The organism is Chryseobacterium sp. HR92 (assembly GCF_045689405.1).
GTDB lineage: Bacteria > Bacteroidota > Bacteroidia > Flavobacteriales > Weeksellaceae > Chryseobacterium > Chryseobacterium viscerum_A.
In genome coordinates this window covers 2,333,273-2,390,943 of sequence record NZ_CP139139.1, presented here as the reverse complement: position 1 = coordinate 2,390,943, position 57,671 = coordinate 2,333,273, and the positions used below count along the sequence as shown (strand labels likewise).

Genomic DNA, 57,671 nt, shown 5'->3' with positions numbered 1-57,671 from the left:
AAAACTAATTAAAGCAACTATGTTGCGTTAATGAATTTAATTGTCTAGCTTTGCCGGATCATTAAAGTATATGCACATGAAAAGGACCTTTTATTTTTTGTTGGGAAGCTCGCTAATTTATTCACCCTCCATTCTGAAAGCCCAGAAAATTAACCATGAAAAAAAAAATGTAAAGGATATAGAACCTGTTCAGGTACAGGGAAAAACAAATTATAACTCTGTCAATATTTCAAGAAAAAAACTAGATTTTATTCAAACCAATACATTAGGAGAAACATTAAGCAAAATCCCTGGCATACAGAACTCCGGATATGGTCCTAATGCTGGAGCTCCCGTTATTCGAAGTCTAAGTGGAAACCGCGTAAAAATATTGGAAAATGGTACTGCAGTTAATGATCTTTCCGGAATAAGCCCGGATTTTAATACTGATATAGAGATGAATGCTGTTCAGAATATTACTATTTACAAAAACTCTGCATCGGTTTTATATGGAGGAAAAGCTATTGGAGGAGCGATAGATATTGAAACAGATTATATTGCCAGACAATTACCGGATAAAAAGATAAATCTCAGAGGACTTTTGGAAGGTGGAAGCAATAGTGGGCAGAAACAAGCCTTTTCTGCTAAAGGTATCATTGCTAAAAACTGGGTGTGGACTATAGGAGCATCCAATCAGAAGCAGGAAATAGTTAGAATTCCCGGAAAATCAAAAGACAGCAGATGTTATGATCCCAATCTGGTAGGCTTCAACAGTATTTTGCAGTCATTGTGCCAGATAAATGTAAATTCAAGACGGGTACTCAACAAGAGCCTTTTCCCCTACATCAGCCAGTTCGCTAAAGATCATATGATAGACTATGAGCTGTCTGAAGATGATCTTTATACATTCAGTCCCACCTATTATAATCCTGCAGACGGTAAAACTTATCCTAATCCAAAGAACGACCTGTATATTCCCGGCCAGGATCCTTCTACAGATCATTACAAAAGTGAAGTAAACGGAATCAAAGATTATGTAGAGACAAAAGATGGAGTTATTCCCAATAGTCATTCGGAAAGTAATTCATTTTATGTAGGAACCAGTTATATAGGGAAATCATTGTATGCAGGAGGAGCTTATCAGAATTCTTATTCATATTTTGGTGTTCCGGGCTATGCAATCCCTAAAATCCCAAAACATACTCATGGAAAGCCACAGCAAAAAATAGAGTATCTTCCTATCAATATAAGGAGTTTATCTCATAAAGCGATGTTTGAATCAGGTTACAAATTTTCCAATTTTCCAATTTCCAGTATCAAGCTAAATTATATGGGTGTATTCTCAAAAAACGCAGAACTTCTGGACCGTTACCGAGCCAACATGTTTGCTGTGAACCAACACAATGGACGTCTGGAGATCACACAGCAAAAATTAAAATTTCTTATGGGAACTACAGGTCTTGAAATACAATACAGGGATATGGAAGGAAGTGGTGGCCAGAGATATTTACCCAACAATATAAGTCGCGAAATTGGAGTCTTTACGATGCAGCATCTTGATTTTAATAGTATTCAGCTGGATCTTGGATATAGAAACGATCACGTACAACGAAGGGCAGAAGCAGATAATAAGTATGTCAGAAGCCGGGGGCTTTCCGGGGGGAAACTCAGTGACAGAGATTTTACACTTCATCAATTCCACAGTTCTGCTCAATGGAATATCTTTAAAAAAGGGTATCTAAAAGTACAATACAACCATTCCGAAAGAGCACCAGAAGTGAATGAACTGTATTCAGGAAACAATCATTTTGCTATTCTTACCGAAGAAAATGGTGATGACAAACTGGATAAAGAGACTGCCAATACGGTAGAAATAGGAGGAGGCTTAAACCTGAAGAACCTCCGCGTATCGGCCAACTGGTATCATACTTCTTATAAAAATTATATTTACCTTGCCCACACCGGAATTTCCAGAGAAGTTTTTCTTGTAAAAGAATGGCGTTCCGATGATACGGAAATCAACGGCATTGAAGCAGAAGCCGCTTATAAAGCAGATTTTGGAAAAATAGGAAAGTGGGAGATAGGCGGATATTATGATTTGGTAAAAAACATAAGTGTTGCCGACAGCTCCATAAGGAAATGGAGTGATGGTGATTATATGCCTAATATGCCTACAAGCCGTTTTGGATTCAATCTGGAAGGGACTTTGCAGAACTTCAGCCTGAATCTCAGTTTAGATCATTATTTACAACAAAAATATTTAGGAAAGAATATTAATCCTGAACTTCCAATGCCGGCTTTTTCACTTCTTAATGCCCGCATTTCTTATAAGGACAGCAGTCTGGGCATTGGTGATCTGGAATATTATATTATTGGAAATAATCTCCTGAACAGCGAGGCAAGACTCCAGAACTCTCAGTTAAAATTTCTAAGCCCACTTCCTGGAATTAATATTTCAGCAGGCGTGAAAATCAGTATATAAATCAATAGTATCTCTTCGGCTGTCATTTAAAGACAGCCGAAGATTTTTTAAATCATTATTTGTTATAGCTTCCTAATATTAATTAAGTTCCAAAGTCTTTGCATTTTGGAGCTTTTTTTGAGTTGTTAAAATATCAAACTTTAAAGAGTATATTGCAGACCTTGATAAATAAAGTAATAATGCAGCCAGTTATAGAATATAATGAATCCGATTTTGATGCTAACATTCAAGATTATTACACGTATATGTACTATAAAGGAGAGCCCTTTACAGGAACATTAGTAGATGAAAATACAGTAACTCAATTTAAGAATGGCAATGCTCATGGGAAATCTGTAGAATATTATGATAATGGTCAATTAGCCGAAGAAAGCTATTTTGATAATGGAAATTATGTAAGTTATAAAAGTTGGTATCTAAACGGGAAAATGAAATCAGAATGGGCAGGTGGAAAAAACGATAGTTTTGAATATGATAGTGATGGAAATATTATTCTTATTAATAATGATTTCTTTTACAGGAATGGAAATTTCAGAAAGCGTAATATTTCTTATAAAACAGAGTTTTATAATTGCGAAGGAGAAATAACTGTAATTATCCAGCAAACTTTAATAGAATATGAAAAACCTGTATTTCATGTTAACAAAGACAAACTCTCTGAATGCTATGTTGACCTTTATTTCGAGCTATGCCCTTATTTTTCAAGTTATAAAGATCACTTAGGAAATAATATTATTGGGTGGTTTTGGTATTTATTGTCCCAAAACGAACACGATAAAAAGTTTGTCATAACTTCAATAAACAGATTATTAAATGATGAAAGAAATCATAGCAAGTATGATTTGGAAAGTATATTACAACGGATGGACAAAGTTGATTTAGCGATTGAATGGAAAAAATATTACTCTGAAATCATTGAATTAAAATGACTAATTAAACTTTAATTTAAATTCCGAAATTCGTTAGGTGTAACACCTGTTCTCTGCTTGAATAGCCGAATAAAATGCTGTGGATATTTAAAACCTAATTCATAAGCAATCTGACTAATGGATTTATCAATATTGAATACTCTTTGCTTGGCTACATCAATAATTTTATTTTGTATGTATTCCTGTGCAGTTTTCCCCGTTTCTTTCTTGATCAGATCTCCAAAATAGTTGGATGAAAAATGTAATTCGTCTGCACAATATGCCACAGATGGAAGCCCTACAGTATTAGGTTTCTCAGATGAAAAATAATTGTTTAGCAATTCTTCAAATTTTTCTAAAATACCTTTATTGACATTTTCCCGGGTAATAAACTGACGATCATAAAAACGGTCACAATGATTGAGAAAAAGTTCAATATTCGATGTTATAACTTTTTTACTGTGTTTATCTACTGGTCGACTCAATTCAAATTGAATATCAGCAAACATTTCCAAAACCATTTGTTGTTCTTTTTTAGAAAGATGTAACGCTTCATTGGTTTGATATCCGAAAAAGCCATATTCAGAGATACCCTTACCTAAAGAAGTCCCTTTAATTAAATCCGGATGAAATACTAATCCATGCCCCAAAGGCTGGTAGATATCTATTTTATTTTCCACATCAACAACTTGGCCTGGAGAAACAAAAACTAATGTTCCTTCCTGATAGTCATAAGTTGCCCGGCCATACTTCAGATCACCACATTTCACATCTTTTAAAAAAATGCAGTACAGGTTAAAATACATTTTAGATCCTGTTCTTTTATGCGCTTTTGAAAAATCTATTACACTTACCAAAGGGTGAAGTGTTTCATGATTATTAAAATGATTATAATCATTCACTGTTTCAAAATAGACTGATTGACTCATAGCAGTATCATATTATAATGCAAATGCAAATCTAAAGATAAAAATGACCTCTTTTTTACATTTTGCCCCAGAACAGTAATATTGGTTACAAGTTCCGTAATCTGTCTACCAATAGGTTTGCCAATAGATTGGAAATTTGCAGTAACAAATTGATTATCCAATTTTTAGTTTTTGCGAAGTATAATTAAATAAGATAAAAAATGAAAAAAGTAATATTGAACAACGGTGTTGAAATGCCGGTTTTAGGATTTGGAGTATTTCAGGTTGCTGATTTAGCAGAATGTGAAAAAGCAGTTGTTGAAGCCATTGAAACAGGCTATCGATTGATTGATACAGCAGCGTCCTATGGAAACGAAGAAGCGGTAGGAAATGCAATCAAAAGAAGTGGTGTTTCTAGAGAAGAACTTTTTATTACGACAAAACTCTGGGTACAGGATGCAGGATATGAAAAAACCTTGAAAGCCTTTGAGAAGTCACTGAAAAAACTTCAATTGGAATATCTTGATTTATATCTGATTCATCAGCCTTACGGAGATATTTTCGGTTCCTGGAAAGCAATGCAGGAATTATATCATTCAGGTAAAATAAGAGCCATAGGAGTTTCTAATTTTCATCCAGACAGAATTGCAGATATGATTTCAAATAGTGGATTTACGCCAGCGGTCAATCAAATAGAGACCCATCCATTCCATCAACAGGTTGAAACACAAAAATTCTTAATTGAAAATAATGTACAGATTGAATCCTGGGGACCTTTTGCAGAAGGAAAGAATGATATTTTTAATAATAAAGTTTTAAAAACAATTGCTGAAAAATACAACAAATCTGTAGCTCAGGTTATTTTGAACTGGCTGACGAGTAGAAATGTAATTGTCATTCCAAAATCTGTAAGAAAAGAAAGAATGGCTGAGAATTTCAATATTTTCAATTTTGAACTTTCTTCTGAAGATATGGATGCTATCGCAACTTTAGACACTGCCTCAAGCTTATTTTTTGATCACAGAGACCCCAATATGGTTAAATGGCTAAGTGAAAGAAAATTGGACTTGTAATCAAACTTCATCAATAAAAATAGTATCAAAAGAAAATTGCACTCGTTTTCTTTCCTTTTGATATTCAACTTAAAAAAGGAGTAATGCTGAATAAAACGACAACATATTTAAGCTTAATCATCTTAATTTTAGTATCAAATTTAATTGCTAAGGCACAGAATAAGGTGGTACAAAAACCCATTACTATTGTATCACAAGGTAATTTTTCAGCCGGAGGCTCAGTTATCAAAAGTGAAGGTGTTTTCGATCCGTTAAAACCATGGAATGTGCCCCAAGGCGGACAAACAAGACACGGAGACCACGCCGATGTTTTTTATCAAATTCCGGTAAAACCTAAAAAACTTTCGATGGTTTTCCTTCACGGTTACGGACAATCTAGACGAAGCTGGCAGACCACAGCGGATGGAAGAGAAGGTTTTGCAAATATTTTTTTAAGAAAAGGTTATAGTATATATCTCGTTGATCAACCAGGTCGGGGAGAGGCTGGGCAGACTACAAAACCCGGACAAATTAGCGGTACGCCAGATGACCAGACTTGGTTCACTCAATTTAGAATTGGATTATATCCCCAATTCAATGAGGGTGTTCAGTTTCCAAAAGACAGCATTTCTATGGATCAATTTTTCCGTATGATGACACCCAATACAGGAAATGTAGACGAGACAACAATTGTAAATGCAATGTCTTCAGTTATGGATAAATCTGGAAATGGGATTCTTTTCACACATTCGGCAGGAGGTTCTCCCGGTTGGAAAACAGTCATTAAAAATGAACATATAAAAGCCGTTATTGCCAACGAACCTGGAGGATTCACCTTTCCGGAAGGTGAAGAACCTGAAGGAAACCGAGGAGGAAAGGGAGTGCCAGTGAATGAATTTATGAAGCTTACCAAAATCCCAATTGTAGTTTACTACGGAGATTATATTCCAACTGAAGAAACCAACGCAGCATCCCTAAATTTTTGGAGAAATGTTTTGACAATGGCAAGGCAATGGGCAAAAGTTGTCAATAGCCACGGTGGTGATGTTACTATTGTTCATCTTCCTGAATTGGGCATTAAGGGAAATACCCATTTTCTAATGTCAGATCTGAACAATGTAGAAATAGCAGAATTATTATCAAAATGGCTGAAAGAGAAAGGTTTGGATAAGTAATTAACCTTTAAATGTAAAATAATGAAACAATTGAAGTATTTCATTCTAATCATACAAATAATGAGTATTTCACTTTTTACAACCGGTATGAAAGCGCAGCGATTAACAACACAAAGGAGTCATTTAAGTGAAAAAGACAAAAATATCATTACCATTTCCTCATTTACAGCACAAGGTAGATTACCAGAATTAAAAGGCAGCTTAAACTCCGGTCTTGAGTCAGGTCTGACCATTAATGAAATAAAAGAAATTTTAATACATACTTATGCCTATTGTGGTTTTCCAAGAAGTATAAGAGGCTTACAGAGTTTTATGGAAGTTCTTGAGGAAAGGAAGGCAAAAGGTATTAATGATAATATTGGAAAAGCAGCTTCAATTATAGGAAATAATAATAGCAAGTACGCACGAGGAAAGAAAATTCTGGAAGAGCTTACCCGAGCACAGCAGCCAGATAAACTTTCGGGTTATTCAGCCTTTGCTCCAGCAATAGATACATTTTTAAAGGAACATTTATTCGCAGATATCTTTGAAAGAGATGTTTTGACGTATGTTCAAAGGGAACTTGCTACGATTTCTGTAATCACCGCTATTGGTGATGCAGACCCGATGTTACAATCTCATTTAGGTATTTCTTTAAACTTAGGATGGTCACCGGAGCAGTTGAATGAATTTGTTACCGTAATCAGTTCTACCATTAGTATAGAAAAATCAAATGCAGCTAAAATGATCTTGAACCAGGTTTTAAAAAATAGAACTAAATAAGTTAAAAAAATGAAAAAGATTACGATATCAATAGCAGCATTAATCGCGGTTACGACAAGCTTAAGTATTAATGCTCAAACGAAAAAAATTAATCAAACAAAAATGGAAAAAACTGGAGTGATCCAACATAGTAATCCTTTCGGATTGGCTTATGATGATGCAATTACAGAAAATGTAGCAGGAAAAGTAAATATTCACCCTGTAAAATATAAATTGAATGGAATTGATATTGCTGCTAATGTTTACACTCCGGCAAATTATAACCCTTCAAAAAAATATGCAGCAATCACTGTTGCACATCCAAATGGTGGCGTTAAAGAACAGACAGCAGGACTTTATGCACAGCGATTGGCAGAAGCCGGTTACATTACTATTGCCGCAGATGGCTCTTATCAGGGGGCTAGTGGTGGGGAACCCCGCCATACAGATAAGCCAGTCTTCAGAACAGAAGATATCCACGGAATGGCAGATTTTATTTCTCAATACCCCGGAGTTGATATCAACCGTATTGGTGCATTCGGGATTTGCGGCGGTGGTGGTTACACTTTAAAAGCCACTCAATCTGACAAAAGATTTAAGGTGGTTGCTACTTTAAGTATGTTCAATTCAGGGGAGGTTAGACGTAACGGATTTCTGAATTCGGGATTGAATACAATACAGGAACGATTAAAACAAGCTTCTGATGCGAGAGCTCAAGAAGCAGCAGGCGGTAAAATAATATATTCAGGTGTGGCAAGTATTACGGATGAAGAAATCCAGAAAATTAGTACCGACCTGTATCGTGAAGGATATATATATTACTACAGAACCAATGCTCACCCAAATTCAACTTTCTTGTATCCTACTAGTAATTTATTGGATTTAATGACTTGGGATGCTGCAGAGAATATGGATTTAATCAATCAACCTTTATTGATGATTGCAGGCAGTAAAGCAGATACCAAGTACATGACAGATGAAGCATTTCCAAAAGCGGTAAATGCAAAAGAGAAAGAATTGTTTATTATTGACGGTGCAACGCATATCCAAACGTATTGGAGACCAGAATATGTAGAAAAAGTAGTGAATAAACTAACTGAATTCTTTGAAAAAAATTTATAACCAATGAAAATTCTAATATTAAGATGAAACATGTAGTTATATTACTTCTATCAGTGTTACTTTTATCAAGTTGTTGTACTAAGTCCATATTAGAAGGGGGAAAGACCTATATTTTCCCAAAAGGCGAGAAAGTAACCAACAACAATTTTACAGGTAACGTCTGGCTGAAAATGCTTGGTCAGGATGAACAATTACTTACTATAAGCATAGGTAATGTAACTTTTGAACCAGGAGCAAGAACCAAATGGCATCTGCATCCTGGAGGGCAGATTATACTTGTAACTGACGGTATTGGGTATTATCAGGAAAAAGGTCAAATGAAAAAAATATTGCATAAAGGTGATGTTATAAAATGTCCGCCAAATGTTGTGCATTGGCATGGTGCAAGTCCAGACAGTCATCTTGTTCATTTGGCAATTTCAGATAATGACAAAGGTGCAGTAATGTGGCTGGAACCTGTAACTGATGAAGAATTTTATAAATAATTGATTTTCTGTTACCATGAAAAGATGATTGAAATTAAATACATATTTTATTTAACTAATACACAATGTAATTTGTTCATATTAGTATAATTAATAGAAAAAACAGAAATAGTAAAACAAAAAATTCGTCAATCCTCCGGAAACCTAGGATAATTTTTTTTTGTGATCTCTTAACAATCCAATCATCAAAATAAATTTTATATTAGTAGCATAATAACCATCTAAAATTTAGCAATTAAATACAGAAAAAATGAGGAATACTATTTATACTTTGTTATTATTATTTTTATTCACAGGCATTAATGCTCAAGAATATTTAAAATTAATAAGTGAAGCTGATAAATTATATAGAACAAAAGATTATAAAATGTCTACTGATTTATATAATAAAGCTTTTAAAATTGAAAGCGAAAATCCAAGCCACTTATATAATGGCGCATGCTCATCTTCTTTAGCAGGAAATACAAAACAAGCATTTAAATGGTTGAACTTATCAATAGAAAAAGGGTGGACAAATCTAAAGCACTTAAATTCCGATACTGATTTAGAAAATTTACATTCAAAAAAAGAGTGGGGGAAAACAATTGAAAAGTTAGAAAAAAAATTAGCGTTACTAGAAGCAAATTATGACAAACCATTGCAGGCTGAATTATTGACAATTCTTGAAGAAGACCAAAAATATAGAATGCAAATGAATGAAACTCAAAAAAAATTCGGTCAGGATTCTAAAGAAATGAATGAACTTTGGAAAATAACCAATCAGAAAGACTCCATTAACTTATTAAAAGTAAAAAAAATATTGGATGAAAAAGGCTGGGTAGGTAAAGACAAAGTAGGCGCACAAGCCAACAGTGCATTATTTCTTGTTATTCAGCATTCAGATTTGCAAACGCAAAAAAAATATTTACCAATGATGAAAGAAGCTGTAACAAAAGGAAATGCAAGTGCTGGTTCTTTAGCTTTGCTAATTGATAGAATAGAAATTCGGGAAGGTAGAAAACAAATATACGGAAGCCAGATAGGAATCAATCAAAGTAATAATACTTACTATATTTTACCATTAACTGATCCTGACAATGTAGATAAAAGAAGAACAGAAGTTGGCTTAGGTCCGATCTCTGAGTATGTTAAAAATTGGGATTTAATTTGGGATGTTGAAAAATATAAAAGTGAATTACCCGAATTAGAAAAATTAAATAAATAGAGAAGACATCTGCTAACAGCAGTTACAAAAGTGGCGGATTAAAAAATCTTTAAATTAAGCCTTAATCCGCCACTTTTTTTCTGGATTTAAGGAAACGACTGTGAGCTATAATGATAATCATAGATAATCTGGAAGCTGCTTAGCACAACCTGGGATAAATAGTGAAATCTAATATAATCTGTGAATCTTTGAAACCAAAATAATATACAATTTAACTAATACACAGTGTCATTTGTTCATAATGATTTCGTTATCCGTATGCCGATGATTGTCAACCCTATTTAGTTGCTCGGTTTTATCATTGGTGTAAGAAATGTAAAAGTCTTTTATAGGTGTGTTTTTAAAGCTTTCTTTTTCATTATATATTTTATGCCTTACTTGCTTTCATCAATATTTTTTTAACACTATCGGTCTTATTTCATTTACGAAAGTTAATAGCATTTTCCCAGGTTCTTCTACTGGAATAAGATGTGCGGAATTTTCAAACCAAATATTTTTTTTCATCGGAGCTTTTAGTTGATTCATCCATTTAATAACAGGCAATGTGGGGGTAGTATAGTCGTGTCTTCCTAACAACATGATAACAGGGATGGAAAGACTTTTAACTTTTGAAAAATCAAAATTTAGAAATTCATCCATAACTTTTTCCAATGTGAACAAACTTCCAAGTCCTATGGCTTCTGCATCATCAATTGTATATTCGGGATAAAGTAAAGGGGCATTGAAATAATAAAAATTATTATTTCTATAAGCGCTTAATCCACCATAGTATTGTGGCCATTTTCTGGCAATGATAATACGTTCTCTGGTAACAGGTTGATTTCCCGGGTAGGGATAAATGGATTGTAATTCTTTAAGAGCTTCTGTATTATTCTTTTCATTAGCCATTTTCAAACCATATTCATAGCTAAGTTTTTCGTTTTCTTGCATAGTGATTATTTGCCCAATACCAATATAGGCATAATACCATTGAGGTGCTTTTACCGCTGCTTTTAAGCCAATTATTGTACCCCAGCTATGTCCTGTTAAAAATACTTTTTTTTGCTTGTATTTTTGCGTTATCAACCGGGTAATTTCAAGGGCATCATCTACAAAAGTATCAATGTGCATCGTTTTACCTAAGGCTAATGTATCATTGGCTCGATAAGTTTTTCCGGCTCCACGTTGGTCGTAATTTACAACGGTAAAATATTCTTCCAAAGCCCTTTGGTAAGTCCAACTCACAGCACTTAACGGAGAGGCAGGGCCTCCGTGTATAAAAATGATAATAGGATTGTTTTTATCTTTCCCTCTTACATTTATCCATTGTTTTATACCTCCAATATTTGCAAAAAAACTTTCCTGAATTCCATTTGGATTAACAATAGAATCTAACTCTTTTATGATTTCTTTAGACTTAAAATATTCATCATTTTGATTATTTTGTCCAAATACAACAACAGAAAAGAGTACTATTGCTAAGATTAAAATTTTATTTTTCACTGGACTTATGTATTCACTAAATTTTTTCATAGGAAAATTTAAATATTTTTCAGATAACAATTTTATTATTTTGTTCTGTTTTTGATTTCATCAGAAGCATTATTGAAATCACGGATTTTTTCAATTTTTTTGTTTCCGAAATTATACGAGATAGAAACAGTTAACTGACGCGGATAGTTGTAAATATTGACATAATTGTAATTCCCGTTTTGTTGCTGATCATCAATTATAACTCTGTTGGTATTTAAAACATCATAAACGGTTGCTGAAAAGGTCCAGTCATTCCATATTTTTTTGAGTCCTATTTCCAAACTGCCAAGTGGTCTTAACTGTCCCAATTCTATCTGGTAATTCCCAACGTACCAATAATTAATGCTGGCAAACCATGTTTTAGCCTGATCAAGTCTTATACTATTATTAGTCGAAATTGTTATTCCATTTGATTTTCGGGTATTGATATATGCCGGAAACTTTTCACCTGTTAACGGATCTGTATCAATACTCCCATCATTAATATTATGCTGTAAGCCGATACTTACATTGGTATTCCAATACTGTTTAAAAAATGATTTCTGGAAACCGATTGTAAAATTTAATTCCTGACGGTTGCCAAAATTGGTTCTTATATACCTCAATATATTTACATGGCTGCCGTTACCGTAAATTATCCCCTGCAGAGGTACCTGCAGAATAACATCTTTATAATATTTATGACCGGCAATGAAAAAATATGAATTTTTGAACATATAATTAAGTTCCTGCGAATAAACTGCGGATGCTTTCATAAATGGATTATTCTGAACATAATTAGTTTCCGTTAAATAGGTTCTCACAGGGTTCACCTCCCAAAATGAGGGTCTTTTCATACGGCCTGAAAAAGAATATGAAAGATTATGGTCTTTGCTGATTGAGTAATTCAGATTTACGTAAGGTAAAATATTGTGATAGTTTCTCGTAAGATTCTTTAAATTGTCATCCTGAGCATTATAAGAGTTTCCTTTATTTTGTGTTAATTCATAGCGGATTCCGGCTTTTGCAGAAATTTTATCACTTATTTTTTTTTCTGCAGTCAAATATCCTCCGTAAATATTCTCCAGATAAAAAAAATGATTTGGATTTCTAACTACTACATTGGCAGCCAATTGATATAGGCTTGTTTCTGTATCATTATCTGTTTTCGTATAGCTGTAATTTCCTCCAAAAGACAGGGTGAAATCATTTTTAAATTTCTTAAAATAATCCACCGTTACAGAAAAGCTGTTAATAATCTGTGGCGTTTCCTGAATAATCTGGCTGATATCTTCTCCTGTATTTCCATTAGAATCCGCTGCTGATGTTGTATTGAGGCTATTCTGTTTTTTTCTGAAGTTTAGATAGGCTGCATTTATATTTAGTTTACTGCCAAGTGAATCTGTTTTTAATTCATAATTTAAATTGACAGAATTATTATAAGATTGGGTGTTTTCATGATTTATGCTTCGATTGTAGCCAGTTTTCCAGACGGTATCGTTTAATACATTTACAGTGTTAAATAAATTGGTAACCGATATGAAATTTTTGTTGTACCAGGTGTTATAGCTCAATGCAAGGTTGCTTTTGTCATTTAAAGCATAATCTATATTCAGATATCCTCCATAGTCCTTGTTTGGAACAGATACGGTTCCTTCCGAATGGTTTGAAGCTATATTGCTGCCATTTTCCAATATATAATACTGCCGCTTGGTGTTTTCACTGCTATTAAAACTTGAATTAATTCCGAGCTTATTTTTTCTGTAATTGATAGAAAATCCCATTCCAGGATTGTTGTAATATCCCTGATTATTGCTCATTCTTAAGCTTCCGTTCAAGCCATTTTCTCTTATCTTTTTTAGAATAATATTGATGACCCCGTCTGAAGATTCAACTTGAAATTCACTGCCGGGCATAGTAATAATCTCTATTTTCTGTATACTTTCAGATGGCATGCTTTTTAAAAAGGCTGCCAGGGCATCAGCATCCATTTGAGTTTTTTTACCATTGATATATATTACAGCATTTGATTTTCCAGCAATCCGTAAAGTCTTATCATCCATTGATGAAATCAGGGGAGTTTCTTTTAAAATACTGAAGGCTGTAGCCCCTTTTGCTGCCGGAGAAGCTCCTATATCATATATAAAACGGTCATTTTTTCTCTGAAATTTATTTTTTTTCAGTACAATTTCATTTATTTTCTTTGTTGCTGCCGTATCTTTTTTTTCTTGTGCAGTTACCATTGTTCCGCTCAGTACAATGATTAAATGGAGCAGGCGTTTCATATATTTTATGTTTTTTGTATTACAATGTAGCTTGTTATGCAATATACATGCATACAATTCATGTATTAATTATGAATCTATTTAAATAAGACATTCGAGATATGATAAGTGTTACATCATGAGCTAGATAGCACTGTATTTGTCCCTATAATGAAAGCTATAAACAAAAACCAGCTCAATTAGAGCTATATAAAATGTGTTTATACAGTCAGCCCGGATAGATTGTCTGGTTTATCCGGGCAGGCTGAAGTTTAAATAAAAATTAATCCTTAAGCAGGACAGATGGGATATCCTCCGTTTGGACACTTTAATGTACAGTCCCTTAGAACATAGCCACCGTTGGAAAGCCTGCAGACTCCCTGTACATTACCTCCGGCAATACTTTTCAATTGTTCTCTGGAAAGGCTTTTTTGATTTCTTGAATTTTTCATTGTAATATTTTTTGGTTAGTAAATATGTTAATTATTGTGGGCATACCATTGCCGGACATGCACTAAGGCTGGGGCATCTGGGGATTCCGGCAGGAGGGCAGCATTCATATGAACATTCTGTGATAATGATATTCATTCCGTTGCCCATTACATTTTTTAAATACTCTCTTGAAAGTACTTTTCTGTTTTCTGATTTTTTCATTTTAAAAATTTTAGTTTAGTTATAATTTATATGATTTTGTTATAATTACTTGCTATTACCGTTGGGGTAAAGATCATATTATAATTGATTAATAATGCTTTACTTTCTAAAGAATTAAGGCTCAAAAACCTTTGAATCAAATTTTTTGCTACCAGGTTTATTGAAGTTCAGTCAGTGTACTTTATAACATCAGCTTTTTCATAAGCAGAAGCAGTTTTTTCTTCGGTAAAATAAATGCCAGAAAAAACAACACCATCTGTACCTACTGATTTTGCCTTTTCAATGATTTTTTCTTTTGCCTTATTGTCTTTGTTTCTTGCAATTGTAATAATCCTTCCAACTGTTTTATATGGATATTCTACATCTTTTTCCTTATTATAACATCAATTTTGTCTGAAGCTTTATACGTTTCTCCGGTATAAGAAATGGTGTTGCAGGATATCATTCCTGAAAGCAAAAAGAACGTGAGAATGTGATTGATTTTCATATCTTTATTTTTAAAATTATTTTCGTTCAATTTTATCAGAACAATAAGTTGAAAGTATCTTTTGCATTAAGCAATGCAACCACTTTTGGAGACCATGTATTGAGAAGTATGCATACCGTTACTTTTTGCTTTGGAAAATAATAGGATTTACCGCCAAAGCCAAATACGTGTCCGTCATGACCCAGAGCTACTCCCTGGTTGGTATCCAGTTTCATTAATCCCAACCCATACTGTTTATTGTATTTTAAGTCTGGTTCCAGACGGTCAGGATCGTTATCCACAAAAGTCTGAAGCTGCTGCATTGAAGCGGGAGAAAGTATTTTATTCGTTAACAGGCTCTCCACAAATTGGGCTACATCAGAAGATGTTGAGATCATTCCACCATCAATTGCTCCTTCACCGCCGATTCCGTTATTGTCTATATGAGTTACTTCACTCAATGGCTCATTAGTGGTTTCAGCATAATAGGATCGGGTGAGCTGATCCGGAAGCAGAGTACTTGCTGTTGTATTTTTCAGCCCCAATGGGTTGATTATTTTCTCGTTGATTATCTGATAGGAGGGTTTTCCCGTTACTTTTTTTATAATCAGGGAAAGCAGAAGATAATTGGAATTGCTATAGTATCCCTTTCCAATTGGATCATCGGCAGGTTTATCATAGATCAGCTGAAGGGTCTGCTCTGCGGAATAATTGACAATACTTCCGTCAAAAACACCGGGAGCGATATCCTGTAAATAATTCCGGATTCCCGCTCTGTGATTAAGGCACTGTTCAATCGTTACCTCATTGGCATTGGCAATACGGTCTGTAATAGTGTGAGGAAGATATTTATTGATTTTATCCTTGATATTCAGGAGACCTTCTTCCTGCAATTTCAGAATAGTTGTGGAGGCAAACATTTTCGTCATGCTTCCGATGCGGAGCCTGCTATCGGCAGATATCCTGATACCTTTTTCCCTGTCGGCAAGTCCACCTGAACCGCTCCATGTTCCTTCGGGAGAAATTACTGTGACGTTGACGCCCACAGCGCCGGATGCTATAAACTGATCAACGATGCGCTGATATTTTTTTGCATTCGGGTGCTCGGCGGGCACATCAATAGATTGTTCATCCCTGCAGGAATTCATTGCAGCAAAAACAACAGTAAAAACTGTTAGAAACCATAGTTTTTTCATAGAAAAATTTTAATGAATTAGTATTAAATTAAACTGAAACAGATAAATTTCTCTCCTTATGGTATTCTTTTATATTTTCTTAAGATATCAATCACAGGCTGATGGGGAAGGGCATAGGATTTATTTCCATTGACTCCTTCCATTGTTTCGGCGGCGATCATGGCATTAATGATAGACTCTTCGACGGCCTGTACAGTTGCATCAAATAGAGGGTCAATCAAATCATTGGGGAGCATCTTCACTGTAGAAGAATCTTTTCTCTGAAAAGCTGTGGGATTGGCTGTTGAAAAAGCAATGAAAATATCTCCTGAACTGTTCATTCCATAGCCGCCTACATTCCCGATTCCCAGGGGCACTCTTGATGCAATGCGTTTTAATTGATGGGGCAATAATGGTGCATCCGTTGCAATGACCACAATGATGGAACCGTCACCTTCCTGCCGGTAAGACTGTGAAGGCAGTTTTAATTCGCTGCCCACCGTATTTTCCAGTTCTTTTCCTACCGGTACACCTGCAATCTTCAGGGATTCTTTTCTCCCAAAATTAGCCTGAACCAGAGCGCCAACGGTATAAATAGAATCTCCGGTTTTCACAATCCTTGATGCCGTACCGGTTCCGCCTTTAAAACCAAGGCACATCATCCCGGTTCCACCACCAACATTTCCTTCCTGAATTCTACCTGATTTCGCACTATTTAACGCTTCGTAAACATTGCTTTCTTTTACCTGAAAACCATAGATATCATTTAAAAAGCCATCATACGTTTCAGCCACTACAGGATAAGTGTACCACCAATCTTCTTTATACCAATGTTCTTTTACAAACCATTTGAGAACAGCATCTCTCACTACTCCCACACTATTGGTATTGGTAATCATTATAGGAGTTTCTAAAAAACCGGATTCTGTTACCCAAGTTGTTCCTGTCATTTCGCCATTGCCGTTCAGTGAGTACCAGTTGGCAAAAACAGGATTATTATTCCGGCCCCTTGGCAAAATAGCTGTAACTCCTGTTCGGACAGGTCCTTTACCGATTGTATTTTTACCTTTCCCGGAAATGATTGTACTATAACCTACCTCAACTCCCTTTACGTCCGTTATAGAATTAAATGTGCCAACGGTTCCGCTAAATGGAATTCCTATATCCCTGGCCCTTAATTTCTGTCCAAATGTTAAACTTTGCATATATATCAATAAAAAAGATAGTACTATATTTTTCATAATTATCAATTATAGAAGGCGGTCAGGTAAAATACAATCTCTTTTGAACGCTTCTTTATTAAAATTAAATTGTTAATTTTTAGTTTATTCATATGATGATGATTCTAGCTGAGAAATTTTAAAAGCTCTTGTATAAATACCTCCGGATTTTCCTCAACTACCCAATGCGCTGTTTTAGGAATGCGTACTGATGTAACATTTTCTGCTACTTCTTCCATCATTGCTTTCATAAAAGATCCACTTGTGCTTATTTCCCCTCCAACTGCCAGAACAGGAATCGTTAGTTTCCCATTTTTGGCTATGCTCTTTTCATTGTCCAGTATGTCTTGGTCAAATGCCCGGTAAACTTCCAGTCCGGCTTTCATAGCACCGGCTGAAGAATATGCCTGACTAAAGGTGTCCATATCAGTTTCATTAATAGCTGCTGTATTATAAATACGATAGTTGAAAAAGTATTGTAAATATTGTCGCTCACGACCAGCAATTAGCATTTCAGGCAGGTTGTGTACGTTATGGAATGCAAAATGCCAGACCCTGTGATCTGTCCTTATTTTATCAAATATTTTGGTACCGGGTAAAGGAGCGTCTATTACCACCAGCTGAGATACGGATGTCCGGTATTCTTGTGCATAAGCATACGCAATCATTAAGCCTATATCATGTCCTATAAGGACTACAGGGGTTTGTATCTTAAGGTGTTCCTTTAACAGATGATGAATATCACTGGCCATAGTGCGTTTATCATATCCATCCGCAGGTTTCCAGGAATCTCCGGCTCCGCGATAATCCAAGGCAATAACACGAAATCCTTGATTAACCAATACAGGAATTACAAATCGCCATTCCCACCATGTCTGCGGAAAACCATGTATCAGAACAATTATATTTTCCCCATTTCCTGCTTCTGCATAATGTATTCGTAATGTATTGCTAATAACGGCCATTCCGTGATTCAAGCTAACATCACCAGGTAATTTTTTATCTTTCATATTCTTATAGGTATGTTTCTGCATTAAATTTTTATCTTTACAAAGATCTGATGGGGACATTTAAATCAGACTATCATTTCGATAGAAATAGCTGCTTCAAACTTTCGAATCAATGTTTTTTAATTATTTTATTTCGATATGCAATTAGATAAACTGCACTACGCAATTTTAAACGAACTACAATTAAACGCAAGAGCGAGTAATGCTGAAATAGGCAGAAAAATAGGACTCACAGCTCCGGCTGTTACAGAACGTATAAAAAAGCTGGAAGAAGCAGGGATAATAAAAGGCTATGCTGTTGTTGTGGAATATACAGAATTGCAATACATACAAAATGTTTTAATTGCAATAAAATTACACCCCAATATTATGATTATGTCTTTTTTAAAAGAAACTGAAGAAATAGAAGGGATTGTAAAAATGGTACATACTACAGGAGAATTTTGTTTCTTTTTACATATGTTTCTGAAATCTACACAAGAGATTACTTTAGTCCTGGATCGCTTGAGTAAATTTGGCAGGACAACAACTTATTCTATTCTGTCAGTGCCCATTGATCACAAACCAATTACTTTTAAATAGTGTTGTTGCATACTCAAATGGAGGTATTAAGGAACAGACAGCAGGTCTTTATGCACAACGTTTAGTGGAAGCTGGTTATATTACAATTACTGCAGATGCATCTTATCAAGGGGCAAGCGGGGGAGAACCCCGTCACACCGATAAACCTGTCTATAAAACAGAAGACATTCACGGAATGGCAGATTTTATTTCCCAGTATCCCGGAGTTCAATTGTAAAGATGTCAAACTTTTAAATTGTAATACAGTATTATTTTTCTTAAAATAAATGTATTAAAAAAATCATCCAAATTAATAGACCATTTTATATTTTTTAATACAGCCACGTTTTATTATTTGGTTATGAATTTTAATCTCATTTTTAAAAATAAATATCTGAGCAGATTTACCAAATTCATTGAAAAATATTTTAAAATCTCCATTTAATAAGATAATATCAAAATTATAATCCAATATTTTAAAACCATTGTATAATTCTCAAATAGTTATTAATTAAGAATATTGAGTATTATATCTAAGTCTTAACTTAATTAAAAGTTCTAATTAATTAAATATTAAGCTTTTAATTAAAATAAAGAAATATACCACCATATTTAATTTAACATAATATAAATTATAGGATTTTTATTATTTAACTGAAATAGAGTATTAACCACCCCAGAATCCCTTATTATTTAATTTTCTTTCCAAATATTCTTTAACGGATTCTAAGAACTCTTCCTTGGTCATAAACCTATACAGAAAATCTTCCAGCTTTCCTTCATTTTCAATCTCCTGAAAATAAACTTCATGATCTGTACTATACACCGTCGGATTATTTTGATCAGGATCTGTTGTGCATACAAAAAAATGATCAGGATATCCATAAGAATAAAATATACAGATAAAATCCATCTCGTTGCCTTGTACGATTTCTTTTACTTCATATTCTTCTACAAGCCCATCCAGTTCTCCATAATCCTCAGAGTTTTCTTTAAAGGGCGTGAAAACCCAATCTTTGAAAAAATATTGACCGTACGGCAATTCATGATCGGAAAAATAATGTTCCAGCAAGTTCCTATAAAAACTTTTCTGATTCTCTATATACAAATCTTTATACTGCTCATAATATTGATCGATTCCATAAACATCCCAGTCTTTGTCATAAAGATGATGACTGAAGCTGACACTTTGCCAATTTTCAGCAAAATTTTTATCAGGACGTACAGCGTCTATTTTCCCTCCTAACTTTTTGATTTTCTTTACAATACTCTCATTCATGGGTGCTATAATTTATTTTTCAAATATATTATGTTAAATTAAAGTTGTTAATAAATCTCTCTTTGATCTAAAAATACAAAATCTTGCCACATGACAGTTTTTATTCCGTAAAAACAGAATACCTTTACCTTAACCAAAAAATAAAATAATATGAAACCTAAAATGATCTGGGCTAATCTGGCCGTAACCGACCTTGAACGCACTCAGAAATTCTATACTGAGCTGGGATTCAAACCCAATAATCCTCACAGTTCCAATGAACTGGTAAGTTTTTTTATGGCAGGAAATGAATTGATTATTCACTTTTTCTTAAAAAATGTCATAGAAAACAACCTGAAAAGTATGAAATTTGGTGATCCACAAAGTTCTAACGAAATTATATTTACCCTTTCTGCAGAAAGTAAAAATCAAGTTGATGATTGGGCTGTAGAAGTTAGAAATGCCGGAGGAACCATTGTTTCGGAGCCTGAAAGTTTTGGAGAAAACTACTATGGTTTTGTATTTGCAGACCCTGATGGACACAAGTTTAATGTATTCTTTATGTAGATTTTCAAAATATTTTTGCCTATATTTGACATTCAACAGATCAATATGAACCGCTCGAACTGTCTGCCTCCTCCGGCACCTTAATATTTTCAATTTAATTTGAAGTGTACTCATGTTGTTAACTTATTAACGGCCGGGTTTTTCATGCTTCACATTCTAACAAAAATATTAATCCAATTTTACAGTTCGTTCTCTAATGAAAAAATCATATTTATTATTACATCTGGCCGTAATTCTGGCCGGATTTACAGGGGTATTCGGAAAACTGATCACTCTTAACGAAGGTTTGCTGGTCTGGTACAGGCTCCTCTTCTCCTCTATTATTTTGTTCTTTATTGTAAAGTTCTTGAAAATTCCAACTGATATTCCTTTCCGGGGAAAAATTCAGATTTCAAAAGCCGGTTTACTGCTTACCTTACATTGGCTTCTTTTTTATGCGAGTATAAAATATGCCAATATATCCATTGGTGTAGTATGTTACTGTCTGACAAGTTTTTTTACAGCGGTATTCAAACCTGTTATTGATAAGGAGAAGTTCAAGCTTTCAGAATTACTTCTCAGTATGCTGACAATCATTGGGATCAGCTTAATATTTCATTTTGATACTTCTTATCAGCTTGGGATTATTTTAGGAGTTTTTTCATCGGCATTCGGCGCTCTGTATACTATTTATAACAAACGTCTGGTGAGTCATTTTGACACCAAAGTGATCAATTATTACCAGATGATTGCCGGTACTTTATGCTGGGGAGCATTTTTGCCCGTATATCTCCTCTATTTTCAGTCGGATAGCATAGTTCCTGACTTGAAAAATACCGCTTATTTGGGCGTTTTATCGCTTTTATGTACAGTCGGCTTATATGTTATGTTTGCCGAGGTTTTGAAGAAAATTCCGGCATTTACTGTGAACCTAACCTACAATCTGGAGCCCGTATACGCAATCATTATGGCCTTTTTATTTTTCGGAGAAAGCAAAGAAGTGAATCTTTCGTTTTATATAGGATTGATGTTTATTATTGCTTCTGTAGTTTTACAGACGGTGATTTCTATTAAGAAAAAACATTAAAACTTCGATATATAAATAAAAACATTCTAAAAACAGTTTATTTACGGTTATTTTTTTACTTAAAATTATAAATTTGTACTTAAATAAAATAACCGTGAGTAAACCTATTGTATTTGGTGAGATAGAAGGCATTGAAGAAGGACATCATTTTAATAATAGAAGAGAAATGATGACAACAAGCTTTCACAGGAATTGGGCAGCAGGAATTGATGGAAACTCAAAAGAAGGTACTGCTGCTATCGTTCTTTCTGGAGGATATGAAGATGATTTAGATTATGGAGAAGAAATTATTTATACAGGCGCAGGTGGTAATGATAATACTACTGGAAAACAAATAAAAGATCAAGCTTGGGAAAAAGGAAATGCTGGGCTTATAAAAAGTATGGACCAAGGATTACCTGTAAGGGTCATTCGTGGTTCATCCCATCAGTCAGAATTTTCACCTAAAGAAGGATATTTATATGCTGGGTTATATAGTGTTGTAGATGCTTGGGAAGAAATTGGTAAAAGTGGTTTCAAAATTTGTAGATTTCGTCTAGAATATTCTGGAAATAATCAATCTAAAAAAACAGTACAACAAATTGAATTAGACTATTCTGAAAGAATCAAAAGAACTTTAGAAAGTACAGTTCTAAGAATTGTACGAGATACAAAAGTAGCATGGCAGATAAAAAAATTATATGATTTTAAATGTCAAGTTTGCCAAATTTCTATTCCTACCAAATTAGGTCATTATGCGGAAGGTGCCCATATCAAGCCATTAGGTAAACCCCATAATGGCGATGATAATCCCAATAATCTTATTTGCCTTTGTCCCAATCATCATATTATGTTTGACAAAGGAGTATTTTCAATCAAAGATAATTTGCAATTAATTGGGTGTTTATCAGGCAACTTAATAATTCATGACCACCATACATTGAATCCTGCAAATTTACAATATCACCGTCAAACACACGGTTTTGAATAAAAAAACTGGCCTCTCAAAAAATCTTGAGAGGCCTTTTTATTTAATTTTATATATGTAAAATCCAGAATATTATCCATTCAATCCCCAACTATTATACAGCTTCACCTGCCATATTCCCAACACTTCTTTTAACATCACAAAAGTAAATGCTGCATTATAGCTGTTAGGAAATAGTGTTATTTCAGTATCTATAAAATCTGATGCTTGTGGAACAGGGTTTAATCCAAATGTATGAAACAGAGCAACAGATCTTTTCATATGAAACCCAGAAGTAACCAAATATATATCAGATGGAGCTAGCTGCTTTACGATCTTACTGGAATACTTTGCATTTTCATATGTGTTCATGCTTTTATCTTCCTTAATCATATCAGTATCTGAGACCCCCATTTTTTTAAAGTTTTCACGGAATAATTCTGCTTCACTTGTATGTCCTCTTCCCTTTCCAGAAATTACTATTTTGCAGGGTAAATTATTTTTCTTGAATTCATAATACAATTGATAAGCTGTAACAATTCTGGAATAAGACATCGTATGTAGTTTTTCTGTATTGTTAATATCTACAACTCCACCGCCCAGTACAACAATAACAGGTTTCTGAGAAACTGAATTCTTCAACTCAGAAGTATTAATATAGCTTTTCTGCAGATATCCGGAAGTCAGTTTTCCCAGAAAACCATTTCCTATAAAGATGACGATTAAAACTGCCACAATACCAATTCCTATTCTCAGGTTTTTACGTTTGTTTTTTCTTTTCAGCAGAGCAATGATAACTACTGCAAGAAATACTAAAAAATAAGGTTCTGTAAAAAGTTGTAAAACACGAAATAAAAAGTCTAATAAAAATTTCATCTTCAAATAATTGATTAATGCTTAGAAAACATCGAAACCGCAAAGATAAGCTATTTCTCGAGTATAGCTTTCCACAGTTATAGACCATTAAAAATTATCAGAATAATTTGGTCTCATTTTTCTTTCTGTTTATACAATTATTTTATACATTTGCAAACAACACACTTTTTAGTGTGTTAACGAAAAGCAAAATACCTACCCAAGTGAAAAAGCAGAAAAGTATCGCCGTTTTAATGACTGTACTCCATATATTTCTGGACAGACATTTTTGTAAAGAAAAAAATAAAAATTCTTCCTTAACTATAAAGAGGCCATTTTAAATTTAGATAGAAAAACCCTTTAAGACTAAGAATCAGATCCTTATTGGATCTGCTCGGTGTTCTATAAAAATATCACTGGCAAGGAAGGAAATACAAATTTTTCCTTTGACAGATGATAACTTTCTCCCACAATACCATTCTCATAACTGCATAGGTTTCGGCCGCCTTTGGCAGCCGAAACCATCCATCCTCCTTCATCAGGCAAGTTCACTTACTCATTCTTAGCTTCCTAAAATAAAACCAATCACACTTTAAAACTTTGCGTTTAATTCAAAATATAAGATTTATTATTGATTAATTACCAGATATATTATTAAAAAATCATAAACATATTGACTGTCAAAATTAATATTATCTCAATACAATATGGTTTTTAATCAAATACATTTGTCTTGTAATTTTAATATAATCAGTGAAATGTCAACAGTTCTCAAAACATTTGTAGCTTATCTTAAAAGACCTGCTCTTTATCCTGAACTGGGCAGAAAAATTATTAAAAATACGGTAAGCAGAAGAAGCCCGTTCAAAGGAAAAGCAAAAACAAATGCCTGGGCTGCATCTATAGCAGTTTCTCAAAAAGTAGCAGTTTCTTGGCTTTTCTCTATGGATATTGATCATTTCAGAAATACCTATGCTGATATTCTGGAAAAAGCAAGTGCAAAAGAAGCGCAATGCCCTATTACAATGGGTGGTCCCGGCGCACTGGAGCTTATTTATTATGCATGTGAATTTACCAAAGCTCAAAATGTCCTGGAAACCGGAGTAGCTTATGGATGGTCTTCTCTGGCCATATTGCTTTCACTTCAAAAAAGAAATGGCACACTCTATAGCTCAGATATGCCCTATCTTGCTCAGGATGGTGATCAGTATGTAGGTTATATTGTCCCTGAAAACCTTAAAAAACATTGGAAATTATTCCGTTTTGCAGATAGAGAATCTTTACCCAAAATTTTTAAACAGGTTTCCTCTTTTGATGTTTTCCACTATGATTCTGATAAAAGTTACCATGGAAGAATGTGGGCTTACCAACAAATTTATAAAAGATTGAAGCCTGGTGCCGTGTTTATTAGTGATGATATTGGCGACAATTCTGCTTATCAGGATTTTTGTACTAAGAAAAATATTAGAACTACCGTTGTAGAATATAGCGGAAAATACATCGGAATTTTCATAAAATAAATAAAATCTGCTAAAAGCTCTCATTCGCTTCATCGGGCAAGTTCACTTGCCCATCCTTGGCCTCCTCAAAAAATAAAACTCATCATCTGAAAACTTTGCGTTAGAAAAAGCGCATTACACCTTTAAACTATTAAGAACATATTAAGCCGTTAAGATTATTAAGAGGAATATCTACAGACATTCATAAAAGTTGATGTCTCATTCAAATTTATTTGAATCTTAATTTTACTTAAAAACTTCACCTCCCTTAATGCTTCAGAAATCTCGCGCTGATCAAACAGATTGCACAGATTATTAAACTCAAAAAAATCCGCGTCATCTCCAAAATCTGTGAGAAACTATCACCACCTTCATCAGGCAAGTCCACTTGCCCTCTTTGCTCCCTAAAATAAGCACCTCATCAGATAAAAACTTTGCGTTTAATATAAAAATAATCTCGCGCTGATCAAACAGATTGCGCAGATTGTTACATTCAAAAAAAATCCGCGTCATCTGCAAAATCTGCGAGAGACCATCAAAAATCATATTGATTCTTCATAATCTACTTCCCTTTCCAGGATAATCTGGTTTCTGCTTACCGTAACCAATATTCTGTCTCCCGCCTGAAAACCACATTGCTGTACCCACTTCCCTGTTTTATGAGAATATTCTATTCATATTTAATATCAATATTTTCAAAAAAAACTTGCGTAGTTAAATAACTACATATATATTTGTAGTCAAATAACTACACGATGAATTTAAGAAGAGATGTATTTCAGGCGATAGCAGATCCTACAAGACGATCTATATTAATTTTGGTGGCGGCACAGTCAATGACAGCGGGAGCCATTGCTTCTAATTTTGATACGGCGAGACCTACCGTTTCAAAGCATCTCCAGATCCTTACAGAATGTGAACTGCTGAAATCTGAACAAAACGGCAGAGAAATTATTTATCACCTAAATCCCAATAAAATGAAAGAAATAGCCGATTTTATAGAACCCTTCCGCAAAATGTGGGATGAAAAGTTCAACAAGCTGGAAAGTGTAATGAAAGCGTATCAGAATGTGAATAATAAGGCATAAAAGATGATAGACGGATAGATAATAGACAATGGCTTCAAAGTTTAATTTGTGGATGTCAATAGTCAATTTTGCTTCGCAAGTCAATGGTCAATTGGCCGTGAACAGGATAACAACCTTGAACATTAAACTTTAAACCTTGAACGATTGTATTCTCAAACTCTAGAACTCTCCCACTCTAATACTCAGAAAACCCTCAAACACCAAAACTCAAAATATGGAACTTAAAACAAAAATCCACGCAGAAGACGGAAAACAGGAAATCTTCATCATCAGAGAATTTGATCTTCCTGTAGAACTGCTTTTCAAAGCGTATACAGAAGCTGAACTTTTTGAACAATGGATGGGCACCAAAGTGACAAAATTTGAAAACAAACAACACGGAAGTTACCGGTTTGAAACATCCAATCCTCAAGGCGATGTGGTTTTCAGTGCCAACGGAACTATTCATGATATTGTTCAGAATGAGAAAATTATAAGGACTTTTCAGATGGAAAACACTCCGTTTCCGGTTCAGATTGAGTTTTTAGAATTTGAAAAAATGACGGATACTACCAGCAAAATTACCATCCAAACCATTTATAAATCTGTAGATTTCAGAGATCAGCATCTGAAAATGCCATTCGCTCAGGGCATTAATATGGCGCATAACCGTTTACAGGAGATGTTAGGTAGCAGAATAGGTAGCAGGTAGCAGATTATAGGTTATAGGAATGCTATATCGAAATATGCGGGATACGAGGTTCGAGGTTTATATCCAACCCCAACTCTCCCACTCTAATACTCTAATACTCTCAACCCATCAAACATACAACACCATGAATCCAAAAGTCAATTTTTTCTTTGATGAAAACCAGCAATGGCATAAAGAATTTGAAAAATTAAGAACAATTGCCCTAAGCACCGAACTTGTAGAAGATTTAAAATGGGGATGCCCGTGTTATACCTATGAAGCGAAAAATATTTTCCTGATCCATGGTTTTAAAGAATATTGTGCACTTCTCTTCTTTAAAGGAGCTTTGATGAAAGACCCGGACCAAATCCTGATTCAGCAGTCTAAAAATGTACAGGCTGCAAGACAGGTTCGTTTTACGGATGTAGATCAAATCAATGATTTGGAAGATGTTCTTCGCAGCTATATGTTTGAAGCTGTTGAAATAGAAGAATCAGGTGCTAAGGTTGAAATGAAGAAAACAAAAGAATTTGAAATGGCTGAAGAGTTTCAGAACAAACTGGATCAGAATCCGGCATTGCAGGAAGCTTTTCAAGCATTAACTCCCGGAAGACAAAGAGCTTATCTGCTCCACTTTTCTTCTGCCAAACAGTCCAAAACCCGTGAAGCCCGCATTGAGAAATGTATTCCACAAATCATGGACGGAATAGGATTAAACGACTCACTATAAAAAAACAGATCATGAACACACCACAACAATCACAAAAAAGAACAAAAATCATCTATTGGATATTCACGCTTTGGATGGCCCTGGGAATGGTTTCCACAGCAATTGTACAACTGATGAAAAGTAAAGATGAACTGCTCAATTTTACCAATCTGGGCTACCCTTCTTATCTGATGACCATCATCGGAATATGGAAAATATTAGGCGTTATTGCCATCCTGATTCCAAAACGTCTGTTATTAAAAGAATGGGCATATGCAGGATTTTTCTTCGTCATGTCAGGAGCTGTAATTTCCCATCTGATCGTGGGAGATACAGCAGGAAGAACTTTTCCGGCGGTATTATTATTGGTACTGGTTATTATTTCCTGGTATTTCAGACCTGCAGACAGAAAAATCACTATTATTGATTAATAATTTTTAAGAAAAAAATCAAAAATTTTATCGCAGATAAAATCCTTGCGCATAAAAAAAACTCTTATTTGTAAAACTTGCACCTTTGCGATTATCCAACACTACAAACCAATTCAAGTAAAACAAAATTTGATATGAAAAAGAAACTGACCCAAGAACAAATCAACGAACTTTTAAAAACACTAAAAGTCCGTTTTGAAAAAAATATGAACCGTCACAAAGACCTAAAATGGGAAAAAATTCAGCAAAAATTGGAAGCCAGCCCTGAAAAAGTCTGGTCTTTATATGAAATGGAAACTACAGAAGGTGAACCCGACGTTGTAGAATACAATAAAAAAACAGATGAATACTCCTTCACAGACTGTTCCCCGGAAAGCCCGAAACGCAGAAGTCTTTGCTATGATTACCTGGCTTGGGATACACGAAAGGCCAACAAACCAGAAAGCAATGTCATCGACAAAGCTAAAGAAATGGGGATTGAACTTTTAACAGAAGAACAATACCGCAGTCTTCAGGAACTGGGAAAATTCGATCAAAAGACATCAAGCTGGATAAAAACGCCATCACAGGTAAGAGAGCTTGGAGGCGCACTTTTCTGTGACAGACGATATAATACTGTATTCACCTATCATAATGGTGCAGATTCTTATTATGCCGCCAGAGGATTCAGAGGAATACTAAAAGTGTAATCAGGAGAATTGACTGAGATCTTTTATCAGAATAATTTAGGAATCTCTCAACCAGGGAGATTCCACACTCCAGAAGATAATTTTTACTCCAAGATAGTTTTCAGCATATTCTACAAATTCTTCTTTGGTAAAAGGTTTCTTAGTTTTCGGATTTTTATAGGTCAAAGTTGGTTCCTGAACCGCCATGGCCACTAAAGGCAGCTTTCCTTTGTATTGATTAAAGAAAGGATAAGAGTTTTTCATCTGCCCTTTTTTATTCGGAACAATATCAGGCCCTCCCAGCCCTATATTATTTTTATACGCAAAATCAAACAGTCTGGACATGTATTGATGGTCATTGTTCCATTCGCATGGAAAAAAATTGACATACTGCAATACATTGGATTGATGGAAAGCATCTCTCGCAAACTTCAGATTTTCTAATTCTGCCTGAAAATATCGGTCACAGCTAAAACCTGTTTTATCTGCTTTCATTTCTATATCTACTGATGTTTCGGGAAGATTAATTCCCTGAATCTTTCCGTCAAATTTCTTTGCCAGTTCTCCTATCAGTTTCTGAAATCTCACACGGACAGCAGAATTCCATTGCTGGGTAACCCATCCGCTTCCAACAGGTTTATTTTCGCCCGGATTATCATATTGAGGAACCAATCCTCCTGTATATTCTTTATCATTCAACACATAATCAGGAATATATCTGGCCTGTGGCTCAAAAAACCTGTCCTGAAGCTGAATAAATAATTTTCTATTGACGGAAGTTAAATATTCAAGATCTTTTTCAATCACAGAAAAATCATACACATCTTTTGAGGTTTCCAAAGCTCTCCAATTATAAACAATCTGCACTCCTCCGATATCCTGACGAGTAATCATTTTTTCTATTTTCCTAAGGTCTCCGGAAGAGGTATAGATATAATTCTGAGGCGTCTGCCCTGACATAAAATGCAGACCGAGCATAAGTAATCCCAATCCCAGTGCTTTGGTAATCTTTTTCATTACAATCAATTTTGCATTGTCATTCATTTTTCGTGCCTAAAATATTCCGATTAATGAGAATTAGAAAATTATTCTTATTTATGAGCAATATTCTTTATTCTATAAATAGTTTATTATTTTTGAGCTTCAAAATTTGATTTAACAATTAAGGATATGAAAAAATTAATCTTATTGGGTACTGTATCAGCTTTTTTAATCAACTGTAATAAAAAAACTGAAGCTCCGGCTCCCAAAGCAGCTGCAGATACCATTGCTGTTGAAGAACCTGTAATAGATACATTGGGACCAAAATCGTTCTGCTATATCGGGGTAACAGGAAAAGACAGTGTTTTTGCTTCTATTGATGATAATTTAGGAACAATTACCGGAAAGTTATCTTATAAAAACAGTGAAAAAGACAGTTCAAAAGGAGATGTAACCGGTTTCAAATCCGGAGATACGCTGAAACTGACTTACGAATTTGCTTCAGAAGGGAAAAAAAGCAAAAGAGATATTTACTTTATCCAGAAAGACAATGCTTTAACAGAAGGAATTGGAGATCATAAAGAGGAAGACGGACAGTCTAAATATGCGGATGAGAAAAAAATAAGCTATAAAGATGGACAGAAGCTAAGCTCTGCAGACTGTAAAGTAGTAAGCGAAGCTTTGAAAAAATAATACATTATTAAAATAAAAAGAGGCTATCTCAAAAGTCCAATAGCCGACTTTTGTCATTCTGACGAAGGAAGAATCTCTATAATAAACAACTACATGAGATTCTTCACTACATTGCATTTCGTATGACAGTTTTGAGACAGCCTCTTCATTTTTATGTTAATTCTGTTTCAATAATTTCAATAAATCGGTTTACTGCTTCATCGCCAGTATTCCAGGAAGTAATAAGGCGTATTGCCGAGAAATTTTCATCTACTTTTTTCCAGACATAGAATTCAAAATTTTCAGACAAAACTTCAATAAGATCATTACTCAGAATAGGAAAAATCTGATTGGTATAGGTATCTGAAAGAAATGCCGTTCCTTTTTTCTGCAATGCATTCTTAATTTTCATAGCCTGCTGATTGGCATGTTTCGCCAGATCAAAATACAGGTTATCTTTCATGAGTTCCATAAACTGTATTCCCAACAGCCTTCCTTTGGCTAACAATGCACCTTTCTGTTTGATATTAAATGCAAAATCCTCCTGAAGAACAAGATTGTTAATAACAATAGCTTCGCCTATCAATGCCCCGTTTTTTGTGCCTCCAAGATAAAAAACATCTGTCAGAAGAGCTACTTTTTCCAGGGTAAGATCACTGATTTCTGAAGTCAGGCCATGTCCCAGTCTTGCTCCATCCATAAACAGGTATAATTTCTTTTCTTTACAAAATGCTGAAAGCTCTTCCAGTTCTTTAGCCTGATAAATGGTTCCCAGCTCTGTAGAATTGGATATATACACCAGTTTAGGCATCACCTGATGGGGTGCATTGCTATGTCCTTCTAAAACCGGGATAATATCCGACGGTCTTAATTTTCCATCTGCTGTTTCAATACTCAATACTTTATGACCTGTGGCTTCAATAGCTCCTGTTTCATTATTCAGAATGTGGCCGGGAGCGGCAGAAATTGCACATTGGTAGGGCTTTAAGATTGCTGAAATAACAATTAAGTTAGCCTGCGTTCCTCCTGAAACCAAAAAAACTTCAGAATTCTGATTGTTGATTTTTTCTTTGATTAATGTTTTTGCTTTTAATGAATACTCATCTTCTCCATATCCGGCCTGCTGATCAAGATTATGCTGTAAAAGGGCCTGTAATATATTTGGATGGCACCCTTCAGAATAGTCGTTTTTGAATGAAAATTTCATAGAGTAAAAGTAAAAAAAGTTAAAATAACAAGAGTGAACTTTTCATTTTATTTTGTTAGATTTGTATTGAAAATCATCTAACATTTTGAAAACAACCCTAACAGAAGAGAATTACCTGAAAGCTTTGTTTCATTTAGTTGACAATGAAGGAAAGGTTACGATTAATGAGCTCAGCAAATTTTTGAATGTAAAAATGCCGAGCGTCAATAATATGATGAAAAAGTTTGCAGAGAAAAAGTGGGTCATCTATGAAACCTACAAACCATTAATTGTTACAGAAAGCGGAAGACGTGAAGCATCTCTGGTAGTTCGTAAACACAGACTTACCGAAATGTTTCTGGTTAAAAAAATGAATTTTGGCTGGGAAAATGTTCACGAAATTGCAGAACAGCTTGAACACGTGCATTCTCAAATTTTTTTCGAGAAAATGGACGAAATTCTTGATTATCCTAAATTTGATCCTCATGGAGAACCTATTCCTGATAAAGACGGAAATATTATTTCTCAGGATCTGGAGAAACTAAGCAATTGTGAACCTGGAGAAAATGTTACTTTTGCCTCAGTTACTCTTTCTGATGATGCTTTCCTGACTTATCTGAATGACAGGAAACTGCTCCTTGATACCAAAGTGAAAATCGTTAAAGTTGAAAATTTTGATAAATCAATGACCATAGAAATTGATGGCAAAACAGAAATTTTAAGCAAAAAAGCGACCGAGAAAATACTCGTAAAGAAATAGATCATTAAAACTGAAAAAATAAACCTAACAGGTTTCAAAAACCTGTTAGGTTTGACATTTAAAAGCTTAAACTCTTAAGAGCATTTAAGGAATAAAGTATAATTAAGATAAATTATTCTGATGGTTAAACTTAACGCATTTGTCTTAATACTCTTAACAACCTAATATAATCTTAATGGTTTAGAAATATTTGATTTTAATTTTTTAAGCTATTACAGAATCTATATGTTGATACTGTTAAAAAACGGTTAAACTTTCTTTCATAAAATACCTGAAATTTTATTTTTAACTACGTTTGCAGAACTTTCCACAGGCTTTGTCTTTCTGACGAACGCTAATCTTTAATTATTACTTAAAAAATTATGAAAAAAAGCATTCCGTTTTTTATTATTTCGATGTTATTAAGCCCATTGGCAAATGCTCAGACCACTCAGGTAAGAGATTTTGTTATTGAACCACAAATTAAGCCTAACTTTTATATTTATAAAACTTTCGGAGTATTCGGAGGTAAAGAATATTCTACCAATGCAGTTTATCTGGTGACCAAAAAAGGAGTTGTTTTGTTTGATGTTCCATGGCAGAAATCACAATACCAAAGTCTGCTGGACACGATTCAGAAGCGACATAATCTTCCTGTTATTGCTGTATTTGCTACCCATTCACACGAAGACAGAGCCGGAGATTTAAGCTTTTACAACAAGAAAGGAATTAAAACCTATGCTACAGCGAAAACCAATGAAATTCTAAAGAAAGAAGGAAAAGCAACTTCTACTGAACTTATAAAAACTGGAAAACCTTACCGCATTGGCGGAGAAGAATTTATAGTAGACTTTCTGGGTGAAGGACATACTGCCGATAATGTAGTAGTCTGGTTTCCAAAATATAAAATACTGGACGGAGGATGTCTTGTGAAAAGTAAAGCAGCAGTTGACCTTGGCTATACCGGAGAAGCCAACGTAGCACAATGGCCGCTAACCATGACAAAACTGAAAAACAAATATTCACAGGCAACCCTGATTATTCCCGGTCACGATGAATGGAAAGGAGGTGGACACGTAGAACATACTCTTGATCTTCTGAACAAAAAATAAAATTAGAGAGCCCTGGCATTCGCCAGGGCTCTCTAATTTTAAAGCCATCATTCTAATGATTAATATTTTCTAAAAGTTGTGACACTCTTTCAATTTCTTCCATAGTATTAAAATAATGGGGTGATAACCGAATGGCATGATCTACATTTTTAGTGGTAAAATCAATTAATGCATCTCCTTTATAATTCTCTTTAAAAAACACTCTATTCTCACTCAATATTTTGTGAATCTTTTCGACCTTTCCATCCGCCTGACAAAAGGTAACAATGCTGCTTAATCTATTTCCTTTGTCCAAAACTCTGAAATCATACTTCTGCAGATTGATCCTTAATGTATCTGCCAACGTACAATTGTAGTTCTCGATTTGATCTATCCCAATAATATTGGCATAGCGTAAGGCCTCTGTAAATCCCAACAAAGCAGCATAAGGTCTTTCAAAAAATTCAAATCTTTTAGCCGAACCATTGAGCTGATAGTCATCAAAAGAAGTCCACTTTGCTCCAAAGCTATCTAAAAATAAAGGATACATGTTTTCTCTTAAGGCCTTATCTGAAACATACAAAAATCCTGTTCCCCTTGGTCCCCGCATAAATTTTCTTCCCGTTGCTGTCAGAAAATCACAATTGATTTTCTTAACATCTACCACAATTTGTCCTACAGACTGACAGGCATCCACAAGATAAAGAACATTATATTGTTTGCATAAGTTCCCCACTCCTTCTATATTTTGAATTAAGCCAGAATTGGTAGGAATATGGGTGACAGCAATTAATTTAGGATTATGCTTTTTGATTAAATTTTCAAAATCTTCAAGATCCAGCTCGTGGTCAGGCAGATTAGCAACTCTGACGATTTCAATATGATATCTTTTCTGCAAAGAAATAAAAGCAATCTGATTGGATATATAATCATCATTGGTAGTAATGATACAGTCTCCCTCTACAAAAGAAATACTGGACAAAGCTTTTGCGTAACCATCTGTTGAGCTGCTTACAAATGCAATATTGGAAGGTTTTGCATTAATCAGTTTCGCAGTCTCTTCATAAAACCTGCTTATATGGGCTGAGTTTCGTACCACAGTCGCATATCCTCCAAACTCCTGTTCTTCATATAAAAATTTAACCGTAGTGTCTACAACAGCCTTAGGCATTAATGATGCGCCTGCACTATTTAAAAATATTTTATCCGAACACCCCGGCGTTTCCTGTCTGATAACCTCTAAATTCATTTTTATCAATCCTTAAAGCAAATTTACTTTTAATTTTTTCTGTATACCCGCATAAAAAATCCCGAATTTTCATCCGGGACTCTATTTTTAATACATGATTTTAATCTAAAACACTCCAACCTCTCTTAGGGTTTGTATTAGTAGAAACTTCCTGCTCGTTAACGATGATGTTTTCTTTTCTCTGACCGATGTAATCAAGTTCGCTTAGTTTAGAGAAAATTGTTTCAAGGCTTCTCAGCATCTGCTGAATGTAAAGCAATGGCTCACCACAGTTATGATGATCGTAATTGGTTTCTGCTACAATAGAAAGCTGGTTCAATAAAGTATGAGGGGCAATCTCACTCCATTCTAAACTATAGTTCAGCATTTCTTCCAGTTCAGCAGGAACAAGAAGCTGTGTAGAATTATATAGATGAAGGGCTAATCTTGCAAAAGACTCAATCAGAAATACTGGTGGCTGCCAAGGGGTAATATTTCTGAATTGGAAATACATATCTCCAAATGTATTTACCATTGTACTGCACAGAAACTTAACATTTTGTGCCAAAGCTGTATTTTGATTTTTATGAGACGTCTTCTGAATAATTTTAAAAGCATACTGCTGAAGATTCCCGATAGACTTTGCATAGCTGCTGTAATACTCCACCAAAGCCGGATGACTCTGTACAGAAGTGCAAGGTGGAATAAAGTTGGAATCTACCTGCGCAATGTTTCCTTTTAAATCTACTTTCCCAATGATAAGGTAATTACCTCCCGAGTAGCTGCTGTTCAAAGAAGTTACAGGAAGCAGTTCAATATGGTGATTCGGCTGTGCACTGGGGTGACGTGGCGGAATTTCCTCAGGGTCAATATCACCAAATGGAACTTTATCAAAAGGATTTACAGAGATTAGGATATAATATTCTCCATCTGCCTGCTCTTCGTTCATTGATTTCGCCAGAGACTTCACGCTGATTCTTCTGTCTGTCAGTTCAATGCGGTATCCTGCCATCGTAACGGCACTGCAACGCTTGATGACCAGCTGTACATCATTAGTTGCTGTATTGTGAACATCAAAAATGGTACGGTCTGTAAATTCATTGGAAATAGGCAGAAGTCCGTAGTTATATGTAGTAATTCCAAGGGAATTAGAATCTCTGATGGTATCAATTAAGAAATTATCCTGATCATTCAGGTGTCTCTGGGAAACTTTCATCCCATCCACCCAATTGATTGCAAAATGTTTAATAGGCTGTATCATGTTTAATACTTTTTAATTTTTGTGTTTATGATTTTCTTGTGACTCCCTCCTCTTCATGCTGAATAACTCTCTTACAAATCACCACTTCATTTTCAGAGATGCTGTTTGTCGTAATGTCGTGGTCGAAATCTATATATTTTCTAAAGCTGAAAAACGATTTTTTAGTGTAAAAGATCCAGTAGTATGGCTCATTTCCTTCGTCTGAAAGATGAATAACAGATCCTGGATTCTTATGGTTGTAATCATCTACTACCCTGTAGAACCAATCTCCGAAAGTAACTCCCGTTGGAAGTGTTTTCGCTTTGATTCTGAAACGGTTGGTATCTTCTAGTTTTTTGCTCAGTTCAACATTCAATACCATTAATCTGTCAAAATCTGCACCCTCGAAATCAGGCAGCTTCTGCTCTGGTGAATATCTCCATGTTTTATAAATATCAAAAGGAATTGTGATAAACTGGATATAACAATAGTAAAATACCATCGGAACTACAAAGATCAGCATACTTGTTGCCGCCATTACAGCATATCCTGTTCCTTTACTCATCCAGTTAAAGATCAGTGTAAAAAGATACCCTCCCAAAGCGATACACGTCAATGAAAGTATAGACTCAAACAGAATACTCATTGCCAGAGAATCGATGTGCTTTTTGAAATACTTATGCAATAAATTCACATGAATAATCCCAAAAATAAGATAAATAACCTGTGCGATGAGATACCAGTACGGATTAAAGAGATTTCCGGCAAATCCGAAAAATCCCGGTATGGCCAGGCATAAACTGCACAGAAGCACGTATATAATAATTACTTTAATTTTTATCGCAGGTTTATTTCTTCGGATTACACCCAGTATAACCATCATAATAATTGCGATTAAAGGCATTAAGATATACCTTAAAAAAATACCTTTTACTGAAGAAATTTCCATTTGTTTCTTTTCGAATTTATACTTTGTTGGTAGTTGTAAATATAATAAAATAATTTAGAGGAATGTAGAGTATCCAAGGCGGCTGGCATTTCTTCCATCGTCTTCAAGACTGAATGAATATTCCTCTTTTTCTGTAACAAAATTCTCTTCCACGTCAACTGTTACCGGAAGAAAATAATCATACAGTGACTGAAGTACATTTCTGAACAGACTTCCCGGGATATATTTTTTCATGTCTTCATAAGGAATCGGACCAATATTTACCACCCAGTTTCGCTGCCCGTCCATATGAGGTCCGCTTGGAATATAGGTGACTCCTAATCTTGAATTTCCCAATAACATGGAATTATCATTTTTCTCAATCTCATCAATGATATTGGGTGAAAAAGTTACGTTTACCGGTACCTGTAGAAAAGCGGTCATACATCTCTCAAACCATTTTTTGTCTCCCCGAATATGATGGAAAAACGGCAGAATATGCATAAAAATATAAGCATTCTGTTTATCCAGCATCTTTATCAGAGGCCAAAGCTCACTTACCGTTTCCAATAAAGAATCTGTATTGCTTGTAATATCAAATTCTGATTCTTTAAGTAAAGCACTGATTTCCGTAAAAAAAACTTCCAGTTCAAAAGGACGGAAAAACTTACGGGCATCATCTTCTACCCTTTTCTGTTTGCGGATTTCCCTTACCACAGTATCTACATTCTTTCTGGAAGCTCCAAGAGATGGCGGATGAAATAATCCTTCCGGAAGATAGTCATAAATACCCTCTCTGTAACTCTCTATGGTAAATACTTCCTCATCAAATCCTAAATAGCTGCTTGAAATGCTCTTTATATCCTTCAGGTAAGCACGGTCGTTCACGCCTACACGCTCAATAAATATATTGCTTACCGCACGGTGGTATTTCAATAGATTAACAGCCACAGCTTCAGCCTTAAAGTCTGTCTGCAGCTTATTGTAATGCATATCTACAATATTAGTCTCATACATAGTGTTTCCTCTGATTATGACTTGTAAAGATAATATATCTCATAAGTTTGAAAAAATATTTTCTAATAATTTTATCCTAAAAATAATAATTTATTGACATTAAAAGGAATAATTTCAAGCAAATTCCGTAAAAATACGGTAAATAGAAAGTTCATTTGCTTTTTTTAATTTAAAATTACCTGTTCAGAATCAATTGTTTAGAATTTAAAATTCAAGGTTTAAAGTTGAGATTAAGTTTTTTGGGCTTCCTTTTTTATATAAAGGATCTCACGTCCTGTTATTCTCAATTCTACGCTCCCCTGCTTCTCGTTAATTACTTCTGAAAAATATAAGTTTGCAAACGTAACATAAATAGGGATTTTATTTAGATTAAATTTTATTAACATCATCTTATGGAATAAATTCAGGATAATGCATGCTCATTCCGAAAGCGGGCCGTATCTTTGCAGACTGAAAATTGTTATTTAAAATGAAAAGTATTTATTCTAAAATTCTGATTTTAGCATTCATGGCCTCTTCACTTTATTCTTATGCGTGGGGATTAACGGGACACAGGGTTATTGCAGACATTGCACAAAACCACCTTTCCCGCAAAGCAAGAAGAGAGATTAAAAAGATCATGGGAAAAGAGCGTCTGGCTTACTGGGCCAACTGGCCGGATTTTATCAAATCTGATACCACAGGCGCATGGAAGCAGGCTTCATCATGGCATTATGTAAACATCGATCCAATGACTGATTTTAAAGCTTTTGAACAAAATTTAAAAGCACAGGCAGGACCAAGTCTTTACACTCAGGTAAACACCTTGTCTAGCCAGATCAAAGACAAAAACACTTCTGAAAAAGACAGAAAAATTGCTTTAATTTTCCTTATCCATATTATGGGAGATCTTGCACAGCCTCTTCACGTAGGAAGAGCGGAAGATTTAGGTGGAAACAAAATCAATGTTACTTATTTCGGGGAAAAAACTAATTTACACTCTGTTTGGGACGGAAAATTGGTAGATTCTCAAAAATACAGTTACACGGAATATTCTAAGCTTTTAGATATCAAATCTAAAGAAGAAGTAGCACAGATACAATCCGGGACACTGGAAGACTGGTTATATGATTCTCATAAAATTGCCAACAAGATCTATGCACAGACTCCTAACGATTCTAAATTATCTTACGACTATCAGTATAAATTCAATGAAACGATGGAAAGGCAACTTCTATACGGAGGATTGAGACTTGCGAAAGTATTAAATGAGCTTTTCTAAATACGGATTGTAAGTTGTGTAGATTAAGTAATCAAAGACAGCTTAAAATAAATATTCTTAGATATAAAAACGGGACTTCGGTTTCGTTTTTTTTGTTTAGGGTTTAGGGTTTAGGGTTTAGGGTTTAGGGTTTAGGGTTTAGGGTTTAGGGTTTAGGGTTTAGGGTTTAGGGAAAGCTAAGAAACAATAATCTGTACAAAGGATTGCTTTGATTAATTTTTTGCTATTTAATAGTGTACTTTAATTTTAAACGAAATAAAATACAAAACACTCATTATCAAAAAAACTAAAATACTATTGAAATCACATTCATACATTTTACTTTTTTACATTATACAAAAAAACACTTTACCAAAAACAAAACCAACATATTGTTTTTCAACAAATTACACAATATAAAAAAGACATTAACATATTGTACATTAAACATTCCACAAAAAATACTGCACCTTGTGTAACCTTTCTACCTTTTCATACGTATATATTATAGTAACTCTTTTTTGAGGATAAAATAAATGAGACAATTAAAAATCACTAAGCAGGTTACCAACAGGGAAACTGCTTCATTAGACAAGTATTTGCAGGAAATTGGTAAAGTGGAACTGATCACTGCGGACGAAGAAGTAGAATTGGCACAAAGAATACGTGCTGGCGACAGAGCCGCATTGGAGAAATTAATCAAAGCCAACCTTCGTTTCGTAGTTTCTGTATCTAAGCAATACCAAAATCAAGGTCTTTCTTTACCCGATTTGATCAATGAAGGTAACTTAGGATTAATGAAAGCGGCAAAAAGGTACGATGAAACTAGAGGTTTCAAATTTATCTCTTATGCAGTATGGTGGATCCGTCAATCAATTTTACAGGCTTTGGCTGAGCAGTCAAGAATTGTAAGACTTCCGTTGAATAAAATTGGTTCTATCAACAAAATCAATAAAGCATACGCTCACCTTGAGCAGGAAAATGAAAGACCACCTTCTCCGGAAGAATTGGCTGAAGTTCTTGACATGAGCGAAGAAGATATCAAAGAATCTATGAAAAACTCCGGAAGACACCTGTCTATGGATGCACCTTTAGTAGAAGGTGAAGATTCTAATCTTTATGATGTATTACGTTCAGGAGAATCTCCAAGTCCTGATAAAGATCTGATGCTTGAATCTCTACAAATTGAGATTGAAAGAGCATTGAATACCTTGACGCCTAGAGAGGCTGACTTGGTAAGATTATACTTCGGATTGAACGGAAAACACCCAATGACTTTAGAGGAAATTGGTGAAACTTTCGATCTTACAAGAGAGAGAGTTCGTCAGATCAAAGAAAAAGCAATTAAGAGACTAAAACACAATACCAGAAGCAAGATCCTTAAATCTTACCTGGGTAAATAATTTTAGCGTAAAAAATTTTATAGGCGGAGTCTGTTTTCAGGCTCCGTTTTTTTTATTTACTCCAAAGGCAACAAATAGGATCAATTACATTCAATCTGTAGAATTTTGTAACATTTTTCACCGTTTGTTCAACTAATTAAAATCATATCCTCTATTCATTTGCGATAAAATCTAATTGACTAATTTTAGTTATTGGGATATGATGTTGATAATACACCAAAATAAAACAGACTATGAAAAAAATACTCTTCGCCTCTACCCTGGCTTTATCCATACTTTCCTGCAGAGAAAATAAATTACGGCAAGCTCCTGTGGTAGAAAATGCAGTTGATAATGCTGAATCTTCAGTTTCAGAATCTATTAAGAAAAATACCAGATACTCCTCACGTAGCGGAAATCTTGTTCATGAAATCTATGAGGAGCTTATAAAAAATGATAAATCCTTACAGGAACTAGACAACAGAATAGAAAATATTCAAAGGAAGCTGAAACGGTGCTTTCAGAATATACAGATATTATTGGTAAATCAGAAACATACTATAATGATGCTACTACATTATCTGGCTCTTTAACCGATTCCATTACCAAAAAACAGATTGAAGAAGAAATAAAGGTAAGCTCTGCAAGATATGATGTAAAAACGCAAGCTATCAGAGACCTCATCGGTAAAATAAAGGCAAATAAAGCAGTGCTTTATGATCAATATATTGTATTTAAAATCAGAAAGACCCTTCCTGAGATTGAAAAATATCAAAACGCTCATCCTCTGAAAACAGACAATCTCAATCAATTCATCAATAAGCAGAATCAACTTCTGGAGGAATTGAAAAAATTAAAATAAACACCATTACACCTCATGAAATATACAACCCAATGGCTTACCGATAAAAGCCGCGTAAAAGAACTCGTAGACTTTTTTATTACCCATAAAACAGACTCTTATATTTCTCATGGCGAAATGATGTCCGGAAGAGCTATAGATTCACATCACTGGAATCCTGATCTTGAAGTGATTCTGACAGAACAACTGATTACAGATTTTAATTCTGATGGCAGTTCCAAGCTGAATATTTTAATTACAGAAAATGAAGATGGGGAAATTGTCGGCATGATGGTTTTCAACGTGATCAACAGCCCTTTTAAAAAGTATGCGATTCTGGAAGACATGCTTCTGGATCAGTCTGTGAGAGGCCAATCCCTTGGAAGTACTCTTCTGGAAAAGGCTATTCATGAATCTAAAAACTGGAATATCAGCTTTATTCTTCTGGAAAGCGGAGTCAATAATCATGGCGCTCACAACTTTTTTAGTAAGTACGGTTTTAAAAAGGTATCGGAAAGCTATATTTTAACATTATAAGTTGAATAATGTCTATGAACACCATTTCAATCATCGGAGCCGGAATCGGGGGACTTACCCTCGGAAATGTACTGAAACAGCACCAGTATGATTTTTCGATCTATGAATCTGCTCCCGAAATAAAACCTGTGGGAGCTGGAATTATGATGGCCATAAATGCAATGCAGGTTTTTGACCGATTGGGTTTAAAAGAAAAGATTGAAAATGCAGGTAATAAAATTCACAGAATTATTATCGCTAACGAATCCTTACAGCTTATTTCAAAAACAGAAATTCTGGAGCTGGAAACTAAGTACAACTCCTGTAATGTTGCCATTCACCGGGCGGATCTTCAGAAAATCCTAGCTGAAAATTTAAATTCTGATTCCATAATACTGAACCATTCATTACAAAAAATAAGAAAAGAGGAAAACTATATTTTAGACTTTGAAAATGGAAACCGGATTGAAAGTAAAATCGTTTTTGGAGCAGATGGCATAAAATCTCCTGTCCGAAATCAGATCCTGAAAACCGGAAGCATAAGGAACTCCGGGCAAAAATGCTGGCGTGGTCTGGTAGATTTTGATCTGCCGGAAAAACATCATCAGGAAGCTTTTGAGATGTGGGGAAAAGGAAAACGTTTTGGATTTGTAAAAATTTCTGGTAAAAAAGTGTACTGGTACGCCTGTATCAATGAAAAAAGTTTTGAAAGACATGTTGAAATTGCAGAGATCTTTAAGGATTTTGCTCCATTAGTTTTACAACTTATTGAAGCTACAACGAATGAAAATATTATTTGTAATATCATTTCCGACCTCGCTCCTATTCCTCAATGGTACTCTGAAAATCTTTGTCTGATTGGAGATTCCGCACATGCTACAACTCCCAATATGGGACAAGGTGCCTGCCAGGCCATTGAAGATGCTTATATCATTGGAAAATTACTGGATGAGCATCAGGATTTCAATATCATTTTTGAAAAATTCCAAAATATCAGAAAGAAAAAAGTAGATTATATTGTTAATACAAGTCGCAATATCGGAAAGGTTTCTCAATGGGAAAAGGGAAATTCGCTCCGTAATTTTCTAATGGGACTGATTCCTGAAAGCATTAATCAGAAAATGGCTAAAAAGATAATTGAACTGGAAATGTAGAGACTGCAATCGTAAGAAAAAGATAAAATTTAAAAAATTATATTCGATTTTATTAATAACAACTAAAAATTAACAACATGAAAAAAATCTTTTATGTATTGCTCCTACTTATAGGAGTTCATACAGCACGAGCACAGGAGGTCCCGGTACTGGACAGAGGTTTATTCTTTGGTAACCCGGAAATTTCCGGAGGACAATTGAGTCCGGATGGGAAATGGATTTCCTTTACGAAAGAATATGGAGGCATCATGAATATCTGGGTAAAAAAAATTGATGAACCTTTTGAAAAAGCACGCCCCCTAACAGACAGCAAGCGCCCAATGAATGGATATTTCTGGTCAGAAGACGGAAAGTATATTCTTTATGTAAAAGATGGTAATGGTGATGAAAACATGAATATTTTCGCCGTTGATCCCATGGCAAAAGTAACCACCGGAGTTCCGGAATCAAGGAATATAACACCTCTTAAAGATGTAACTGCCCAGATCTACATGGTAAGCAGAAAAGATCCTGATCTATTGATGATTGGCCTGAACAATCGTGATAAGGCATGGCATGATTTATATTCATTGAAAATTTCTACAGGCGAACTGAAAAAGATTTACGAGAATACAGACCGTATCACAAGCTATGAATTTGACTGGGATGAAAAATTAAGAGTTCTGTCCAAAACAGATGATAAGGGAACTACCCAGTTTTTTTATAAAGAAGGAGATAAACTCACTCCTATTTATGAGACTTTAGTAACAGAAAGCGCCTATATCTCAAACTGGAACGAAGATAATTCTAAATTCTATCTGGTAACCAACAAAGGAAATCTTGACAAATCTACCTTATTCCTGATGGACCCGAAAACCAAACAGATTACAAAAATAGAAAGCGATCCTAAAGATAAAGTGGATTTCGGAGGATTGTTCCTGGACAGAAATACCAGAAAGATGATTTATACCTCTTATACCGGAGATAAAACAGAGTATTACTGGAAAGACAAAACCTGGGAGGCAAACTATAAATTTCTGCAAAGTAAATTCCCTGGAAGAGAAGTTAATTTTTCAAGTTCAACCAACGACTATTCTAAATTTTTAGTTGCTGTGGGAGGTGATAAATATGCTTCTAAAGCTTACTTCTTCGATGCCAAGACAAAACAGCTGCTATTTCAGTATACTCCAAGAACAGAATTAAAAAAAGTTGAAAAGTATCTGGCAGCTATGACTCCTATCAGCTATAAAAGCAGTGACGGCCTTGAAATTCCGGCTTATCTGACATTACCTGTAGGTTCATCCGGCAAAAATGTTCCTATAGTTGTTTTGGTCCATGGAGGTCCAAAAGGTCCGAGGGATTATTGGGGATACAATTCAACAGTACAGTTTTTAGCCAACCGGGGATATGCTGTACTGCAACCAAACTTCAGAGCAAGTGGCGGTTATGGTAAAAAATTCCAGAATGGCGGAGATCTTCAGTGGGGAAAACTAATGCAGGATGATATCACCTGGGGCGTAAAATACCTTATTGATCAGGGAATTGCAGATAAAAATAAAGTAGTGATTATGGGAGGAAGCTACGGTGGATATGCAACACTCGCAGGATTAGCATTTACCCCAGACGTATATGCTGCAGGTGTAGATATCGTAGGGCCAAGTAACCTCTTTACTCTATTAGATTCAGTTCCTGCTTATTGGGAGGCTGCACGCGCTTTCCTTTATGGGATGGTAGGTGATCCCAAAACTGAAGAAGGCAAAAAACGCATGCAGGAAGCAAGCCCTTTATTCAGTGTAGATAAAATCAATAAGCCATTACTGATTGTTCAGGGAGCTAATGATCCAAGAGTAAAACAGGCTGAAGCAGATCAGATTGTCATTGCGCTTCGTGATAAAGGCAAAAAGGTTAACTATATTCTTGCTGATGATGAAGGCCATGGATTCCGTAAACCTGTAAACAGCATGGCAATGTATGCTGAAACCGAAAAATTCCTTGCAGAAGTAATTGGGGGAAGATATCAGAAAGAAATGCCTGAAAATGTAGCAAAACGTCTGAAAGAAATGACCGTTGATATTTCAAAAGTGACTTATACACCAGCAAAAACTGAAAAAGCTGCAGGAGCTTCTAAATAAAAGCATTTATATAAATTATATAAAGCCATCTTATGAAAATAAGGTGGTTTTTATTTTTAAAAAATCAGCGCTCCATCAAGCCATAACTATCTAATAAATATTTAAAATTAGAAAGCTTTTAAAGACACTTTGTAATAAAATGGTTATGTGTTTTTTTAAACGCAAAGGTTCCATCTTTAACCTGTAATATTTTAAGGGAGCAAAGCCGGAATCAATTTCATTGATTCTTTCTAAGCGAATGTATTACTTAAGCTTCATCAGCGACAAAGTCGCAGTTCTTTGCCACCTAAAATTAAGCATTAGAATTACCTATTCTTTGCGTTTACAAAAAAAACTCTATACTAGCATTTACCTAACCAAAAAAAGCTGCCTCAATGAGACAGCTTTTTTAATATAATTTAGCTTTTTTAATAAGTGAAAGTAACACCAGCACCCCAACCTATCTCTTTATCATAGTTTCCGGAAAGGGAAAACCATTTTTGTACAATATATCTGAGTCCTGTAGAAAACTCACCGTCGGAATTGACACTAAAGTTTCCTCTCAGTCTTCTGGAAAGTGGGATATCCTCACGGCTAAGTTCTAATAATACTTTCCCGTTTTGGTCTACACTTGCATCAGCCGTAATCAACATGGGTAGAACATACTGCATCCCTATTATTAATGCAAATCTGTTTTTTGAAGCTTTCTGCTGCCCAAACCAGGTCTTTTTACCATGAAAGTCCATTCCCAGATCTTCTGACATCTGTCTCTCCATGATCTCATGATTTTTCTGAACTCTGAATCCTGCATAAGGCAATGCCCACTGGAATTTCCCTAGAAAACGACCTACTTTTGCACTCCCTTCAAAATGATCAAAATTCCAGTTGGAATGAAATTCATTCAGGTTGGCCCATCTTGGTCCAAACATCGTCATTGTTTCTGCGTGGATCTTATTGCTTGCAACATCCAGCATTGCCATAGAACTGGTCATTTTATTATCTTGTATAAAATTTTTCCAGGCCAGTTTTCTGTTCGGGAGCTGTGGATTCGGTTTTGAGTTTTCATAACTGAAGATTCTTCCCATTCCTGCCATCATATGATATAAAATATGACAGTGGAAAAACCAGTCCCCATCCTGGTTGGCTGCAAATTCTATTGTCACCGTTTCCATCGGCATGATATCCACTACATTTTTCAGGGGAGAATATTCTCCTTTTGAATTGATCAGCCTGAAATCATGACCGTGAAGGTGCATCGGGTGGCGCATCATAGAATTATTATATAGTTTAATCCTAAGAACTTCTCCTTTTTTGATCATTATTTTATCTGTTTCTGTTACGGTTTTGTTATCCAATGTCCACAGATAATGGTTCATATTTCCTTCCAGCGTAAATTTCATTTCCCGAATGCTGTCCGCAGGAAGAATGGTTTTTTCAGGAGATTTCAGAATATTATAAGACAGTCTCTTGATTGTTTTCTCTTCCTTCATCTCCATACCTGAGTGTTGAGAATGATCTTCATTTTTATCTTCTTTGGTTTTTATTCCCATCATCTCATTGATATGCTTTGCCGTAGTTTTTCTCTGGCTTTCAGATAATTCCGGATACATCACTTCGTTCATATCCATCATCTGATTTCCCATCGTCATATTCATCGGCTTCATATTTCCGCTCATCTCCATCATGCCGTTCATCATTTTCATTCCTTCAAAAAGCATCAGCCTTGGAAGATTGGGAGCTTCAATTTTTTCACCAGAGCCCAGCCAAAGGGAGGCATGTCCTATTCTGTCTTCAGAAGTCGCCCTGAATTCAAAGCTTTTATTCTCTGGAATAGTTACTTCAATATCATACGTTTCAGAAACTCCGACAATCAGACGGTCAACTTCTACCGGAACAACATCATTACCATCGTTTCCAACCACTTTTATCTTTCCACCGCCATAATTCAGCCAGAAATAGGTAGATGAACCACCGTTAGCGACTCGCAGTCTTACTTTGTCACCAGCTTTCAGACCAGAATACTCTGAGCTTGGAGTACCATTAATTAAGAATTTATCATAATAGACATCACTTACATCCATGGCTTCCATTCTTTTCCATTCATTCAGGGCTTTTGTTCCCAGATTCCCGGATTTAATCGCTTCCCAGTAACTCTGTACAGCGTTTTTCTTTACCGCATACCAGTCTGTATTGGCCATATGAAGTCTTCTTGCAATCTGCATGGGATCGTCATCACTCCAATCTCCCAGCAATACCGGAATCTCAGCATTGTATTCTGTTTTGGGTTCTCCTTCTCTTTTTTTGAAAACCAGGATACCATTCATACCTATCTGTTCCTGCAGCGCTTCATGAGAATGATACCAGTACGTCCCGTTTTGAGAGATTCTGAATTTATATAAATGAGTTTCTCCGGGCGTTACGGGTTTTGTTGTAAGGTATGGTACTCCGTCATGTTCATTAGGAAGAATTACTCCATGCCAGTGCAGTCCTGTATTTTCTTTAAGCATATTGTGCAGATAGATCTCAGCAGTGTCTCCTTCCGTAAAATATAGAGTCGGAGCCTGAAGTTTACCATTAATTGCAATTGCCCTTCTGTTTTTTCCTGTAAAATTAACAATGGTATCTTTTACATAGAGATCATAACGAACCGTTTTTCCTCCAAAAGTAATTCTTCCGTTTTCAGAGTTTCTTTTTAAAACAGAACCCTCTTCTTTCGATTTATCTGTATGGGAATGATCTTCTTTTTCCTCAAGTTCCATCCCACATTTCGGACATTTTCCCGGCTTGTCTGAAACTACTTCCGGATGCATCGGACATGCATAAGTAGCATTATTTATATTTTTATGATCTATTTTTTCAATTTTACCCTTATTTATTTTTGTTTCCGAGGGTTTTGTCTTTGTCTCAGTTATAGATTTCGCTTCCGATTTTATGGCAGTAGTCTTTTTCACCAGGGTCATTCCGCATTTCGGACAGTCTCCAGGTTTAGAGGACACCACTTCAGGATGCATCGGACAAGTATAAACGTTTTTTGTAGTTTGAGCGAAATTCAATACAGAGAACAAAAGTACCAGAAACATTATCAGCTTTTTCATAATATTTCGAACTTTTTAGAAGCCGCACAGCTTAAAGTTAATTATAATTCAAGCCATGCAACTTATTATTTTAAAGAACTGTACGTAAATTATTTAATCTCCGACTTTACACTTCCGCATGAAAGCATAGATTTTCCGTAGTATGGATTAGCAATTTGTTTTTCATTGCTTAGCCAGCTTCCGTCTGCCATCGGGCAATATTGAACGTAGACTGGTTTGTCAGAAAGTTTGAATTGTTTGGTCAGAGCAATCATATTGTCTGAAAGATTTAAAAAGGTTTCTCTTTGTGCGGCAACATTTCTCGCCTCAGAAATGACAGAGGCATCTTTTCTGAGAACATTGAGATTTCCTTCCGAAACTACTTTATAATCAATTGCAGAAGCTGTTTTAATGAATTCTACTGCTGCTTTTGAAGTTTTGTCAGCATCATCTGAAGCTAAAGCTGATTTGATAGCAATATAGTTCTGATACAGCTTTGAGACCTGAGCATCTTTTTTAGATTGAGCTGATAATGAAACGATTGAGAATAATGATAAAGCTGCTGTGATGATATATTTTTTCATTGTTTTAAATTTTAGAATTAATTTTTAATAAAGAATAATGGGTTACGCATCAGTAAATGCGTCAGGACATGTCGCCCGTAACAGTATAAGTTGTATTATACCTGAAACGACTGACAGATTCTAAATTCTAAAATTACAATGATTGATATAAATAGGTACCGGCCGGTATTCTGGCGGTGCATTGATCTGAATTTGAGTAAACTTCGTTGCAGAAAAAGATTTATCAATGAAAGTAAACTGATGTTTCACCGGAATATCTGAAACCGCACTTAAGAAATCAACGTTAAGATAATCAGATTTCTGAGAATCGTCTACTTTTACTATTTTGATTTCCGTTTTGCAGCATCCCTTTTTTTCCTTAACACCACATTTTGCACAGATGTCATCTGCTTTCTGGCTTACAGAAACAAATTCTTTCATACAATAATGAATGCTAAAAGCTGCTCCGGAAGAAAACCCGAAGTAGAAAATAGAAAACACTATGGCTAGAATCTTTTTCATTGGTAAGACAAAGGTAAAAATATCTCTGAAACCGTTGTTATAGAATTTGGTAATGTTGTTATAAAATTCTGGAAAATAAAAAGCTTCTGAAAATTCAGAAGCTTTTTATTTTATTATTTTCTCTCACAGATTAAGCAAATTAGGCAGATTTTCATGAAGGCCATTGCTTACATTTCAATTTTATAGTTTGAATTCCAGTTTTACATTAAAGAAACGTCCTGTAAGACGTACCGGAACCGGATACATATAATTGCTGTTATAATCTGTGATCCATTGGTTAGCAACAGTATTGTTGATGTTGAATGCGTTGAAAACCTGAACACCTAATGTCAGTTCCTCAAAATTACCCCAGAAACCGGATCTTTTATTTTTTTCTTTCGGATCGATAAATACCTTTGTCAATCCTAAGTCTACTCTTTTATAGGCAGGAAGAGTCTGCTGATAATTATAAGCTGAACCAAAATCAGGCTGTCCGTTACTGTTGAACATTACCGGAGCTCCTGTAGGTAATCCCATAGCATATACCAAAGTAAGATTTACACGCATAGACGGGAAACTTGGCATATAGTCCTGATAAAACATCGCAAACCTTAACCTCTGATCTGTAGGTCTCGGAATATCTCCTCTTCCATCAATATTCTCATATACTCTTGCATAACTCGCAGATAACCATGAATCTACACCAGGTACAAATTCACCAAATAATCTTGTATCAATACCATACGCATATCCTTTAGAATTATTCTGCCCGGAATAACGGATCCTAACATTATCCATATAATATGGAATCAGGTTATCCATTTTCTTATAATAAAGTTCCGTAGTCAGTTTAAATGGCCTGTCATACATCTGGAATTCATAATCATTGGCAAGAATGACCTGGATAGAGCGCTGCGATTTTATGTTAGAATTAAAATTACCGTCTAAATCTTTGATCTCTTTATAGAAGGGAGACTGATAATAGATACCCCCTGAAATTTTAAACAACATATCACTTTCCCAATCAGGCTTTATAGCAAACTGTGCTCTTGGAGAGAAAATAGTTTCTTTATTGAAACTCCAGTTGGCAACACGTACTCCCGCATTCACAAATACTTTACTGGCTCCCCAGTAGAACTTCTGTGAATACTGTGCGTAAGCTGAAAGTCTTGTAGGTTCGATATTGTTTTGTCCGGCAATATAATAAGCAAGCTTAAGATCTCCTGTAGTTCCGGTTCTCGGATCGATAACTTCCGGTCTTGGAAGACTGTATCCTGCAGAATCTACCAATTTCCATTCATTAGTAAGATCTTTTAGGTTTTCTTTCTCATATTTAAATCCAACTTCAAAGTCAGTATTCACATTGGGAGAAAATTTAGCTCTGAACTGAGTTCCATATGTTCTTACAAATAAGTCGTTTCTTGCATGTTCTATCTGTCCACCAACATCAAAAGAGGTAACAGGCTGCTGTGTCACAGGATCAAATGTCTGAAGCTCGTATCCTGAATATATTGTATAATATTCTCTTTCCCTGTTCTGATAGGCAAAGGCATCCAAAGTAAGCTTCCATTTGTCAGTCGGCTTATAGTTCATGGAAAATGTACCCATCATATTCTTATACTGGTCATTTTCTTTACCTGTGTATCCTATATTTACTGTTATAGGCTGCTGAAGGCTTCCAAATGTTACACTTTTTGCCTTAGGAATCATCTCATAATCATTCTTGGAATAATATCCGATGAATGACATGGAGAATTTATCACTGACATGATAATTCAGATAAGACTGGAAATCCCAGTACGTTGGATTAAAGTCAGTATCTTCTTTTAATGTATTAAGAACAAGATTGGTATTTCTGTATCTACCTGAAAATAAAGCCGTAAACTTCTTGTTTTTTGAAGCCAGGCCTGTAGTCAGTCTGCCTCCTATTAAACTGGCTTCTCCTGAAACTTCAAATTTTTCAGGTTCACGGTAATAGATATTTAAAGCAGAAGACATTTTATCACCATATTTGGCTTCAAATCCTCCTGCAGAGAAATTCACTGTAGAAACCATATCCGGATTGATGATACTCATTCCTTCCTGTTGTGAGTTTCTGATCAGGAAAGGTCTGTAAATCTCAATATCATTAATATAGATAAGGTTTTCATCATAGTTTCCACCGCGAACCATATATTGGGAAGACAGCTCGGTATTGGAGTTTACGGAAGGAAGTGTTTTAAGCAATCCTTCAATTCCACCGTTGATAGAAGCTACAGATTTTGCTTCTTTTGCTGAAATTCTCACATTGGTAAGGTCGTTGGTTCTTCCTGTTGTTTTTTTCTGGAAGACAACTTCCTCTATATCGGTCACTTTAGTGGTCGCTGTATCCTTTTTTCTTTGTTGGGAGAAAATCAGCATAGGGACCATAAGGCTTAGCGGTAAAACTAGTTTTTTCAAAAGAAATGTTTTAGAATTTCTAAAATTAATGTTTTTTTAACAATTACAAAATTGATTCTCTAATTCTTGTTAGTTTTTGTAACAAATCTTCTAATAAATCTAATCTTAACATGTTGGCACCATCAGATAATGCGGTTTCCGGTGTAGGGTGTGTTTCTATAAAAATTCCATCTGCACCTACTGCAATTCCTGCTTTGGCAACAGTTTCTATAAGATCCGGTCTTCCTCCTGTAACGCCTGAACTTTGATTAGGCTGCTGCAGAGAATGTGTAACGTCCAGAATCACAGGAGCATATTCTCTCATGGTAGGAATACCTCTGTAATCTACGATCAAGTCTGTATATCCGAAAGAATTTCCCCTTTCAATGATGGCTACTTTCTGATTGTTAGAATCTGTAATTTTCTGAACGGCAAACTTCATCGCTTCCGGTGAAAGGAACTGTCCTTTTTTCAAAGTCACACATTTTCCTGTTTGTGCTGCTGCCACCAATAAATCCGTCTGACGTACAAGGAACGCGGGGATCTGTAAAACATCTACATATTGTGCCGCCAATGCTGCATGTTCATTTTCATGAATATCTGTTGTTGTAGGAATATTGAACGTCTCTCCTACTTTTTTAAGGATTTCAAGAGATTTCTCTTCACCAATGGTTGTGAAAGAGTCTACACGGCTTCTGTTGGCCTTTTTGAAGCTTCCTTTGAAAATATAAGGAATATTATATTTATCTGTAATACTGATTACTTTTTCAGCAATTCTCAATGCCATATCTTCCCCTTCAATAATACAAGGTCCGGCAATAAGGAAAAAGTTTTTTGAGTCTTTGTGCGAAATATTATCTAAATACTGAATCATTTTTGTTGTAATTAAAAAGTTCAGTAAAAATACTGAGAAAGTTTCACAAACGGAAATTATTTGAAGGCTTTAACCATTCCTGATTACCGGCTATATTTTATTATTTTATAACTTTATACTATGAAAGCAAGAGAAACTTTGAAAGAATTTTATAGTCTGCACGGAAAAGAATATGATCAGGATGCTCATTTCAGCGTATACCGAAGAGAGGATTTTGAGTGCAGCAAAAGCTTAAAACCTGTCTACCGAAGAGATTTCTATAAAATATCAATGATGTGTGAAGGAACGGGAATATTGAGCTATGCAGATAAATTCATCAAGATTGACCGCCCTTCCATTATATTTCTCAATCCGCTGATTCCTTATTCCTGGGAACCTGATTCTCCAGTGCAGACCGGTTATTTCTGCCTTTTTACCGAGGAATTTGTAAGCCCGGAACTTAAAAATCAAAGCCTGTCTCAATCATCCTTATTTAAAGCAGGTGGAAATCATGTATTTTTTCCTGATGAAACCAGTGTACAACTGTTGAGAAATATATATGAAAATATGCTGGATGAAGCGAAGTCTGATTATGAAAACAAGTACAGTCTTCTCAGAAACTATATCCAGATCATCATGCATGAGGCTATGAAAATGCAGCCACCTCAAGTGTATGATCAACATTCAAATGCTGCCGAACGTATCAGCACATTATTTTCAGAGCTTCTCGAAAATCAGTTTCCGGTTAGCCCCGATAATGTTATGCTATTAAAAAATGCTAATGAATTTGCCACCCAGCTGAACATACACACTAACCATCTGAATAAAGCACTCAGGGAAACAACCGGCCAGACAACTTCCAACTGGATTACCGGCCGGATCATCAAAGAAGCAAAATCCCTGCTTCAGTTCAGCAACTGGAGTATCAGCGAAATTGCTTACTGCCTTGGCTTTGAACATTCTTCCAATTTCATCATTTCGTTCAAAAAAAGAACCGGAGATTCCCCCAACCAGTTCAGAAAAAGAATTCTTTCCAAATCATAACCTTTGATTTGTTCTGCATAATTATTTTATGACAGCACAGCCGAACTTTGTGTCATCTAAATAACAAATTATGACACATTCAACTTTTCAAGGAAAAACAGCGCTTATCACCGGAGGTACTACAGGTATCGGGCTGGCTGCTGCACAACTATTTTTAAAAAACGGTGCGCGGGTAGTCATCGCCGGCCGAAGGGAAGAACAGGGGAATACAGCTTTAGAAACTCTTCGTTCAATAGATCATAATGTACATTTTGTACAGACAGATGTCTCAAAAAGTGACCAGGTTCAGCATCTGATTAATGAAACTATCAGGTACTTCGGGAAGCTAGATATTGCATTCAATAATGCAGGAATTGAAGGACAGTTTTCAAGTATTGATAATACTTCCGAAGAAGAATTTGACAAAGTAATGAATATCAATACTAAAGGCATCTGGCTGGCCTGCAAATACGAAATTGAACAGTTTAAAAAGCAAAAAACCGGAGGAGTAATCGTCAACACTTCTTCATGGCTGGCCAGAGGAGCATCTTACGGATCAGCAGTGTATTCAGCAAGTAAAGCCGCAGTAGACGGACTGACAAAGGCCTTGACCATTGAAACAGCATCTGAAGAAATACGTATCAACAGCATTCAGCCGGGATACATACGTACTCCTATGTTTGACAGATTTTTTCCGGGAGAAAACGCCGAGGAAGCAATAGAACCCTTAAAAAAACATGCCCCAATAGGACGTTTTGCAGCCCCTGAGGAAGTGGCAGAACTGGTTTTATGGCTAAGCAGCCCCGCTGCTTCTTTTGTAATGGGCGAAAGTATTCTGGTAGACGGAGGTTTAGCCATTGGAGGACAGCGATAAAATGAAAAATATCTTTTATTTCATTTTATGGGCAGCAAGTAATCACTTCAATGCACAGCAAACGGATAACAGCAGTTCTTTATTCACAAATACAGCAAAAGATCACACAATGAAACCAGCAAAATACAATCAATTATATCAGTATGGAATTGCAGATGCATTTATAAGTGGTCTTTATAAGGGAACACTTTCACTGGAAGAGTTAAAATCAAAAGGCGATTTCGGATTGGGTGCACCGGATATGCTGGACGGAGAACTTACAATTCTGGATGGGCAGATATATCAGACGAAAGCTACGGGCCAGACTATCACTCCGGAAGATCAGTTTAAAACCTCTCTGGCTTTTGTTACTTTTTTCAGACCGGATCATACTTTCACTATTGAAGGTAAGGTGGATCATCAATCTGCCCTACAGGAAATCAATAAAATTCTACCAGGTAAAAATTCAATGTTTGCCATTAAAATAAAAGGAAAATTTACCCATGTGAAAACCAGAGCTTTCCCTCCCGTAGAAAAAGAACCATTTCCTGCATTAACTTCTATTTCCGACAAACAGAAGATTTTTGATTTCTCAGATATTGAAGGTACTCTAGTTGGTTTTTATCTTCCCGAATATTTAAACGGCATTAATATCAAGGGTTTCCATTTTCATTTCATTTCGTCGGACAGAAAATCCGGTGGCCATGTTCTGGATTTTGAAGGGGAAAATGTAAAGATATCTGTAGCCGCATTAAAAAGGTTCCATCTTGAAACTCCTGAAAGTAAAGATTTCCAGAATTTCCAATTTGAACATAAAAGTAATGAGGCATTGGAACAACTGGAGCAGCGAAAATAATCCAGACAGATTTTAAATATTGAAAAAGCAGACTTCATATAGTAATGAACCTGCTTTTTTTAATTCATCTTTTTTAAAACCTTCTCAAACGTATTCACATTCCTGCTGGTAAACTGATCTTTAAGACTTTTCTTTCCTAAAACTTTCCCAAAGGTAGAATCTAAAGTGTTCCCCTTCGGAACCTGCCAGTAAAATAGATCATTGATAATTTCTGCCTTTTCATTTTCTGCCTGAGCCGCTTTCTGAAACTCTTCCATCAGAACTTTTTCAACGCCTGGAATCCCAACAAAACTATAAATATGGAAATTATCATTCTTTTCAAAGGGAATACTGTTCCAGAAAACCTCTGTCTCTGCCTGAGATTTTACAAACAGAAAGGCTTCATAAGAAAAATGATCAGACATGGCTTTTTCCAGAATTGTCTTTAAATCCTCCACACTCTTGTCTGAAGAAAATACAATGTTTCCGGAAGCTAATATTGAACTTACGTCTTTCATACCGGCATCTTTAAAAACCTGGCATACATCAGCCATTTTCATATTGGTTCCTTTTACGTTGACACCACGGAGAAAAGCACAGTATTTCATTTTTTTTTAGGGATTAGGGATTAGATACTAGGTTGCAGGGTTTGTATTGGGTTTGAGAGTTTGAGGGTATTAGAGTGAAAGAGTTAAGTTGTTTTGGGACTTAGTTTCTAAATTCTTTCAATTTTTAAATTTTTCAATCTTTTAATCAACTCTAATGTACAAATTATAGTCTGTTCCGGAAGGTTTCAGGTTGTAAATTTTTTCTAAAATCTTATTGTCACTTTTCAGATGATCTTTTACTCTGAATTCTTTCAGAAGTTTATAGTGAGTTTTATAGTACTCTGAATTTGTATTACTCTCTTCGTATAGATTTTGGTAAGAAAGAAGATATTTCGGTTTTCTTGTCTTTACGGTATTGATCCAGTAATTTACTTTATCCTTTTTAATTTCTTCCTGAATCTGCTTATCCACTAATCCTACCTCATCAATTGTTTTTAATCCTGAAAAATAAGGTACATAACCAGCAGGTTCCAATAGTATCCACTGATTTTTATCTTTTTCAAATTGATTTAAAAATGTTCCAATCGTTCTTCGGTAGTTCCACTCACCATTTCCAGTTGCAATACAGTGAACAGTCTGGAAAACTAGCATTGGGAAAATATAGAAAATAACAAGCAATGACAGCCATAGATTTCTCTTCTCTTTCTGTTCCAGCACAAAAATAAGAACAGGAACGAAAAGCAGCAGCTGCGGTACCCAGTAATACCAATCGAACAAGCTTTTCTGAGAAATAAAAATAATCTGTTTTGTCCATCCGAAAAGAAAAATCATCCACAAAAAGTAGTTTCTTTTCTCACGTTGTCTGATCAGATAAATAAAGCAAAGTAACTCAAAAATCAATATTACAACAGTCATAGGGTTGAAATCTCCGGGAACTTTCAGCATTCCCCAGAAGTTTCCGAAACTCTTAAAAAAGTAACCAATATGCTGTTGGATTGTAAAGTTCTCGCTATAAAGAAGTTTTTTTGCTGTAATGGTATTATTCACCAATTCACCGAAGTAAAACCAATTGAAAGCAACCGTAGATAAAACACCAAAAACACCTCCAAAAATATAATTCCATCTGATTTTTCTGTTCCAGAATAGATCTACGAGAAATACAATTCCCAGAAATATCACGGTATCAATCCTCGTAAACATAATTAACACAGGAAGAAGAGTCAACACCCATTTTTTTCCTTTATGAAATCCATAATACAACAATGCCATTTCCAGGAAAAACAGTATTCCATACTCCATTCCGAGAATTGAAATTTTAATAGCTGGTGGTAAAATGCCGATCAGAAATATAAAGATTGCCTTATGCCACCGGTTTTTAAGAACCAAATGAGAAAGCAGTAAAGTTCCTATCGTAAACAGTATAGAATTAAAAATCAAAAGAGGTTCAATAAAGTTTTCTTTTCCAAAAACAAGATTGAAAAGGTAAGATACAAAAACATAAAAATGGGTGGTAGATGCAGAAATTTTAGCATCTCCATTGAACCCGATTACGCCGTAATCCAGTAGATTCTGAGCCACTCTCCAGGTAATAAATGCATCTTCCTGGATATAATGTGTCAATAAAAAAAGAAGTTTAAAAGCAACCGTAGCAATTACAGCATAGATAGGGAACCTGCTATTTTTTGTTTCAGCCATTCTGTATTTTTAATTTCACAAATATAACCTTAATATTCAGGATTCCCAATAATAAAAAAACGGAACCGAAGTTCCGTTTTAAAATATTTTATTTTGTTGCTTTGATAATTGCTGTCGTTATCTGATTTTCTTTTTCCTTTGAATAAGTAGAATCATAAGGCTCCATCACATCAAATAAATACTGATAGAATGGTGTAATCTGCTGTACATTTTCAGACTCCTTCATTGCCTTCTCTTTACCCATTTCCTGAAGATCTTTTACAAATACATTGAACTTCTTATCAATAGGTTCTATAGATTTTACCAGATAAGCATATGCTTTTTCTTTCTGTCCGATTTTCGTATAAGC

General features: G+C 35.2%; 56 protein-coding genes (1 of these 56 cut by a window edge). 32 read left to right on the top strand and 24 right to left on the bottom strand.

Annotation, left to right across the window (positions count from 1 at the left end):
• The first annotated feature begins 76 nt into the window (after positions 1–76).
• Complete coding sequence (locus SFA27_RS10775; protein ID WP_407298039.1) at positions 77–2,461, top strand: TonB-dependent receptor; 2,385 nt, start codon at positions 77–79, stop codon at positions 2,459–2,461.
• 179 nt (positions 2,462–2,640) lie between these two features.
• Positions 2,641–3,390, top strand: coding sequence for a hypothetical protein (locus SFA27_RS10770; RefSeq protein ID WP_407298038.1), 750 nt, complete (start codon positions 2,641–2,643; stop codon positions 3,388–3,390).
• Between the two features lie 11 nt (positions 3,391–3,401).
• Here SFA27_RS10770 and SFA27_RS10765 read toward each other — a convergent pair whose 3' ends face one another.
• Complete coding sequence (locus tag SFA27_RS10765) at positions 3,402–4,298, bottom strand: helix-turn-helix domain-containing protein (protein ID WP_407298037.1); 897 nt, start codon at positions 4,296–4,298, stop codon at positions 3,402–3,404.
• 200 nt (positions 4,299–4,498) lie between these two features.
• Here SFA27_RS10765 and SFA27_RS10760 point away from each other — a divergent pair, with 200 nt between their 5' ends.
• The 6 genes from SFA27_RS10760 (at position 4,499) to SFA27_RS10735 (ending at position 10,056) form a co-directional block, all read left to right on the top strand.
• The gene (locus SFA27_RS10760; protein ID WP_407298035.1) at positions 4,499–5,350 is read left to right on the top strand and encodes an aldo/keto reductase; all 852 of its coding nucleotides are present in this window, start codon (positions 4,499–4,501) and stop codon (positions 5,348–5,350) included.
• An 83-nt stretch (positions 5,351–5,433) separates the two neighbouring features.
• Positions 5,434–6,504 (top strand): alpha/beta hydrolase, encoded by a 1,071-nt coding sequence (locus SFA27_RS10755; RefSeq protein ID WP_407298034.1) that lies wholly within the window; start codon positions 5,434–5,436, stop codon positions 6,502–6,504.
• A gap of 21 nt (positions 6,505–6,525) precedes the next feature.
• Complete coding sequence (locus SFA27_RS10750; RefSeq protein ID WP_407298033.1) at positions 6,526–7,266, top strand: carboxymuconolactone decarboxylase family protein; 741 nt, start codon at positions 6,526–6,528, stop codon at positions 7,264–7,266.
• Between the two features lie 9 nt (positions 7,267–7,275).
• Positions 7,276–8,367 carry an alpha/beta hydrolase gene (locus SFA27_RS10745; protein ID WP_407298032.1) on the top strand — a complete coding sequence of 364 codons (1,092 nt, stop codon included), beginning with the start codon at positions 7,276–7,278 and terminating at the stop codon, positions 8,365–8,367.
• Positions 8,368–8,390: 23 nt separating this feature from the next.
• Positions 8,391–8,852, top strand: coding sequence for a cupin domain-containing protein (locus SFA27_RS10740; RefSeq protein WP_407298031.1), 462 nt, complete (start codon positions 8,391–8,393; stop codon positions 8,850–8,852).
• A gap of 250 nt (positions 8,853–9,102) precedes the next feature.
• Positions 9,103–10,056: a DUF6624 domain-containing protein gene (locus SFA27_RS10735; RefSeq protein ID WP_407298030.1), complete on the top strand. Its 954-nt coding sequence runs from the start codon at positions 9,103–9,105 to the stop codon at positions 10,054–10,056.
• 387 nt (positions 10,057–10,443) lie between these two features.
• On the opposite strand, the gene SFA27_RS10730 is transcribed toward SFA27_RS10735, so the two are convergent.
• From SFA27_RS10730 to SFA27_RS10700, 7 genes are all read right to left on the bottom strand, one after another.
• Positions 10,444–11,568: an alpha/beta fold hydrolase gene (locus SFA27_RS10730; RefSeq protein WP_407298029.1), complete on the bottom strand. Its 1,125-nt coding sequence runs from the start codon at positions 11,566–11,568 to the stop codon at positions 10,444–10,446.
• 35 nt (positions 11,569–11,603) lie between these two features.
• Entirely contained in the window at positions 11,604–13,832 is a 2,229-nt protein-coding gene (locus SFA27_RS10725) for a TonB-dependent receptor domain-containing protein (protein WP_407298028.1), read from the bottom strand.
• Positions 13,833–14,101: 269 nt separating this feature from the next.
• Entirely contained in the window at positions 14,102–14,263 is a 162-nt protein-coding gene (locus SFA27_RS10720; RefSeq protein WP_407298027.1) for a hypothetical protein, read from the bottom strand.
• Positions 14,264–14,294: 31 nt separating this feature from the next.
• A complete protein-coding gene (locus SFA27_RS10715; protein WP_407298026.1) occupies positions 14,295–14,465 on the bottom strand; it encodes a hypothetical protein in 171 nt (56 codons plus the stop codon).
• A gap of 522 nt (positions 14,466–14,987) precedes the next feature.
• Entirely contained in the window at positions 14,988–16,127 is a 1,140-nt protein-coding gene (locus SFA27_RS10710; protein ID WP_407298025.1) for a serine hydrolase domain-containing protein, read from the bottom strand.
• 56 nt (positions 16,128–16,183) lie between these two features.
• Complete coding sequence (locus SFA27_RS10705) at positions 16,184–17,347, bottom strand: P1 family peptidase (RefSeq protein ID WP_407298024.1); 1,164 nt, start codon at positions 17,345–17,347, stop codon at positions 16,184–16,186.
• A 104-nt stretch (positions 17,348–17,451) separates the two neighbouring features.
• On the bottom strand, positions 17,452–18,396 hold the full coding sequence (locus SFA27_RS10700) for an alpha/beta fold hydrolase (protein ID WP_407298023.1): 945 nt from the start codon (positions 18,394–18,396) through the stop codon (positions 17,452–17,454).
• A 78-nt stretch (positions 18,397–18,474) separates the two neighbouring features.
• On the opposite strand from SFA27_RS10700, the gene SFA27_RS10695 reads away from it, so the two are divergent.
• Positions 18,475–18,918, top strand: coding sequence for an Lrp/AsnC family transcriptional regulator (locus SFA27_RS10695; protein WP_047374626.1), 444 nt, complete (start codon positions 18,475–18,477; stop codon positions 18,916–18,918).
• The gene (locus SFA27_RS10690; RefSeq protein WP_407298022.1) at positions 18,890–19,135 is read left to right on the top strand and encodes an alpha/beta hydrolase; all 246 of its coding nucleotides are present in this window, start codon (positions 18,890–18,892) and stop codon (positions 19,133–19,135) included. Before SFA27_RS10695 ends, SFA27_RS10690 begins: the two co-directional genes overlap by 29 nt.
• Positions 19,136–19,564: 429 nt before the next feature.
• Here the strand turns inward: SFA27_RS10690 and SFA27_RS10685 are convergent, their stop codons facing one another.
• On the bottom strand, positions 19,565–20,176 hold the full coding sequence (locus SFA27_RS10685) for a hypothetical protein (RefSeq protein ID WP_407298021.1): 612 nt from the start codon (positions 20,174–20,176) through the stop codon (positions 19,565–19,567).
• 150 nt (positions 20,177–20,326) lie between these two features.
• On the opposite strand from SFA27_RS10685, the gene SFA27_RS10680 reads away from it, so the two are divergent.
• From SFA27_RS10680 to SFA27_RS10670, 3 genes are all read left to right on the top strand, one after another.
• Positions 20,327–20,722, top strand: a complete 396-nt coding sequence (locus tag SFA27_RS10680; protein WP_407298020.1) for a VOC family protein — start codon at positions 20,327–20,329, stop codon at positions 20,720–20,722.
• A gap of 196 nt (positions 20,723–20,918) precedes the next feature.
• Positions 20,919–21,788 carry a DMT family transporter gene (locus tag SFA27_RS10675; RefSeq protein WP_407298019.1) on the top strand — a complete coding sequence of 290 codons (870 nt, stop codon included), beginning with the start codon at positions 20,919–20,921 and terminating at the stop codon, positions 21,786–21,788.
• Positions 21,789–21,882: 94 nt separating this feature from the next.
• Positions 21,883–22,758, top strand: coding sequence for a YDG/SRA domain-containing protein (locus SFA27_RS10670; RefSeq protein WP_407298018.1), 876 nt, complete (start codon positions 21,883–21,885; stop codon positions 22,756–22,758).
• Between the two features lie 69 nt (positions 22,759–22,827).
• On the opposite strand, the gene SFA27_RS10665 is transcribed toward SFA27_RS10670, so the two are convergent.
• On the bottom strand, positions 22,828–23,610 hold the full coding sequence (locus tag SFA27_RS10665; protein WP_407298017.1) for a YdcF family protein: 783 nt from the start codon (positions 23,608–23,610) through the stop codon (positions 22,828–22,830).
• A gap of 737 nt (positions 23,611–24,347) precedes the next feature.
• Between SFA27_RS10665 and SFA27_RS10660 the strand changes: the two genes are divergently transcribed.
• The 6 genes from SFA27_RS10660 to SFA27_RS10635 all read left to right on the top strand — a co-directional run bounded on the left by SFA27_RS10660 (position 24,348) and on the right by SFA27_RS10635 (position 28,675).
• Positions 24,348–25,109, top strand: coding sequence for an O-methyltransferase (locus SFA27_RS10660; RefSeq protein ID WP_264517854.1), 762 nt, complete (start codon positions 24,348–24,350; stop codon positions 25,107–25,109).
• 734 nt (positions 25,110–25,843) lie between these two features.
• Complete coding sequence (locus tag SFA27_RS10655; RefSeq protein ID WP_407298015.1) at positions 25,844–26,176, top strand: ArsR/SmtB family transcription factor; 333 nt, start codon at positions 25,844–25,846, stop codon at positions 26,174–26,176.
• 214 nt (positions 26,177–26,390) lie between these two features.
• Complete coding sequence (locus tag SFA27_RS10650; RefSeq protein WP_407298013.1) at positions 26,391–26,867, top strand: SRPBCC domain-containing protein; 477 nt, start codon at positions 26,391–26,393, stop codon at positions 26,865–26,867.
• A gap of 124 nt (positions 26,868–26,991) precedes the next feature.
• Complete coding sequence (locus tag SFA27_RS10645) at positions 26,992–27,576, top strand: YdeI/OmpD-associated family protein (RefSeq protein WP_407298012.1); 585 nt, start codon at positions 26,992–26,994, stop codon at positions 27,574–27,576.
• A gap of 11 nt (positions 27,577–27,587) precedes the next feature.
• On the top strand, positions 27,588–27,986 hold the full coding sequence (locus SFA27_RS10640; protein ID WP_407298011.1) for a DoxX family protein: 399 nt from the start codon (positions 27,588–27,590) through the stop codon (positions 27,984–27,986).
• Between the two features lie 134 nt (positions 27,987–28,120).
• The gene (locus tag SFA27_RS10635; protein ID WP_407298010.1) at positions 28,121–28,675 is read left to right on the top strand and encodes a DUF4256 domain-containing protein; all 555 of its coding nucleotides are present in this window, start codon (positions 28,121–28,123) and stop codon (positions 28,673–28,675) included.
• Positions 28,676–28,711: 36 nt separating this feature from the next.
• Here the strand turns inward: SFA27_RS10635 and SFA27_RS10630 are convergent, their stop codons facing one another.
• A complete protein-coding gene (locus SFA27_RS10630; RefSeq protein WP_407298009.1) occupies positions 28,712–29,671 on the bottom strand; it encodes a hypothetical protein in 960 nt (319 codons plus the stop codon).
• Between the two features lie 153 nt (positions 29,672–29,824).
• Here SFA27_RS10630 and SFA27_RS10625 point away from each other — a divergent pair, with 153 nt between their 5' ends.
• On the top strand, positions 29,825–30,328 hold the full coding sequence (locus SFA27_RS10625; RefSeq protein WP_407298008.1) for a hypothetical protein: 504 nt from the start codon (positions 29,825–29,827) through the stop codon (positions 30,326–30,328).
• A 151-nt stretch (positions 30,329–30,479) separates the two neighbouring features.
• Here SFA27_RS10625 and SFA27_RS10620 read toward each other — a convergent pair whose 3' ends face one another.
• Complete coding sequence (locus SFA27_RS10620) at positions 30,480–31,514, bottom strand: aminotransferase class I/II-fold pyridoxal phosphate-dependent enzyme (protein WP_047374609.1); 1,035 nt, start codon at positions 31,512–31,514, stop codon at positions 30,480–30,482.
• A gap of 85 nt (positions 31,515–31,599) precedes the next feature.
• On the opposite strand from SFA27_RS10620, the gene SFA27_RS10615 reads away from it, so the two are divergent.
• Positions 31,600–32,253, top strand: a complete 654-nt coding sequence (locus SFA27_RS10615; protein WP_264517845.1) for a metal-dependent transcriptional regulator — start codon at positions 31,600–31,602, stop codon at positions 32,251–32,253.
• 362 nt (positions 32,254–32,615) lie between these two features.
• On the top strand, positions 32,616–33,344 hold the full coding sequence (gene blaIND, locus SFA27_RS10610) for an IND family subclass B1 metallo-beta-lactamase (RefSeq protein WP_264517844.1): 729 nt from the start codon (positions 32,616–32,618) through the stop codon (positions 33,342–33,344).
• Positions 33,345–33,396: 52 nt separating this feature from the next.
• Here the strand turns inward: blaIND and SFA27_RS10605 are convergent, their stop codons facing one another.
• The 4 genes from SFA27_RS10605 to SFA27_RS10590 all read right to left on the bottom strand — a co-directional run bounded on the left by SFA27_RS10605 (position 33,397) and on the right by SFA27_RS10590 (position 37,712).
• Positions 33,397–34,572 carry an aminotransferase class V-fold PLP-dependent enzyme gene (locus tag SFA27_RS10605; RefSeq protein ID WP_407298007.1) on the bottom strand — a complete coding sequence of 392 codons (1,176 nt, stop codon included), beginning with the start codon at positions 34,570–34,572 and terminating at the stop codon, positions 33,397–33,399.
• A gap of 100 nt (positions 34,573–34,672) precedes the next feature.
• Positions 34,673–35,812, bottom strand: a complete 1,140-nt coding sequence (locus tag SFA27_RS10600; protein ID WP_047374599.1) for a hypothetical protein — start codon at positions 35,810–35,812, stop codon at positions 34,673–34,675.
• A 25-nt stretch (positions 35,813–35,837) separates the two neighbouring features.
• On the bottom strand, positions 35,838–36,740 hold the full coding sequence (locus SFA27_RS10595; protein ID WP_047374597.1) for a TssN family type VI secretion system protein: 903 nt from the start codon (positions 36,738–36,740) through the stop codon (positions 35,838–35,840).
• 54 nt (positions 36,741–36,794) lie between these two features.
• Positions 36,795–37,712: a type VI secretion system baseplate subunit TssG gene (locus SFA27_RS10590; RefSeq protein WP_407298006.1), complete on the bottom strand. Its 918-nt coding sequence runs from the start codon at positions 37,710–37,712 to the stop codon at positions 36,795–36,797.
• Between the two features lie 493 nt (positions 37,713–38,205).
• On the opposite strand from SFA27_RS10590, the gene SFA27_RS10585 reads away from it, so the two are divergent.
• From SFA27_RS10585 to SFA27_RS10555, 7 genes are all read left to right on the top strand, one after another.
• The gene (locus tag SFA27_RS10585; protein ID WP_047374592.1) at positions 38,206–38,997 is read left to right on the top strand and encodes a S1/P1 nuclease; all 792 of its coding nucleotides are present in this window, start codon (positions 38,206–38,208) and stop codon (positions 38,995–38,997) included.
• A gap of 515 nt (positions 38,998–39,512) precedes the next feature.
• Positions 39,513–40,379, top strand: coding sequence for an RNA polymerase sigma factor RpoD/SigA (locus SFA27_RS10580; protein ID WP_002979276.1), 867 nt, complete (start codon positions 39,513–39,515; stop codon positions 40,377–40,379).
• A gap of 233 nt (positions 40,380–40,612) precedes the next feature.
• Positions 40,613–40,951 carry a hypothetical protein gene (locus tag SFA27_RS10575; protein ID WP_407298005.1) on the top strand — a complete coding sequence of 113 codons (339 nt, stop codon included), beginning with the start codon at positions 40,613–40,615 and terminating at the stop codon, positions 40,949–40,951.
• A complete protein-coding gene (locus SFA27_RS10570) occupies positions 40,873–41,220 on the top strand; it encodes a hypothetical protein (RefSeq protein ID WP_407298004.1) in 348 nt (115 codons plus the stop codon). The genes SFA27_RS10575 and SFA27_RS10570 overlap by 79 nt, the downstream gene beginning before the upstream one ends.
• A gap of 15 nt (positions 41,221–41,235) precedes the next feature.
• Positions 41,236–41,736, top strand: coding sequence for a GNAT family N-acetyltransferase (locus tag SFA27_RS10565; protein ID WP_047374583.1), 501 nt, complete (start codon positions 41,236–41,238; stop codon positions 41,734–41,736).
• Positions 41,737–41,750: 14 nt separating this feature from the next.
• Positions 41,751–42,869, top strand: a complete 1,119-nt coding sequence (locus SFA27_RS10560; RefSeq protein WP_407298003.1) for an FAD-dependent monooxygenase — start codon at positions 41,751–41,753, stop codon at positions 42,867–42,869.
• A 77-nt stretch (positions 42,870–42,946) separates the two neighbouring features.
• Entirely contained in the window at positions 42,947–44,980 is a 2,034-nt protein-coding gene (locus tag SFA27_RS10555) for a S9 family peptidase (RefSeq protein WP_407298002.1), read from the top strand.
• Positions 44,981–45,387: 407 nt separating this feature from the next.
• Here the strand turns inward: SFA27_RS10555 and SFA27_RS10550 are convergent, their stop codons facing one another.
• The 5 genes from SFA27_RS10550 to kdsA form a co-directional block, all read right to left on the bottom strand.
• A complete protein-coding gene (locus tag SFA27_RS10550) occupies positions 45,388–48,054 on the bottom strand; it encodes a multicopper oxidase domain-containing protein (protein WP_407298001.1) in 2,667 nt (888 codons plus the stop codon).
• Between the two features lie 89 nt (positions 48,055–48,143).
• Positions 48,144–48,617: a DUF3347 domain-containing protein gene (locus tag SFA27_RS10545; protein WP_407298000.1), complete on the bottom strand. Its 474-nt coding sequence runs from the start codon at positions 48,615–48,617 to the stop codon at positions 48,144–48,146.
• Between the two features lie 120 nt (positions 48,618–48,737).
• A complete protein-coding gene (locus tag SFA27_RS10540; protein WP_264517836.1) occupies positions 48,738–49,118 on the bottom strand; it encodes an HYC_CC_PP family protein in 381 nt (126 codons plus the stop codon).
• Between the two features lie 180 nt (positions 49,119–49,298).
• The gene (locus SFA27_RS10535) at positions 49,299–51,536 is read right to left on the bottom strand and encodes a TonB-dependent siderophore receptor (protein WP_047374572.1); all 2,238 of its coding nucleotides are present in this window, start codon (positions 51,534–51,536) and stop codon (positions 49,299–49,301) included.
• A gap of 43 nt (positions 51,537–51,579) precedes the next feature.
• Entirely contained in the window at positions 51,580–52,389 is an 810-nt protein-coding gene (gene kdsA / locus SFA27_RS10530) for a 3-deoxy-8-phosphooctulonate synthase (protein ID WP_264517835.1), read from the bottom strand.
• A 120-nt stretch (positions 52,390–52,509) separates the two neighbouring features.
• Between kdsA and SFA27_RS10525 the strand changes: the two genes are divergently transcribed.
• The 3 genes from SFA27_RS10525 (at position 52,510) to budA (ending at position 55,100) form a co-directional block, all read left to right on the top strand.
• On the top strand, positions 52,510–53,412 hold the full coding sequence (locus tag SFA27_RS10525) for an AraC family transcriptional regulator (protein ID WP_407297999.1): 903 nt from the start codon (positions 52,510–52,512) through the stop codon (positions 53,410–53,412).
• 70 nt (positions 53,413–53,482) lie between these two features.
• On the top strand, positions 53,483–54,265 hold the full coding sequence (locus SFA27_RS10520; RefSeq protein ID WP_407297998.1) for an SDR family NAD(P)-dependent oxidoreductase: 783 nt from the start codon (positions 53,483–53,485) through the stop codon (positions 54,263–54,265).
• Between the two features lies 1 nt (position 54,266).
• The gene (gene budA, locus SFA27_RS10515) at positions 54,267–55,100 is read left to right on the top strand and encodes an acetolactate decarboxylase (RefSeq protein WP_407297997.1); all 834 of its coding nucleotides are present in this window, start codon (positions 54,267–54,269) and stop codon (positions 55,098–55,100) included.
• Positions 55,101–55,159: 59 nt separating this feature from the next.
• On the opposite strand, the gene SFA27_RS10510 is transcribed toward budA, so the two are convergent.
• From SFA27_RS10510 to SFA27_RS10500, 3 genes are all read right to left on the bottom strand, one after another.
• Positions 55,160–55,687: a DUF1697 domain-containing protein gene (locus SFA27_RS10510; protein WP_047374562.1), complete on the bottom strand. Its 528-nt coding sequence runs from the start codon at positions 55,685–55,687 to the stop codon at positions 55,160–55,162.
• A 141-nt stretch (positions 55,688–55,828) separates the two neighbouring features.
• Positions 55,829–57,322: a hypothetical protein gene (locus SFA27_RS10505; protein WP_407297996.1), complete on the bottom strand. Its 1,494-nt coding sequence runs from the start codon at positions 57,320–57,322 to the stop codon at positions 55,829–55,831.
• An 88-nt stretch (positions 57,323–57,410) separates the two neighbouring features.
• Positions 57,411–57,671: the 3' end of a DUF2723 domain-containing protein gene (locus SFA27_RS10500; RefSeq protein ID WP_047374556.1), read on the bottom strand. The gene runs 3,225 nt beyond the window's last position; only the last 261 of its 3,486 coding nucleotides appear in the window; its start codon lies off the right edge, out of view; it ends in the stop codon at positions 57,411–57,413.

Excerpts from the sequence above, each read along its gene's own strand:
- SFA27_RS10680 (WP_407298020.1), top strand. The coding sequence starts at position 20,327 with ATGAAACCTAAAATGATCTGGGCTAATCTGGCCGTAACCGACCTTGAA.
- SFA27_RS10675 (WP_407298019.1), top strand. The coding sequence starts at position 20,919 with ATGAAAAAATCATATTTATTATTACATCTGGCCGTAATTCTGGCCGGA.
- SFA27_RS10685 (WP_407298021.1), bottom strand. The coding sequence starts at position 20,176 with ATGAATGAGAGTATTGTAAAGAAAATCAAAAAGTTAGGAGGGAAAATA.
- SFA27_RS10640 (WP_407298011.1), top strand. The coding sequence starts at position 27,588 with ATGAACACACCACAACAATCACAAAAAAGAACAAAAATCATCTATTGG.
- SFA27_RS10665 (WP_407298017.1), bottom strand. The coding sequence starts at position 23,610 with ATGAAATTTTTATTAGACTTTTTATTTCGTGTTTTACAACTTTTTACA.
- SFA27_RS10645 (WP_407298012.1), top strand. The coding sequence starts at position 26,992 with ATGAATCCAAAAGTCAATTTTTTCTTTGATGAAAACCAGCAATGGCAT.
- SFA27_RS10545 (WP_407298000.1), bottom strand. The coding sequence starts at position 48,617 with ATGAAAAAATATATCATCACAGCAGCTTTATCATTATTCTCAATCGTT.
- SFA27_RS10745 (WP_407298032.1), top strand. The coding sequence starts at position 7,276 with ATGAAAAAGATTACGATATCAATAGCAGCATTAATCGCGGTTACGACA.
- SFA27_RS10705 (WP_407298024.1), bottom strand. The coding sequence starts at position 17,347 with ATGAAAAATATAGTACTATCTTTTTTATTGATATATATGCAAAGTTTA.
- SFA27_RS10730 (WP_407298029.1), bottom strand. The coding sequence starts at position 11,568 with ATGAAAAAATTTAGTGAATACATAAGTCCAGTGAAAAATAAAATTTTA.
- SFA27_RS10775 (WP_407298039.1), top strand. The coding sequence starts at position 77 with ATGAAAAGGACCTTTTATTTTTTGTTGGGAAGCTCGCTAATTTATTCA.
- blaIND (WP_264517844.1), top strand. The coding sequence starts at position 32,616 with ATGAAAAAAAGCATTCCGTTTTTTATTATTTCGATGTTATTAAGCCCA.
- SFA27_RS10755 (WP_407298034.1), top strand. The coding sequence starts at position 5,434 with ATGCTGAATAAAACGACAACATATTTAAGCTTAATCATCTTAATTTTA.
- budA (WP_407297997.1), top strand. The coding sequence starts at position 54,267 with ATGAAAAATATCTTTTATTTCATTTTATGGGCAGCAAGTAATCACTTC.
- SFA27_RS10575 (WP_407298005.1), top strand. The coding sequence starts at position 40,613 with ATGAAAAAAATACTCTTCGCCTCTACCCTGGCTTTATCCATACTTTCC.
- SFA27_RS10510 (WP_047374562.1), bottom strand. The coding sequence starts at position 55,687 with ATGAAATACTGTGCTTTTCTCCGTGGTGTCAACGTAAAAGGAACCAAT.
- SFA27_RS10590 (WP_407298006.1), bottom strand. The coding sequence starts at position 37,712 with ATGCATTACAATAAGCTGCAGACAGACTTTAAGGCTGAAGCTGTGGCT.
- SFA27_RS10765 (WP_407298037.1), bottom strand. The coding sequence starts at position 4,298 with ATGAGTCAATCAGTCTATTTTGAAACAGTGAATGATTATAATCATTTT.
- SFA27_RS10710 (WP_407298025.1), bottom strand. The coding sequence starts at position 16,127 with ATGAAAAAACTATGGTTTCTAACAGTTTTTACTGTTGTTTTTGCTGCA.
- SFA27_RS10655 (WP_407298015.1), top strand. The coding sequence starts at position 25,844 with ATGAATTTAAGAAGAGATGTATTTCAGGCGATAGCAGATCCTACAAGA.
- SFA27_RS10580 (WP_002979276.1), top strand. The coding sequence starts at position 39,513 with ATGAGACAATTAAAAATCACTAAGCAGGTTACCAACAGGGAAACTGCT.
- SFA27_RS10605 (WP_407298007.1), bottom strand. The coding sequence starts at position 34,572 with ATGAATTTAGAGGTTATCAGACAGGAAACGCCGGGGTGTTCGGATAAA.
- SFA27_RS10740 (WP_407298031.1), top strand. The coding sequence starts at position 8,391 with ATGAAACATGTAGTTATATTACTTCTATCAGTGTTACTTTTATCAAGT.
- SFA27_RS10735 (WP_407298030.1), top strand. The coding sequence starts at position 9,103 with ATGAGGAATACTATTTATACTTTGTTATTATTATTTTTATTCACAGGC.
- SFA27_RS10650 (WP_407298013.1), top strand. The coding sequence starts at position 26,391 with ATGGAACTTAAAACAAAAATCCACGCAGAAGACGGAAAACAGGAAATC.
- SFA27_RS10750 (WP_407298033.1), top strand. The coding sequence starts at position 6,526 with ATGAAACAATTGAAGTATTTCATTCTAATCATACAAATAATGAGTATT.
- SFA27_RS10595 (WP_047374597.1), bottom strand. The coding sequence starts at position 36,740 with ATGGAAATTTCTTCAGTAAAAGGTATTTTTTTAAGGTATATCTTAATG.
- SFA27_RS10770 (WP_407298038.1), top strand. The coding sequence starts at position 2,641 with ATGCAGCCAGTTATAGAATATAATGAATCCGATTTTGATGCTAACATT.
- SFA27_RS10630 (WP_407298009.1), bottom strand. The coding sequence starts at position 29,671 with ATGAAAAAGATTACCAAAGCACTGGGATTGGGATTACTTATGCTCGGT.
- SFA27_RS10525 (WP_407297999.1), top strand. The coding sequence starts at position 52,510 with ATGAAAGCAAGAGAAACTTTGAAAGAATTTTATAGTCTGCACGGAAAA.
- SFA27_RS10720 (WP_407298027.1), bottom strand. The coding sequence starts at position 14,263 with ATGAAAAATTCAAGAAATCAAAAAAGCCTTTCCAGAGAACAATTGAAA.
- SFA27_RS10550 (WP_407298001.1), bottom strand. The coding sequence starts at position 48,054 with ATGAAAAAGCTGATAATGTTTCTGGTACTTTTGTTCTCTGTATTGAAT.
- SFA27_RS10760 (WP_407298035.1), top strand. The coding sequence starts at position 4,499 with ATGAAAAAAGTAATATTGAACAACGGTGTTGAAATGCCGGTTTTAGGA.
- SFA27_RS10585 (WP_047374592.1), top strand. The coding sequence starts at position 38,206 with ATGAAAAGTATTTATTCTAAAATTCTGATTTTAGCATTCATGGCCTCT.
- SFA27_RS10700 (WP_407298023.1), bottom strand. The coding sequence starts at position 18,396 with ATGTCCCCATCAGATCTTTGTAAAGATAAAAATTTAATGCAGAAACAT.
- SFA27_RS10560 (WP_407298003.1), top strand. The coding sequence starts at position 41,751 with ATGAACACCATTTCAATCATCGGAGCCGGAATCGGGGGACTTACCCTC.
- SFA27_RS10695 (WP_047374626.1), top strand. The coding sequence starts at position 18,475 with ATGCAATTAGATAAACTGCACTACGCAATTTTAAACGAACTACAATTA.
- SFA27_RS10625 (WP_407298008.1), top strand. The coding sequence starts at position 29,825 with ATGAAAAAATTAATCTTATTGGGTACTGTATCAGCTTTTTTAATCAAC.
- SFA27_RS10600 (WP_047374599.1), bottom strand. The coding sequence starts at position 35,812 with ATGATACAGCCTATTAAACATTTTGCAATCAATTGGGTGGATGGGATG.
- SFA27_RS10540 (WP_264517836.1), bottom strand. The coding sequence starts at position 49,118 with ATGAAAAAGATTCTAGCCATAGTGTTTTCTATTTTCTACTTCGGGTTT.
- SFA27_RS10505 (WP_407297996.1), bottom strand. The coding sequence starts at position 57,322 with ATGGCTGAAACAAAAAATAGCAGGTTCCCTATCTATGCTGTAATTGCT.
- SFA27_RS10620 (WP_047374609.1), bottom strand. The coding sequence starts at position 31,514 with ATGAAATTTTCATTCAAAAACGACTATTCTGAAGGGTGCCATCCAAAT.
- SFA27_RS10725 (WP_407298028.1), bottom strand. The coding sequence starts at position 13,832 with ATGAAACGCCTGCTCCATTTAATCATTGTACTGAGCGGAACAATGGTA.
- SFA27_RS10520 (WP_407297998.1), top strand. The coding sequence starts at position 53,483 with ATGACACATTCAACTTTTCAAGGAAAAACAGCGCTTATCACCGGAGGT.
- kdsA (WP_264517835.1), bottom strand. The coding sequence starts at position 52,389 with ATGATTCAGTATTTAGATAATATTTCGCACAAAGACTCAAAAAACTTT.
- SFA27_RS10660 (WP_264517854.1), top strand. The coding sequence starts at position 24,348 with ATGTCAACAGTTCTCAAAACATTTGTAGCTTATCTTAAAAGACCTGCT.
- SFA27_RS10565 (WP_047374583.1), top strand. The coding sequence starts at position 41,236 with ATGAAATATACAACCCAATGGCTTACCGATAAAAGCCGCGTAAAAGAA.
- SFA27_RS10715 (WP_407298026.1), bottom strand. The coding sequence starts at position 14,465 with ATGAAAAAATCAGAAAACAGAAAAGTACTTTCAAGAGAGTATTTAAAA.
- SFA27_RS10635 (WP_407298010.1), top strand. The coding sequence starts at position 28,121 with ATGAAAAAGAAACTGACCCAAGAACAAATCAACGAACTTTTAAAAACA.
- SFA27_RS10555 (WP_407298002.1), top strand. The coding sequence starts at position 42,947 with ATGAAAAAAATCTTTTATGTATTGCTCCTACTTATAGGAGTTCATACA.